The organism is Nocardioides sp. 31GB23, from assembly GCF_040012395.1.
Lineage (GTDB): Bacteria > Actinomycetota > Actinomycetes > Propionibacteriales > Nocardioidaceae > Nocardioides > Nocardioides salarius.
Map to the genome: position 1 here is coordinate 1 of NZ_JBDYKJ010000022.1, position 55,032 is coordinate 55,032.

A 55,032-nucleotide genomic window follows, 5' to 3' on the forward strand; every position below is an offset into this window, starting at 1 on the left:
ACTGCTCGACCAACGACCACCGCCGTTGGTCGAGCAGCGAGGGCCGAAGGCTCGAGCGACGCCGAGACCCAGCGAGCCCATGGCGTACGGCAAGCACGACGGTCACCCGGTCTCGGCAACGCTCCTCGCTGGCGCTCGTCACTGCTCGACCAACGACGGCCGTTGGTCGAGCAGCGAGGGCCGAAGGCTCGAGCGACGCCGAGACCCAGTGAGTCCATGGCGTGCGGGCGGGCACGTCACCCGGTCTCGGCGACGCTCCTCGCTGGCGCTCGTCACTGCTCGACCAACGGCGGGGCCGAAGGCTCGAGCGACGCCGAGACCCCGCCCCCGCACGGCGTACGGCGCCGACCTCAGGCGAGCAGCTCGGCGACCGAGCGGACCTCGTCGGCCGTGTTCAGGGAGAGCATCAGCGTGGTCACGCCGGTCTCCTCCCACTGCGCGACCCGCTCCTTGACCTCGCCGGTGGTGCCGATGATGTGCATGTCGTCGACGAGCTCGTCGGGGATCAGTGCGGTGGCCTGGTCCTTCTTGCCGGCCAGGTAGAGCTCCTGCACCTCGGCGGCGAGCGACTCGTAGCCCATCCGCACGAAGACCTGGTTGTGGAAGTTCGCCTCCTTGGCGCCCATCCCGCCCATGTAGAGCGCCACGACCGGCTTCATCCCGTCCACGACGCGCTGCTTCTCGGCGGCGTCGGCGACGACCTGGAAGTGGCAGGTCGCGGCGATCTCGAAGGTCTCGCGGGTGCGCCGGGCGCCTTCGCGGGCGAAGCCCTCGTCGAGCCAGGGCCGGTACATGCCGGCCGACCTCGGCGTGTAGAAGATCGGGATCCACCCGTCGGCGATCTCCGCGGTCTGCGCGACGTTCTTGGGCCCCTCGGCGCCCAGCCAGATGGGGATGTCGGGCCGCAGCGGGTGGGTGATCGACTTCAGGGGCTTGCCCAGGCCGACCGACCCCTCGCCGGCGTACGGCAGCGGGTAGTGCGGTCCGTCGTTGGTGACGGGACCCTCGCGGCGCAGCACCTGGCGGATGATGTCGACGACCTCGCGGGTGCGGGCCAACGGCTTGGCGAAGGGCTCGCCGTACCAGCCCTCCACCACCTGGGGCCCGCTCACGCCCATGCCCAGCACCATCCGGCCACCGCTGAGGTGGTCGAGGGTCAGCGCGTGCATGGCGATCGAGGTGGGGGTGCGCCCCGACATCTGCACGATCGAGGTGCCCAGCCGCACGCTCGTGGTCTCCCGGCCCCACCAGGCCAGCGGCGTGAAGGCGTCGGAGCCCCAGGCCTCGGCGGTGAAGACCGCGTCGAAGCCCGACTCGTCGGCGGCCCGGACGATCTCGGCGTGGTGGGTGGGCGGCTGTGCGCCCCAGTACCCCAGCTGCAGTCCCAACTTCATGGCCGACAGCCTGCCAGACCCCTTGCACGGAAGATAGAACGTGTTCTACTTTCGTCCTCATGTCGCGCACCCTGTCTGCCCCGGTCACCGTCGCCTTCGACTACACCCGGTCGACGGGGCCGGTCCTGGGCCGGTTCCTGACCGGCCTGCGCGACGGCGTGGTCGTCGGCGGGCGCACCAGCGACGGCGAGGTCGTCGTCCCGCCCCCGGAGTACGACCCCGTGACCCACGCCGCGACCATCGACTTCGTCGAGGTCTCGCCCACCGGCACCGTGGTGAGCTGGTCGTGGGTGGCCGAGCCCGTCGCCGCCCAGCCCTTCGACCGGCCCTTCGCCTTCGCCCTGGTGCTGCTCGACGGGGCCACCAGGCCCTTCCTGCACGCGCTCGACGTGGCCTCGCCCGGCGACGTGGCCACGGGCATGCGGGTGCAGGTCCGCTGGCGCGCCGAGCGCACCGGCGCCATCACCGACATCGAGTGCTTCGAGCCGGTCACCGACCAGGCGGCCCCGCCGCCCGGCCCGCGCAGCACCCTCGACCCCGTCACCGGCGTGGTCACCCCGGTCGCCCTCGACTACACCTACGCCGCCTCCCCCGAGGAGTCCGCGTTCTACCGCGGGCTGGCCGAGGGCCGCGTCCTGGGGCAGCGCTGCCCCACCTGCGCCAAGGTCTACGTGCCGCCGCGCAGCGCCTGCCCGGCCGACGGCACTCCCACCACCGACGAGGTCGAGCTCTCCCAGACCGGCACGGTGACGACCTTCTGCATCGTCAACGTGCCGTTCCTGGGCCAGCGCATCACGCCGCCCTACGTGTCGGCGTACGTGCTGCTCGACGGGGCCGACATCGCCTTCCTGCACCTGATCCTCGACGTCCCCGCCGACCAGGTGCGGATGGGGATGCGGGTCGAGGCCGTCTGGAAGCCGCGCGAGGAGTGGGGCACCACCATCGAGAACATCAGCCACTTCAGGCCGACCGGCGAACCGGACGCCGCCTACGACACCTACAGCCAGCACCTCTGAGCCGGGAAGAGAGACGCATGAGAGACGTCGCCGTCGTCGGGTTCGCCCAACGGCAGATGCAGGAGTTCGACGGGTCCCCCACGTGCGTGGAGCTGCTCGTGCCGCTCTTCGCGGAGTGCTACGAGCAGACCGGGTGGACCCGGCGCGACATCGGCTTCTGGTGCTCCGGGTCCTCCGACTACCTGGCCGGCCGCTCGTTCTCGTTCGTGCAGGCCGTCGACGCGATCGGGGTGATCCCCCCGGTCAACGAGTCGCACGTCGAGATGGACCTGGCCTGGGCGGTCTACGAGGCCTGGCTCAAGATCCAGACCGGCGAGGTCGACACCGCGCTGGTCTACGCCTTCGGCAAGAGCTCGGCGGGGCTGCTGCGACGCACCCTGGCCCTGCAGCTCGAGCCCTACACGATGACGCCGCTGTGGCCCGACACCGTGTCGCTGGCCGGGCTGCAGGCCCGCGCCGGCCTCGACGCCGGGCTCTGGGACGAGCAGGCCATGGCCGAGGTCGCCCACCGCTCGCTCACCGACGCCGAGACCAACGAGTACGCCGTGCGCAGCGGCGGCTCCTCGGTCGCCGAGCTCCTCGCCCGCCCGGTGTACGCCGACCCGTTGCGCAAGCACGACTGCGCACCGGTCACCGACGGGGCGGCCGCCATCGTGCTGGCCGCCGGCGACCGGGCCCGCGAGGTCCGCGGCCGGCCCGCATGGCTGAGCGGCATCTCCCACCACGTCGACCCGATGAGCATGGGCACCCGCGACCTGACCCGCTCGCCCTCGACGGCACGCTCGGGCGCGGCGCTCGACCTCGACGGGGTCGACCTCGCCGAGCTGCACGCGCCGTTCAGCCACCAGGAGCTGGTGCTGCGCCGTGAGCTGGGGCTGGGCGACGACGTGCGGATCAACCCCTCGGGCGGCGCCCTGACCAGCAACCCGATGTTCTCGGCCGGTGGCATCCGGATCGGCGAGGCGGCCCGGCGGGTGTGGGACGGGGAGTCCGACAAGGCGCTGGCCCACGCGACCAGCGGCCCGGCGCTGCAGCAGAACCTCGTGTGCACCCTGGAAGGACAGCGATGAGCAAGCAGCCAGCCGCCGTGATCGGGGTGGGCCAGACCCACCACCGCGCCAAGCGGGACGACGTGTCCATGGCCGGGCTGTGCCGCGAGGCGATGGACCGGGCCCTCGAGGACGCCGGCCTCACCCTCGACGAGATCGACGCGATCGTCGTCGGCAAGGCCCCCGACCTCTTCGAGGGCGTGATGATGCCCGAGCTGTTCCTGGCCGAGGCGCTGGGCGCGGCCGGCAAGCCCCTGCTGCGGGTGCACACCGCCGGGTCGGTGGGCGGGTCGACCGCGATCGTGGCGGCCTCGCTGGTGCAGGCCGGGGTGCACAAAAGGGTGCTCACCGTCGCCTACGAGAAGCAGTCGGAGTCGAACGCGATGTGGGCGCTGTCGGTGCCCGTGCCCTTCAACATGCCGGTGCACGCGGGCGCGGGCGGCTACTTCGCCCCCCACGTGCGCTCCTACATCCGCCGCTCGGGCGCGCCCACCCACGTCGGGGCGGTCGTCGCGGCCAAGGACCGCACCAACGCCCTGCGCAACCCCTACGCGCACCTGCACAACGAGGGCACCACCGTGGAGTCGGTGCTGGCCTCGCAGATGCTCTGGGACCCGATCCGCTACGACGAGACCTGCCCCTCCTCCGACGGCGCCTGCGCGCTGGTGATCGTCGACGAGGACGTCGCCGCCTCCTCGCCCAACCCCGCGTGGATCCACGGCACCGCGATGCGCTCGGAGGCGACCACGGCCGCCGAGCGCGACCAGGTCAACCCCCAGGCCAGCCGCGACGCCGCCGCCTCGCTGTGGAAGCAGGCCGGCATCACCTCCCCCATCGACGAGATCGACGTGGCCGAGATCTACGTGCCCTTCAGCTGGTTCGAGCCGATGTGGCTGGAGTCGCTGGGCTTCGCCGAGGAGGGCGCCGGCTGGAAGCTCACCGAGTCGGGCGAGACGGCCATGGACGGGCGGTTGCCGGTCAACTGCTCGGGCGGGGTGCTCTCGTCGAACCCGATCGGCGCCTCCGGCATGCTGCGCTTCGGCGAGGCGGCGCTGCAGGTGCGCGGCGCGGCCGGGGAGCACCAGGTCGACGGTGCGCGCCGGGCCCTGGGACACGCCTACGGCGGTGGCTCGCAGTTCTTCTCGATGTGGGTCGTGGGGGCGGAGAAGCCCCAGCACTGACGCCGTAGGCTCGGCGCATGATCGAGCTGCGCACGCCCACCCAGATCGAGCAGATGCGTCCCGCGGGACGCTTCGTGGCCGACGTCATCACCAGGCTCTCCGAGGTCGCCGACGTCGGGATGAACCTGCTCGAGCTCGACGCGGTGGCCCACGAGATGATCCGCGAGCGCGGCGCGGAGTCCTGCTACATCGACTACCACCCCTCCTTCGGCGCCTCGCCCTTCGGCAAGGTGCTGTGCACCTCGGTCAACGACGCGGTCCTGCACGGCCTGCCGCGCGACTACGTGCTCGCCGACGGCGACCTGCTCAGCGTCGACTTCGCCGCCAGCGTCGACGGCTGGGTCGCCGACTCCGCCTTCAGCATGGTCGTGGGCACGGCGCGGGCCGAGGACCTGCACCTGATCGAGGTCACCGACCGGGCACTGGCCGCCGGCATCGGCGCCACCACGGTCGGCAACCGCATCGGCGACATCTCGGCCGCCATCGGCGAGGTGGCCCGGGCCGAGGGCCTGAAGGTCAACCTGCAGTTCGGCGGGCACGGCGTGGGCCGCACGATGCACGGCGACCCGCACGTGCCCAACGACGGGCGGCCCGGGCGCGGCTTCAAGCTCAAGCCGGGGCTGGTCATCGCGATCGAGCCGTGGTTCGTGCACACCACCGACGAGATCTACACCGACGCCGACGGCTGGACCATCCGCAGCGCCGACGGCGCCCGGGGCGCCCACATGGAGCACACCGTGGCGGTCACCGAGGACGGCCCGCTGGTGCTCACCGCGCGTGGCTGAGGCCGCTCAGGCGTAGGCCACGCCCAGCTCCTTGATCCCGTTGATCCAGCTGTGGCGCAGCCGCCGCTCCGGGTCGGTGCGCCGCACGACCGGCGCGTGCTCGGCCAGCGCCTCGAAGATCAGCCGCACCTCGAGCCTGGCGAGGTTGGCGCCGATGCAGTAGTGCGCACCGTGGCCGCCGAAGGACAGGTGCGGGTTGGGGTCGCGGGTGATGTCGAAGCGGAACGGGTCCTCGAAGACGTCCTCGTCGAAGTTCGCGCTGGCGTAGAACAGCCCCACCCGCTGGCCCGCGCGCACCGCCACGCCACCGACCTCGACGTCGCGCAGCGCCGTACGCTGGAAGACGCTGACCGGGGTCGCCCAGCGGATCACCTCGTCGACCATCGTCGAGGGGCGCTCCCGCTTCCACAGCTCCCACTGGTCGGGGTGGTCGAGGAACGCGGCCATGCCGTGCGAGATGGCGTTGCGGGTCGTCTCGTTGCCCGCCACGGTCAGCAGGATGACGAAGTAGCCGAACTCGTCGTCGGTGAGCCCCCGGCCCTCCTTCTCGGCGCTGAGCAGCTTGGTGATCAGGTCGTCGCGGGGCTCCTCGCGGCGCGCGGCGGCCAGGCCCATGGCGTAGCCGAGGATCTCGGCGGCGGCGACGTCGGGCTCCCCCTGGTAGTCGGGGTCGTCGGAGGCCAGCATCTCGTTGGACCACTCGAAGAGCTTGCGGCGCTCCTCCTGCGGCACGCCGATCAGGTCGGCGATGGCCTGCAGCGGCAGCTCGGCGGCGACCTCCTCGACGAAGTTCCCGCTGCCCCGCTCGACGGCCTCCCGCACGATCTGGTGGGCACGCTGCTCCATGATCTCCTCGAGCCGCGCGATCGAGCGCGGCGTGAACCCGCGCGAGATGATCTGGCGGGTGGAGGTGTGCTCGGGAGCGTCCTGGTTGAGCAGGATGACGCGCTGCAGCTCGATCTGCTCGCGCTGCATGCCCTCCTGGAACCGGATGATCGCGCCGTTCTCGGAGGCCGAGAAGTCCTTGCTGTTCTTGGAGACCGCGGCCACGTCGGCGTACGCCGACAGCGCCCAGTAGCCGCTCCCGGACTCGACCGACATGCCGTCGCGCGAGGACTGCGGCTGCTCGACCCAGTGCACCGGCTCGTGGCGTCGCATCGCCCGCAGCTGCTCGTGCGGGACGCCCTCCCACAACACGTCGGGGTCGGTGGGGTCGAAGGTCGCGGGGACCGCCCCCTCGACGCTCATCGGTAGGCCACCTGCAGCTCCTTGACGCCGTTGACCCAGCCGCTGCGCAACCGGTTCGGCTCACCGAGCTGACGGATCTGCAGCCCCCGGTCGGCGATCGCGTTGAACATCAGGTCGACCTCCATGCGCGCCAGGTTGGCGCCGATGCAGTAGTGCGCACCGTGCCCGCCGAAGGCCTGGTGCGGGTTGGGGTCGCGGGTGATGTCGAAGCGGAAGGGGTCCTCGAAGACGTCCTCGTCGAAGTTCGCGCTGGCGTAGAGCAGCCCCACCCGCTCCCCCTTCGGCACCAGGACCCCACCGATCTCGACGTCGCGCAGCGCGGTGCGCTGGAAGGCGGTGATGGGGGTCGCCCAGCGGATGATCTCGTCGGTCGCGGTGCGGGGGCGGTGCTCGCGGTAGTGCTCCCACTGCGCGGGGTCGGCCATGAAGGCGTGCTGGCCCCAGGTGATGGCGTTGCGGGTGGTCTCGTTGCCGGCCACCGCCAGCAGGATCATGAAGAAGCCGAACTCGTCGTCGGTCAGGCCGCGCCCGTCGACGTCGGCGCTGATCAGGCGGGTGACGATGTCCTCACGGGGGTGCTGGCGCCGGTCGTCGGCCAGCGCCATGGAGTAGGCGAGGATCTCGGCGAAGGCCACCATCTGGTCGCCCTCGACCTCGGGGTCGTCGTAGGACATCAGCTGGTTGGACCACTCGAAGAGCCGGCCACGGTCCTCCTGGGGAACGCCGAGCAGGTCGGCGATGGCCTGCAGCGGCAGCTCGGCGGCCACGTCCTCGACGAAGTTGCCCTCGCCCTTGGCGACCGCGTCGTCGACGATCTTCTCGGCCCGTTGCTTCAGGCTGTCGTGCAGCGCGTTGATGGCGCGCGGGGTGAAGGCGCGCGAGACGATCTGGCGCAGCTTGGTGTGGTCGGGGGCGTCGTTGTTGATCAGCAGGAAGCTCGAGCCCTCCACCTCGTCGCGCGTCATCTCCGGGCCGAAGCGGATGATCACGCCGTTCTCGCGTGTCGAGAAGTCGGTCTGGTTCTTCGAGACCGCGGCCACTTCGGCGTGCCGGCTCACCGCCCAGAAGCCCTCGTGGTCGGGGAACCCAGCGCGGGCCTCGGCCCGCTGGGGGACGAAGGAGACCGGCGCGGTGCGGCGCAGGCGCAGCAGCTCCTCGTGGGGGACCCCCACCGCCAGGGTGTCCGGGTCGGTGGGGTCGAAGACCGTGTCACGGGTGTCGAGCTGGGTCACTGGCGCTTCTCCATCGTGGCGGCGGGTGGAACGTGTTCTAGTGAGAGAGGTTACATACCGGCAGTACGCCGTGCTAGCCGTCTGACGAGATTTGTTTGGCTGAAGTGAGAACGTGTTCTAGTTTGCTTCCATGGGCACCCCAGTGATCGTCGACGCCGTCCGCACCCCCCTCGGCAAGCGCAACGGCTGGCTGGCCGGTGTGCACCCCGCGCAGCTGCTCGCCTTCGTGCAGCGCCAGGTCGTCGAGCGCGCGGGCATCGACCCCGAGCTCGTCGAGCAGGTCGTCGGCGGCTGCGTCACCCAGGCCGGGGAGCAGTCCAACGACATGGTCCGACGCGCCTGGCTCTACGCCGGCCTCCCCCAGCACACCGGCGCGACCGCCATCGACGCCCAGTGCGGCTCGGGCCAGCAGTCCGCGCACCTGGTCGCCGACATGGTGGCCGCCGGCACCATCGACGTCGGGATCGCCTGCGGGGTCGAGGCGATGTCGCGCATCCCGCTGGGCGCCAACGTCCCGGCGGGGATGGGCGACCCGCGCCCCGCGGACTGGTCGATCGACCTGCCCAACCAGTTCGAGGCCGCCGACCGCATCGCCCGGCACCGCGGGCTGGACCGCGCCGACCTCGAGGCGTTCGGGCTCGCCAGCCAGCAGAAGGCGCGGGTCGCGGTCGACGAGGGTCGCTTCAAGCGCGAGATCGCGGCGTACGACGCGCCGGTGCTGGATGAGGACGGCTCCCCCACCGGCGAGACCCGGCTGGTCGACACCGACCAGGGCCTGCGCGAGACCACGCTCGAGGGGCTCGCCGGGCTCCGCACGGTGCTGCCCGACGGGCTGCACACCGCCGGCACCTCCTCGCAGATCTCCGACGGCGCCTCGGCGGTGCTGATCATGGACGAGGCGAGGGCGCGCGCCCTCGGGCTGCGCCCGCGTGCGCGGATCGTGACGCACTGCCTGGTCGGCTCCGACCCCTACTTCCACCTCGACGGGCCGATCGACGCGACCCAGCGGGTGCTCGACCGCACCGGCATGTCGATCTCCGACATCGACCTCTTCGAGGTCAACGAGGCCTTCGCCTCCGTCGTGCTGTCGTGGGCCGGCCAGCACCAGGTCGACATGGACCGGGTCAACGTCAACGGCGGCGCGATCGCCCTGGGCCACCCCGTCGGCTCCACCGGCACCCGCCTCATCACCACCGCCCTGCACGAGCTCGAGCGCCGCGAGCTCTCCACCGCCCTGGTCTCCATGTGCGCCGGCGGCGCCATGGCCACCGGCACCCTCCTCGAGCTGATCTGAGCGCCGCCCGCGGGAGTTTTATCGGGGACCTGATGGAACTCGCGCTGCCCTACTGATCCTTCGTGCAGGCGACGCGAGTTCCGTGTTGCTGCGGCGGCCGGCGGACTCAGTTATCCACAGGCGCGCGTCCTGACGGGTGCACCCGGCGGGCACCCGGAGCCAGACTCCGACCATGCTGGCTCACCTCACGGACGACCTCGGGGTCGTGCTGCGCCGCGACCTGGTCGCCGCGGGGCTCGACGACAACGCCATCGCGCGACGATGTCGAACGGGCGAGCTCACCCGCCTGCGGCAAGGGGTGTACGTCGCCACCGCGGCGTACACCGCCGCCGACGCGTCGGGGCGGCACCTCATGCTCTGCCGCGGGGTGATGCGCCTGTACCCCGCCGACGTGGCGCTGTCCCACACGAGCGCCGCCCTGGCGTACGGCGCCCCTGCGTGGCAGGTCCCTCTCGACGTCGCTCATGTCACCGGGCTCGAGCCGCAAGGGACGCGAACCCAGGCGCGGGTACGGCACCACGAGGGTGTGTGCCGTGTGGGGGACGTCTCGCGGCGTGAGGGGCACTGGATCACCGCCCCGGCTCGCACGGCGCTCGATGCGGCGTCGCTGCTCGATCGCGACGCGGCGGTGTGCGTGATCGACTGGTTCGTCGAGAGCGGTCACACCACCCTGGCCGAGTGCCGCCAGCAGCTGCTGTCGAGGCGGGAGTGGACCGACCACCTCGATCTGACCATGAAGCTCGACCACGCTCGCGAGGGGTCCCAGAGCGTCGCGGAGAGCCGCTGCCACCTGCTCTTCTCCGACCACGGACTGCCCAGGCCCCTGCAGCAGGTGGAGGTCCGCGACGAGCGGGGCTGGCTGGTCGGCATCGTCGACTTCGCGTGGCCGGAGCACCGGGTGGTGCTGGAGTTCGACGGGATCGAGAAGTACCACCGCTACCGCAGGCCCGGCGAGAGCATCGAGGAGATGGTCCTGCGGGAGAAGTGGCGAGAGGACCGCATCCGCGAGGTCATGGGCTGGACGATCATCCGGATCTCGTGGGCCGACCTGGAGCACCCGGCGCGCCTGGTCGAGCGGCTGCGACGCCAGCTCGCCCGGTCTGCCTGAGGTACGGAACTGGCGCTACCTGCACGAACCTTCAGCCAGGTAGCGCGAGTTCCATCGGGCACCCGATGAAACTCCCCCGCGGCGGCCTCAGGAGGGGCGGTAGCCCGAGGGGACGGCCCAGCTGCCGCCGGCGGAGCGCAGCTGCTCGTAGATGTCGTACTCGGGGGCGTAGTGCTCGAGGAGGCGGGTGCGGGTGGTGTCGGAGAGGGCGGGGGTGGCGGTGGAGGTCGACCAGTTCTTGGTGACCAGGTCGACCTGCTGGCCCAGCTGCTGGGCGATCCACGACTGCCACACGTCGGCGGCCTCGAGGGCGAAGATGCGGTCGACGCCGATGGTCAGGTCGTCGTCGAGAGCCACGAAGCGGGCCTGGCGCCCGGTGATGGCGCCGGGGGCGCCGTCGAGGTGGGCGGCCACGAAGTCGTCGAAGCTGGTCTCACCGGTCCACTTGCCGTCGGCCTTGCCCTTCAGCGCCGGGCGCTGCCGGTAGCGCCACCACGACTCCAGCCACGACACCGGCTCGCGGAAGAGCGTCACCAGCTCGTAGTCTCTGCGCTCGTAGCCGGCGCCCTGCAGCACCGGCACCATCCGGTTGGCGAAGGTGCGGCAGTTCATGTGCTTGAGGCGGGGGTTGACCCGCATCAGGATCTCGGCGTGGCCCTTCAGCGTGGTGACCAGCGTCGTCGAGGCGCACTTGGGCATCGACAGCATCACGAACCCGTGGGCAGGCAGAGCGATCACGTGCCCGAACCTACCGTTCACCCGCCCGACCGGAACCGGACGCCCCCGCATGCGTTGATACGACCATGTGCGACGACCACCACGCGCCCCACCGCGAGCTCACCGCCCCCGACGCGGCCACCCGCGCCCGCCTGACCCGCCGCAGCACCCTGGGCGCCGCCGGCGCAGGTCTGCTGATGGCCGGCACGGCGGGGACCCTGACCGGCGCGGCCGCGGCCCCGGGCAGCCCGGCCGCGCGCACCGGCGCCTCCCGCACCTCGCGGCTGACCCGGGGCACCCACCTCGTGCACGCCGACCTGCACAACCACACGCTGCTCAGCGACGGCGACGGCGACCCGGCGGCGGCGTTCGACTCGATGCGCGAGGCCGGTCTCGACGTGGCGGCGCTGACCGACCACGCCACGCTGTCCGACAACCTGCTCGGCGACGTGCTCACCGACCTGCTGCCGCCGGAGTACACCCAGGCCGCCGGCCTCACCCCGCGCGGGTGGCGCGCCACCGGGGCGTACGCCGACGCGGCCGACGTCGACGGCGCGTTCACCGCGATCCGTGGCTTCGAGTGGTCCGAGCCGCTGATCGGCCACGTCAACGTGTGGTTCAGCGAGCACTACACCGACGTCCTGCAGGCCGGCCTGATGCAGCCGCTGCTCGCCTGGCTGCGCCGCGAGCCCGGGCTGGTGCTCGACGGCGGCGCCGGCGCGCTGGCCGGCTTCAACCACCCGGGCCGCGAGCCCGGACGCTTCCAGGAGTTCGTGTACGACGCCCGCGTGCGCGACCAGGTCGTGGGCCTGGAGATGTTCAACCGGCGCGACGACTACCTCTTCGAGGGCTTCGCCGACGGCCGCGGCTCGCCGCTGTGCGTGTGCCTCAACAACGGCTGGCGCACCGGCATCACCGGCGTCACCGACGAGCACGGCACCGACTGGGGCTTCCCCGAGGGCAAGGGCCGCACGGGGCTGTGGGTGCGCGACCACAGCCGCCAGGGGGTCAAGCGCGCCATGCGCCGGCGCCGCTTCTTCGCCACCCGCACCTCCGGGCTGCGCCTCGACGCCACCGCCGCCACCCGCCAGGGCGCCCCGGTGCGGATGGGCTCGGTCGTCACCCTCCCCCGCCGCGGCCGTACGACGCTGACGCTGCGGCTGGACCTGGCGCGGGACCGCTCGTGGCGCGGGCGGCGCCTGGCCGCCCAGGTGCTGCGACCCGGCACCGACGCCCCGCTCGTGGCCGACGTGGTCGACTTCGAGGTCGGTCCGCTGCTCGAGCTGCGGGTGCCGGTCGACGTGGCCGACGGCGACTGGCTGCTGGTGCGGGTCTCCGACCCGGACGAGCCCAACGCGACACCGGGCCCGGAGGGCCACCCGTGCAACGACCTGGGGATCGCCTACACCAGCCCGTGGTGGCTGGAGACCCGCTGAGCCGCCGCAGCGAGGCTCACTCGGGCGCGGTGGTGCGGTACTGCCCGCGGAAGAACAGCAGCGGGTCGGGCTCCTGGGCACCGACCTGCAGGTCGAGGGCGCGCCCGATCACCACGTAGTGGTCGCCGGCCTCGTGCACGGCGTGCACGGTGCAGTCGATGTGCGCCAGGGTGCCGCTGAGCACCGGCGACCCGGTGTGCTGCGAGGGTGTCCAGTCGACGCCGGCGAACTTGTCGACGCCGCGGCTGGCCATCTGGTTGGACAGCGCGGCCTGGTCGGCGGCGAGCACGTTGACGCAGAAGCGGCCCGAGCGCTGGATCAGCGGCCAGGCGCGCGCGGTCTTCGACGGCACGAACAGCACCAGCGGCGGGTCGAGGGAGACGCTCGAGAACGACTGGCAGGTCATCCCGACCGGCTCGTCGCCGCTCATCGTGGTGACGACGGCGACGCCGGAGCCGAACTGGCTCAGCACGTCGCGGAAGCGGCGGGCCGCGGCGGCCGCCGCCGGGTCCTCGCCGGGCACGGCGACGTCCTCACCGGGCCCGAGGTGCAGGTCGTAGACCGAGTCGCCGAGCCAGGACTCGATCAGCTCGGGGCTGGGCCAGGTCTCCCGGGCGTCCGGGCTCATCCCCTCGGGGATCTGGGCGTGCTCCGACATGGTCTCGACCTTAGACATCACTGCCCACCCGAGAAGTCGTGCCCCCAGTAGGAGACCGCCGTCGACTCGCGCGCCACCCACCGGGCGTCGTCGACCTGGAGGCCGTCGGTGCCGAACTCGATGTCGAAGCCACCGGGCGAGCGGACGTAGAAGGAGACCATCTCGTCGTTCATGTGCCGGCCCAGGGTCGCCGAAAGCGGCGCACCGTGCTTGCGCACCCGCTCCAGCGCCCGCCCGACGTCGTCGAGCTCCTCGACCTCGAGCATGATGTGCACGCAGCGCGCCGGGTTCGGCATCGGCAGGAACGCCAGCGAGTGGTGGCGCGGGTTGACGCCCAGGAAGCGCAGCCACACCTTCGAGCCGGCCTCCTTGCCGACGAACTCACCGGGCATGCTCATCGAGTCGCGCAGCCGGAAGCCGAGCACCTCGGAGTAGAAGCGAAGCGCCTCGACGTCGTCGTCGACCGGCACCACGATGTGGCCCATCCCCTGGTCGCCGGTCACGAAGCGCGCGCCGTACGGCGTCACGACGGGCCGCGACTCGTAGGTGATGCCGTGGAAGAGCTCGAAGACGTTGCCGAAGGGGTCCTCGAAGCGCACCAGCTCCTGGACCCGGCGCTCGTCGAGCTCCTCGCCGCTGCCCTCCTCGAAGGCGACCCCGGCCTCCTTCAGGTGCTCCCTCGCGGCCTGGAGCGCCTGGTGGTCGGCGACCTCCCAGCCGGTGCAGGCGAGCTGGTCGACGTCGGCGGGCACCACGACCAGGCGCGCGGAGACCGCGTCGATGCGGAAGTAGAGGTGGTCGGGGTGCGGCCCGCGCCCCTCGGCGAGGCCGAGCACCTTGGTCGCGAAGTGGCGCCACTGCTCGGGGTCGGTGCTGGCCACCCGCACGTAGCCCATGGAACGGATGTCGATGCTCATGGGCGAGCCCTCTCCTGGTGGCGGGCGAGGAAGGCGGTGGCCACCTCGCGGAACTCCTCGGCGGCCTCGATCTGGGCCCAGTGGCCGCAGTGGGGGAAGACGTGCAGGCTGGCGCGCGGGATCAGCTTGAGCGCGGCCATCGCCCCGTCGAGCGGGTTGACGCGGTCCTCGCGGCCCCAGGTCAGCAGGGTGTGCTTGCGCAGCCGGTGCGCCTCGCGCCACAGCATGCCGTCCTCGGCGGTCTCGGGGTCCCAGAAGGACATCCCCATCGAGCGCATCGCCTCCTGCGCGCCGGGCGCGGTGGCGTCGGCGTACCGGGCGGCGACGAGCTCGTCGGTGACCAGCGACTGGTCGACGACCATGGTCGAGATGAAGGCGCGCAGCCGTTCGGGGGTCGGGTCGCCGCCGAACTCCATCAACCGCTGCACCCCCTCGGTCGGGTCGGCGTGGAAGAGGTTGAGCGAGAGCCCGCCGGGGCCCATCAGCACCAGCCGCCCGACCCGGTCGGGGTAGGACAGCGCCAGCCGCATCGCCGTGCCGCCGCCGAGGCTGTTGCCGAGCAGGTGGATCCGCTCGATGCCCAGCTCGTCGAGCAGCGCGACCACGGCGTCGGCGGCGAAGCGGTAGTAGTTGCCGACCACCGGCGGCTTGTCGGAGCCGCCGAACCCGGGCTGGTCGACCAGGACCGTGCGGAAGGTCTGCGCGAACCCGGGCAGCGCCGGGCCGAAGTTCGACCACGACGAGGCGCCGGGCCCACCGCCGTGCAGCATCACCAGTGGCAGCCCACCGCCGACGTCAGTGGGCTCCCCCGCCTCGTAGTAGCGCAGGGTGATCTCGCCGGCGGCGTCGGTGGCGACCGTGGCCTCGTGCTGGAGGGAGTCGGGAGTCACGGTCAGTACATCCCCGGGTCGACCTTGTGGCCGAACTCGTGGGCGCCGAACATCTGCAGGGCGCGCTCGGGGTCGTTGGCGGCGTGCACCCGCCCGGCGTGCGCGTCGCGCCAGGCGCGCTGCAGGTAGGTGCCCTGGGCCAGCGCCCGGCCCCCGGACGCCTCGAAGAGCTCGTCGATGGCGTCGATGGCGCGCTGCGAGCCGATGACCTGGTCGCGGCGCACCTTCAGGCGCAGGCGCAGCGGGATCTGCTCGCCCCGGGCCACGTGCGCCTGCTCCTCGCGGATGTTGCCCACCAGCAGCGCCCAGGCCGCGTCGATCTCGCTGGAGGCGCGGGCGATGCGGACCATCGCGAAGGGGTCCTTCGAGGCCTTCTCCCCCAGGTACGCCGCGCGGCTGCGCTGCTGCTGCATCTCGACGTGCTCGGCGTAGGCGCCCATGGCCATCCCGATGATCGGGGTGGTGATGGTGCCGGTGAAGATCGAGTGGAAGGGCAGCTTGTAGAGGTCGCTGGTGTTCTGCGCCTGGCCCGGGCCCCGGCACGAGCCGGTCTCGCCCATCGAGAGCGTGAAGGCCTCGGGGACGAACACGTCGTCGACCACGACGTCGTTGGAGCCGGTGCCCGAGAGCCCGACCATGTGCCACACGTCGTTGATGGTGTAGTCGGGGCGCGGGACCATGAACGTCTTGAAGTCGACCACGTTGCCGTCGCCGTCGAGGACCAGCCCGCCCAGCAGCACCCAGCTGCAGTGGTCGGCGCCCGAGGAGAAGCTCCACTTGCCCGAGAGCCGGTAGCCGCCGTCGGTGACCACCGCCTTGCCCGTGGGGGCGTAGGAGGAGGAGAGGCGGGTGGCGGTGTCCTCGCCCCACACCGCCTGCTGCGCCTCGTCGGCGAAGAGCGCCACCTGCCAGGGGTGCACGCCCACGACGCTGCTGACCCAGCCGGTCGAGCCGCAGGCCGAGGCGATGTCGCGCACCGCGGTGTAGAAGTCGACCGGGTCGGCCTCGAAGCCGTCGAAGCGGCGCGGCTGCAGGAGCTTGAAGAAGCCGGTCTCCTCCAGCTCCTTGATGTTGGCGTCGGGCACCACCCGGAGACGCTCGGCCTCGTCCGCACGCTCGCGGAGGCCCGGGAGCAGGTCGCGCACCCCGTCGAGAACAGCCTGGGTCATCATGATCTCCTGTCGGTGGAACGTGTTCCACCAAGATTAGAACACGTTCTAGTCTTGGACAAGGAGCCGCCCCTCACCCGTCGGCCGCCGCCTTGTCCAGCTCGGCGCGCAGCATCAGCGCGATGTCGACGAGCTGGTCCTCCTGGCCGCCGATCAGCTTGCGGCGCCCCGCCTCGAGCAGGATCTTGGCCCCCGAGACGTCGTAGCGCTCGGCGGCGTTGCCCGCGTGCTTGAGGAAGCTCGAGTAGACCCCCGCGTAGCCCATCATCAGCGTCATCCGGTCGAGCCGGCACTCCTCGGGCATCGCCGGGCGGATGACGTCCTCCGAGGCGTCCACGACCTGCAGGAAGTCGACGCCGGTGCGCCAGCCGAGCTTGTCGCACACCCCGATGAAGGCCTCCAGCGGCGTGTTGCCGGCGCCGGCGCCGAAGCGGCGTACGGAGCCGTCGATCTGGGTGGCCCCGGCACGCGCGGCGATCACGGTGTTGGCGACCCCGAGCCCGAGGTTCTCGTGGCCGTGGAAGCCCACGTCGGCGACGTCGCCGATCTCGGCGACGACCGCAGCGACCCGGTCGGCGGTCTGCTCCATCACCAGCGCCCCGGCCGAGTCGACGACGTAGACGCACTGGCAGCCCGCGTCGACCATGGTCCGGGCCTGCGCGGCGAGCACCTCGGGTGGCTGGGTGTGGCTCATCATCAGGAAGCCGACGGTCTCGAGCCCCAGCTCGCGGGCCAGCCCGAAGTGCTGGATCGAGGTGTCGGCCTCGGTGCAGTGCGTGGCGATGCGGCAAATCTGGCCGCCGTTGTCCTGCGCGGCACGGATGTCGTCCTTGGTGCCCACGCCGGGCAGCATCAGGAACGCGATCCGGGCCCGGGTCGCGGTCTCGGCCGCGGTGCGGATCAGCTCCTGCTCGGGGGTGCGCGAGAAGCCGTAGTTGAAGGACGAGCCGCCCAGCCCGTCGCCGTGGGTCACCTCGATCACCGGGACGCCCGAGGCGTCGAGGGCGGCCACGATGTCGCGCACCTCGGTGGTGGTGAACTGGTGGCGCTTGTGGTGCGAGCCGTCGCGCAGGCAGGTGTCGGTCAGGCGCAGGTCGAGGTCGCCGCCGTGGCGACCGCTCCAGGTGCGGGCCAGGTCGTCGCGTGCGGTGCTCATCGGGTGGCTCCCTGGGTGAGGATCGAGGCGGATCGGGCGATCGTGTCGCCGACGCGGGCGGCCGCGGCGGTCATGATGTCGAGGTTGCCGGCGTACGGCGGCAGGTAGTCGCCGGCGCCCTCGACCTCGATGAAGACCGAGAGCTTGAGCTGGCCCTGCGTGGCCGGCGAGGGCTCGTCGAGCTGGGGCTCCTGGAGCAGCCGGTAGCCGGGCACGTACTCCTGGACCGCCTTCTCCATGGCGGTCACCGAGGCCAGGATCGCGTCGCGGTCGGCCTCGGGCGGCACCGCGCAGTAGATGGTGTCGCGCATGATCATCGGCGGCTCGGCCGGGTTGAGGATGATGATCGCCTTCCCGCGGGCGGCGCCACCGATGCTCTCGACGCCCGCGGCCGTGGTGCGGGTGAACTCGTCGATGTTGGCGCGGGTGCCGGGACCGGCCGACATCGACGACACCGAGGCCACGATCTCGGCGTAGGAGACGCCGCCGACGTCGGCCACGGCCCGGGAGACCGCCGCCACCATCGGGATCGTCGCCTGGCCGCCGCAGGTGATCATGTTGACGTTCATCGCGTCGGCGTGGTCGGCGCCGTTGACCGGCGGGATCACCGCCGGTCCGACCGCGGCCGGGGTGAGGTCGACCGCGCGGATGCCCCGCTCCTCGTAGCGGGGCGCGTACTCGCGGTGCACGTGGGCCGAGGTCGCCTCGAAGACCAGGTCCGGCAGCTCGTCCTGCCCGAGCAGCCAGTCGACCCCCTGGTGGGAGGCCTGCAGGCCCTGCTCGGTGGCCAGCCGCAGACCCTCGGAGGCGGGGTCGACCCCGACCATCCACCGGGGCTCCACGTGCTCGCTGCGCAGCAGCTTGAACATCAGGTCGGTGCCGATGTTGCCGGGCCCGACGATGGCGGCGGTCAGCTTCTGGTTGCTCACGGCCGTCATGCTAGAACCTGTTACAGTTTTGCGCCATGACGGGTACGCCGCGCGCTCCTCGAGCAGCCACCAGCACCATCACGGCCGCCGACCCACTGCCCACCGAGGTCGACGTCGTCGTCGTGGGTGCGGGCGGCGCCGGGATGACCGCGGCGCTGGCCGCCGGCACCGCCGGGCTCGACACCCTCCTGGTCGAGAAGAGCGGCTACTTCGGCGGCTCGACCGCCCGCTCCGGCGGCGGAGTGTGGATCCCCGGCAACTACGCCCTGCGCGAGGCCGGCCAGGTCGACGACGACGACCACGAGCAGGCGATGGCCTACCTCGAGGCCATCGTGGGCGACGTGGTGCCCCGGGTGCGCCGCGAGACCTACCTGCGCCGCGGCCCCGAGGTGATGGACTTCCTGCGCGAGCGCACTCCCCTGCGCTTCGCGTGGGTGCCGGGCTACAGCGACTACCTGCCCGAGCAGCCGGGCGGCCGGGCGGCGGGCCGCAGCTGCGAGCCGGTGCCGATGGACGCCTCCTTCCTGGGCGCCGAGCTCGAGCGGCTGCACCCGGCGTACAGCAAGGCGCCGGCCAACATGATCGTCACCCAGGCCGACTTCCGCAGGATCAGCCTGGGCATGCGTACCTGGCGCGGCCCGGCGACGATGCTGAAGGTGCTGGTCAGGCGGGTCGTGGCCGGCCTGCGCCGGCACCGGATGTACGCGATGGGCAACGCCATCGTCATCAGCCTGCGCCAGGGGCTCATCGAGGCCGGCGTGCCGCTGGCCTACGACACCGCCCTCGACGAGCTCGTGCTCGAGCACGGCCGGGTGGTGGGCGTGCGCGTCACCCGCGGGGGGCAGCGCCACGAGGTCCGCGCCCGACGCGGCGTGGTGCTGGGCAGCGGCGGCTTCGAGCGCAACCTCGAGCTGCGCGAGCAGCACCAGCCGCGCCCGACCTCGGTGGAGTGGACCACCGGCTCGGAGTTCAACACCGGCGCCGGACTCCTGGCCGGCATCGCCGTCGGCGCCCGGACCGACCTGCTCGACGACGCGTGGTGGGGCCCGACCATCCCGCTGCCGGGCCGGCCGTGGTTCTGCCTGGCCGAGCGCAACCTGCCCGGCTCGGTCATCGTCAACGGCGCGGGGCGCCGCTTCATGAACGAGGCGCTGCCCTACGTCGAGGCCGTGCACGAGATCTACGCCGGCGAGGCCACCGGGGTGCAGCACGTGCCGGCCTGGATGGTCTTCGACCAGCGCTACCGCAACCGCTACCTCTTCGCCGGGCTCGGGCCCCGCCAGCCCTTCCCCGGGCGCTGGTACAAGGAGGGCGTCGTGAAGAAGGCCGACTCGCTCGCGGCGCTCGCGGAGCAGATCGAGGTGCCGGTCGAGGGCCTCACCTCGACCGTGCAGCGCTTCAACACCTTCGCGGCCAGCGGGGTCGACGAGGACTTCCACCGCGGCGACTCGGCCTACGACAAGTACTACTCCGACCCGACGGTCAAGCCGAACCCGTCGCTGCACCGCATCGACCAGGGTCCGTTCTACGCCGTCAAGATCGTGCCCGGCGACCTGGGCACGAAGGGCGGGCTGGTCACCGACGAGCAGGCGCGGGTGCTGCGCGAGGACGGCTCGGTGGTCGAGGGCCTCTACGCCGCGGGCAACGTCTCGTCGGCGGTGATGGGCCGCACCTACGCCGGCCCCGGGGCGACCATCGGGCCCGCGCTGACCTTCGGCTGGCTCGCCGTGGAGCACCTGGCCTCGCAGGAGCCCGCGACCAGCACCCCCGGACCGGCCGAGGAGGCCTCCTGATGCCCATCGACCCCGACGTCGCCATCGGCGCCGACCTCGGCACCCGCACCTTCAGCTGGGACGCCAGCGACGTGCTGCTCTACCACCTCGGCATCGGCGCCGGCTCGCACCCGGGCGACCAGGTCGACCCCGGCGCGCTGCGCTGGACCCTCGAGGGCCCCGGGCTGCAGGTGCTGCCGTCCTTCGGCGTCGTGGCCCCGACCTTCCACGAGACCGACCCGCCGCCGCTCGACCTGCCCGGCTGCGACATCGACCTGGCCCAGGTGGTGCACGGCTCCCAGTCGATCACCGTGCACGCACCACTGCCCACGGCCGGCACGGCCAGCGTCAGCACCCGCATCAGCGACGTGTGGGACAAAGGGAAGGCCGCGGTCGTCTGGCAGGAGGCGACCGCGTCGTCCGCGGACGGCGAGGTGCTGTGGACCACCCGCTCGTCGATCTTCGTGCGCGGCGAGGGCGGCTGGGGCGGCGAGCGCGGCTCGTCGCAGCCGGTCGAGCTGCCCGAGCGGGCTCCCGACACCGAGACGTCGTACGCCGTCACCCCGCAGCAGGCACTGCTCTACCGGCTCTGCGGCGACCGCAACCCGCTGCACGCCGACCCCGGCTTCGCGGAGGCCGCCGGCTTCCCCGCCCCCATCCTGCACGGGCTGTGCTCCTACGGCATCGTGCTGCGAGAGCTGACCGAGCAGCTGCTCGGCGGCGACGCCACGTCGGTCGGAGGCTTCTCCGCGCGCTTCGCGGGAGTGGTCTTCCCCGGCGAGACCATCGGGGTGCGGGGCTGGCGCGAGGACGGCCGCGTGGTGGCCTCGGCGAGGATCGCCGGCGGCGAGCGAGACGGCTCGCCGGTGCTGGCCGACTGCGTGCTCGACCTGGCCTGAGCCGGCCTGGGCCGGCTACCGGCCGCGGGCTCCGGCCAGCTGCTCGCGCACCCAGCGCAGCGACGGGGCGGTGCGCACGCTGCCGCGCGAGAACACCGTCGGCACGGTCGCGTCGCCGCCGTTGACGCTGCGCACCCGGGCCAGCGCATCGGGGTCGCGGGAGATGTCGACCCACACCACCCGGGCGCCGGTGACCAGCAGCCCCAGACGCAGCTTGAGGCAGTGGTGGCAGCCGGGGCGCCAGTAGACCACCGGCACGCCCTGCTCGCGGCCACGCTTGCGACCGGCGGCGTCGCCCGGCGAGCTCGGGAAGAGCAGCGGCGAGAGCAGGTACGCCAGCAGCACCATCAGCGCGGCCAGCACGACCGACCCGGGGCCGGGGTCGCTGCCGAGCATCACGCCGGCCGCGACCAGCAGCGCGGCCGAGCCGCCCCACCGGCCCATCAGGCCCTCCTGCCCAGCACGTAGAGGCGCTGGCTGGTCTCCCCCAGCGCCGGGCGGGGACCGCGCACGAACCACTCGACGTCGACGAGCCCGGCCGCCTCGACGGCCGCGACGACGTCGGCAGGGTCGTGGTGCACGAGCGTGAGCCCGCCCTCACCGAGGTCGACGTCGAGCCAGCTCTCGATCCGGCGCACCTCGGAGCCCGCCTGCAGACCCAGCAGCAGCACCCCGCCGGGCGCCAGCGGGCGCGCCAGCGCGGCGACGGCGTCGGCGAGCTCGGAGCCGGCGAGGTGGACCAGCGAGTACCAGCCGAGCACCGCGCCCCACCCCTCGGCGCTCTCGGGGCGGATCAGCCGCCGCAGGTCACCGACGTCGAAGCGCACCCCGGGGTGCCGCTCCCTGGCCTGCGCCACCATCTCGGCCGAGACGTCGAGGCCCCGGGCGTCGACCCCCAGCCCGGCGAGGTGGGCGGTGACGTGGCCCGGCCCGCACCCGGCGTCGACCACCGGCAGCCCGGCCGCGTCCTGCGCGGCCCGCTCCAGCAGCCAGCGATCGAAGGGCAGGTCGGCCAGCTCGCCTGCGAAGCGCTCGGCGTAGGGCGCGGCCACGGCGTCGTACGCCGCCCGCACCCGCGCGTCGCGACGCTCGGCGCCCTCGGCCAGCGGGGCCTCGCGGTCGACCGGGGCGACCGCCGCGCCCGGCACGGACGCCGGGTCGGGCTCGGCGGGCCCCAGCAGGTGCGCCCAGCGGTGGTCCTGCTCGCGCGGGCGCCGCTCGAGCTGCTGGACCAACGGCTCGTCGCGGGCGGCGAGCCGGGAAAGGCACGCCGCCACCTCGTCGCGGTCGGCGAAGGTGTGCAGCCGCTCGGTGCGGGTGCGCAGCTCGCCCGGGGACTGCGGCCCGCGCAGCAGCAGCACCGTGAGCACCGCGCGCTCGTCGTCGTCGAGGCCCAGCACCTCGTCGAGGACCTGGTGGTACTTCAGGGTGCGGCGCCCGGTGTCGGACCACACGATCCGCAGCAGGCCCCGCTCCTTGAGCGCGTGGGCGCACTGCTTGACGTCGTCCTCGTCGAGGTCGGTGACCGGGTCGCGGCTGCTGGACTGGTTGCAGGCGGTGCGCAGGCCTCCCAGCGTCATCGGGTAGGACGCCGGCACGGTCACCTGCTTCTCCATCAGCGCGCCGAGCACACGCTGCTGGGTGGCGTCGAGGGGCTGGTCGAGCATGTCCCCAACCTAGTGGGCGCCCCCGGCCCGGGCCGAGGCAGGACTCACAGGTCGTGGACCTCGCCGGCGTCGGGGTCCCAGCGCCGCAGCGAGGTCAGGCGCAGCTCGAGGCTGGCGTCGCGCTCGGCGTCGAGACCGGCCAGCACCTCCAGGGCCCGCGGCACGTCGGCCCGCGCGAGCCGCCGGGCCAGGGTCAGGTGCGGCACCCAGCCCAGGTGCCGGCGCTCCGGCACCTGCACGCGCACCGCGAGCACGCGGCGTACGACGTCGTCGGCGAGCTGGACCGGCCGGGCCAGGGTGACCCGGCCCTCGCCGAGCAGCAGCACCCCGCCGACCAGCGCCGTGACCGGCAGCAGGCCGCCCAGGCGGGCCCGGGCGACGTCGAGAGCGGCGTCGGGCAGCGCCTCGGCCTCGACGACGCTGACGTGCGGGGCGTTGGTGGCGCCCCGGTGGTCGAGCTGGGAGGGCAGCCCGGCGTCCGCCAGGGCCTGCCACTGGGCACGGACCGACTCCTGGCCCTCGTCGTCGGGGAGCAGCTCGAGGGAGTGCAGGCGCGGCATGGGCCCCATCCTGCCCGGTGGGCGGTCCTGTGCCACGATCCAGCGCATGGCCTGGTTGGTGCTCGTCGTCTCCGGTGTCCTCGAAGCGGTGTGGGCCACGGCCCTGGGCCGCTCGGAGGGCCTGAGCCGGCTGGTGCCGTCGGTGGTCTTCGGCGTGGCGGTGGTGCTGAGCATGCTCGGCCTGGCCCAGGCGATGCGCACCCTCCCGGTCGGCACGGCGTACGCCGTATGGGTCGGCATCGGCGCGTCGCTGACGGTGGCCTACGCGATGGTCACCGGCGACGAGCCGGCCGACCTCGCACGCGTCGCGCTGCTCGTCGGCCTGGTCGGCTGCATCGTGGGTCTCAAGCTCGTCAGCTGAGCCAGCGTGCGGCACGACGGGTGTGCGCGGCCCTGGTGGCGGGCTCCATCCGGTCGTGCACCCGGCGGGTCAGAGCGCCCAGCTCAGCGACACGATCGTGCCGACCACGAGGACCTCCAGGACCAGGAGCAGCACGGTGACGCTGGTCAGGGTGCTGGTGCACGTGGACCGCCCGGGCGCGGGGGCGAGGTCCGGGCGACCGAAGCCCGCACCCACCCAGGCGAGACCGATCAGCGTGGCCACCGGGACCACGAGGACGGCCGTCACCCAAGGCACGACCGTCAACACCCACCACGTGCCCACATGCAGGCCCTCTGCGAAGGCCGAGACGACCCACGGCAGCTGCACGAGGACCACGAAGCCCACCAGGACCCAGGCCGCGACCACGAGGACGCGCCGCTGGCCGTCCTGCTCCTGCTCGAGCCCACCGGGCTCCTCGCCGTCCTCGCGCGGGAAGCGGCGGTCGTGCTGCGCCCGGGACGACATGCGTCGAGCCTAGTCGCGCCAGGCGCCGGACCCGGCCCGCCCTGCGGCGCTCACCCCGGCGGGCGTGTGTGCCGCGCCGCTGGCGGGGGTACCCGGAGGGCCGACAGACCCGCCGTCAGCGCCTGGGAGGCGACATGGACCACGAGGCCTCGGAGACCACCCTGCGGTTCGTCGGTACCGCGACGACACTGCTCGACCTCGGGCCGTTCACGGTGCTCACCGACCCCAACTTCCTGCACCAGGGCCAACGCGCCTACCTGGGCAAGGGGCTGTTCTCCCGGCGGCTGACCGAGCCCGCGCTGCAGCCCGAGGACCTGCCCCGGCTCGACGGGGTGCTGCTCTCGCACCTGCACGGTGACTCGGGAAGTGGGGCTTCGACGAGTCCGCGGGGATGAGCACCTGGGAGAGCGTCGAGCTCGAGCGCGACGGCTGGCGTCTGCGGATCACCTCGGTGCCCGGCGTGCACGGGCCCGGGCCCGCACGGTTCCTCCTGCCGTCGGTGATGGGCTCCGTCCTCGGGCTGTCCCGCCCCGACGCCTCGCGGCCCTTCCGGCTCTACGTCAGCGGCGACACGCTCTACCGGCCCTGGCTGCGCGAGGTCGTCGAGCGGTGCGGCCCCCTCGACGCGGCCGTCGTGCACCTGGGGGGGCACCCGCGTGCTGGGCCTGACGGTGACGATGGACGACCGGCAGGGCGTCGACCTGGTCCGGCTGCTCGGGCCGGCCGTGACGGTGCCCGTGCACCACGACGACTACGGGGTCTTCCGCTCGCCGCTGTCCGACTTCGTGTCCAGGCACGCCGAGGCCGACCTGGCCGACACACTGCGGCTGGTGGAGCGCGGCGCGACCGTCGACCTGGGGAAGCCCGCGGGGGGCAGCTCCGCGCCCTAGAGTCCTGGCATGACGATGCCCGCATGGCCCGGCTCCTGGACCCCCGGCTCGCACACGGCCGACGGGGTCACCCACCCGACGTACCGTCGCGGGACCGGCCCCGGCGTCGTCGTCGTCCACGAGATCCCGGGGCTGACCGCCGAGGTCATCGGCTTCGCCGACGAGCTCGTCGAGGCCGGCTACACCGTGGTGCTGCCGCACCTCTTCGGCGAGACCGGGCGCCCGATGAGTGTGGGCCAGGTCGCGAAGGTGATGCCGAAGGTGTGCATCAACCGCGAGTTCACCGTGATGGCGGCCGGGGAGACGTCACCCGTCGTGGCGTGGTTGCGCGACCTCGCCCGGTCGCTGCACGACGAGCTCGGCGGGCCCGGCGTGGGCGCGCTCGGTATGTGCCTGACCGGCGGGTTCGCGCTGGCCATGGCCGTGGACACCTCTGTGGCCGCGCCGGTGCTGTGCCAGCCCTCGCTGCCGTTCCCGGTGGGTCGCCGACGCGCCGCCGACCTGGGCCTCTCCCCCGCCGACCTCGACGTCGTCAAGCAGCGCGGCTGCAGCGTGCTGGGCCTGCAGTTCGAGAAGGACCCCACCACCGGCACCCGATTCGACACCCTCGACCGCGAGCTCGGCGACGCCTTCATCCGCGTCGACCTCCCCGGCCGCGGCCACTCCACCGTCACCGTCCACCGCCGCCAGGAGGCCGTCGACCGGGTGCTCGGCTTCTTCGACGACCTGCTCAGCGGCTAGAGCTAGGAGGCGACCCGCCGCATGGCGCGCAGCAGGTGTCCCTCGAGACGCTCGCGCTCGTCGTGCGCCGTGATGAACGAGGCCCTCCCCGGAGGCGGGAGGAAGCCGACGACGTCCATGACGTCGAAGTAGGACTGAGGTCGAGCACCGGTCCGCTCGACATACGCGGTGGCGAAGGCGTCGGCCCGATCGCTGCCGTGCCCGATCGCGATGTTGGTGCAGCAGTGCGCGACGTCGAGCCACGCCGGGCCGATGGAGGTCTCGACCCAGTCGACGACACCCGTGACCGCGTCACCCGACCACAGCACGTTGCGGTGCTGGAAGTCGCGGTGGATCAGCCTCGGCTCGTAGCCGGGCGGGTCGGTACGCAGCAGGTCGAAGGCGCTCTCCCACAGACCGGTGTCGGCGGCCCACTCGGGGGCAACGAACTTCGCCTGCCACGCCCAGGACTGGAAGGTCCGCACATCGACGGTGGGCTGCACGCCGTGGATGCCGGCCAGCACGTCGGCGAGCCGGGCGAGGGAGGCCGGATCGACCCGGTCGACGTCGACTGCCCCCGGCACCCGTGTCATCAGGTGCGCTGACACCCCGCACGCCTCGCCCTCCGCGTCGAGAGCCACGGGACGGGGAGCGGGTACCGCGGTCGCTGCGAGCGCGTGCTGCACCTCGTGCTCCCGGGTGGTCAGCGAAGGACCGTGCGTGCGCCAAGGCTCGCGCGTCATCAGCCTGAGGACCAGCTCGCCGTGCGACCGCGTCGCCAGCGCCAGCATGGTCGAGGTCCAACCTCCCCGCAGCTCCTCCACCCTCACGACGGGCGAGGTCAGCACCTCGACCCAGTGCAGCGCGGCGGCAACGTCGACGCCTTCCGAGACCACGACGGCATCACACCACGGTTGGCGCGCAATGGTCACAGACGACAGCGAGACCCGCCTTCGAGATGTCGGCAGTGACCACTCAGTCCCGGAGGGCGGCGCCGAAGAGAGTCTGGGACTCGTCGACGCCGTCGAGCGCGACCCGGTCGCCGAGGCGGACGAGGCCGCCCTCGAGCACCCGGCACACCGAGCCGCCCCGGCGACGCAGGGCGGCCTGGGCGCCGTCGCCGATGGTGTCGTCGAGGAGCTTGCAGGGCGCGGCGACCCGCACGACCTCCAGCACCACGGGCCCGACCCGGATGATGCTGCCGGGGGCCTGCGGCACGACCCCGTCGGAGACGGTGATGTTGCGCCGGGTCAGCGCGGCGGGCACCAGGGAGCCGAAGACGTCGCTCGCCTCGTCGAGGGACGACTGGCTCTGGATCGTCACCTGCCGGTGCCTCGCGCCGTGGTAGCGGTCGCCCACGATCCCCTTGGCGGTCTCGACCTCGAGCTGCTCGAAGGACCGCATCGGGAGCCGTCGGCCCTTGGCGGTGTGGAGCTGCGAGACGGTCGGCACCCGGTGAGCCTAGGCAGACAGCACCAGCCCGCTCGTCGGCACGCCGGTGCCGGCGGTGACCAGCACGTGCGACGACGCGGCCGCCTCCACCTGGTTGACCGCGGTGCCGCGCACCTGGCGCACCGCCTCGGCGATGCCGTTCATCCCGTGGATGTAGGCCTCGCCGAGCTGGCCGCCGTGGGTGTTGAGCGGCAGCCGCCCCCCGACCTCGATGGCCCCGTCGGCAATGAACCCGGGCGCCTCGCCGCGCCCGCAGAAGCCGAGCTCCTCCAGCTGCATCAGCACGTACGGCGTGAAGTGGTCGTAGAGGATCGCCATCGGCATGTCGTCGGGCCGCAGCCCCGACTGCCGCCAGAGCTCGCGCCCCACCACGCCCATCTCGGGGATGCCGATGTCGTCGCGGTAGTACGACGTCATCACGAACTGGTCGCGGCCGCTGCCCTGCGCGGCCGCCGTGACGTAGGCCGGCCGCTGGGCGAGGTCACGAGCCCGCTCGGCCGAGACGACCACGATCGCCTGCGCGCCGTCGGACTCCTGGCAGCAGTCGAGCAGGTGCAGCGGGTCGACGATCATCCGCGAGGCCTGGTGGTCCTCGAGCGTGATCGGCCTGCCGTGGAAGAAGGCGTGCGGGTTGGTGGCTGCGTGCCGACGGTCGGCGACGGCCACGCGGCCGAAGTCCTCGGAGGTGGCGCCGTAGTCGTGCATGTAGCGGCGGGCCTGCATCGCCACGGTGGCCGCGGGCGTGCCCAGGCCCATCGGGTAGGACCAGGCGTTGTCGAGCCCGTTGGTGTTGACCTGGGCGTTGGCGGCCACCGAGACCTGCCCGAAGCGGTCGCCGGAGCGCTCGTTGAACGCGCGGTAGCAGACCACGACGTCGGCGACGCCGGTGGCGACCGCCATCGCGGCCTGCTGCACGGTGGCGCACGCCGCGCCCCCGCCGTAGCTGATCCGGCTGAAGAAGCGCAGCTCGCCGATGCCGAGCTCGCGGGCGACGGCGATCTCGCTGTTGGCGTCCATGGTGAACGTGGTCAGCCCGTCGACGTCGGCCATCGTCAGCCCGGCGTCCTCGACCGCTGCGCGGACCGCCTCGACGGCCAGCTGCAGCTCCGAGCGCCCGGACTCCTTGGAGAACTCGGTGGCGCCGATCCCGGCGATCGCGGCCCGCCCCGACAGCGAGCGGCTCACGCGGCGACCTCCCCGACCGCCACCCGCACGGTGCCGACGACGTGGTCGCCCAGCGACACCGCTCCCGTCACCCGCAGCACGACCACGCCGTCCTCGACCGCCACGACCTCGCCGGCGAAGTCCAGCGTGTCGTAGGGGTACGCCGGGGCGCCGAGCCTGATCGAGATGCCGCGCACGTCGACGTCGTGGCCGAGGTGGTCGGTCACGTAGCGCTCCACCAGCGCCGTCGAGGTCAGGATGTTGAGGAAGATGTCCTTCGAGCCGGCCGCCTGCGCCACGTCACGGTCGTGGTGGACGTCCTGGAAGTCGCGGGTGGCGATGGCGGTGCTGACCACCAGCGTCGGGGTGATCGGCAGGCTCCACCCGGGCAGGGCCGCCCCCGGGGTCAGTGCCACGGTCGGGGTCTCGGTGCTCACGCGCGCCTCCAGGTCGGCAGGGTCAGGTCGTCGTCGACACGGTGCAGGTCCACCCGCACGGCCATCCCGATCTCGACCTCGTCGTCGGCGACGCCGACGAGCTCGCCCAGCATCCGGGGGCCCTCCTCGAGCTCGACGAGCGCGATCAGGATCGGCAGCTCCTTGCCGGGCACCGGCGGATAGCGGTGCACGACGTAGGAGAAGACGCTGCCGCGCCCCGAGACGACGACGTGGCCGCGGTCGAGGGCCAGGCAGCCGGGGCAGGAGGGGCCGGGCGGGTGCCGCAGCGCGCCGCAGGCGTTGCAGCTCTGCACCCGCAGCTCACCGAGGGCCGTGCCCTCCCAGAAGAACGCGGTGTCGCGGTTCCGCTGGGGTCGCAGCACGGAGCTGGTCGGGGTGCTGGTCGGGGTGCTCACGACGCGCTCCGGGGCACGAACTTGAGCACCCGGAAGAGCATCGAGGCCACCTTCTCGGGCTCTCCGCCGTCGTGGTCGACGTACCAGGTCGAGCGCGAGGTCACGAAGTAGCCGACCCCCATGCCGGTGCGCTTGGGGCCGACCACCGAGTCGAGCGCCGTGGTCACCCGCACCCACTCACCCACCAGCAGCGTGCGGTGGTAGGTCTGGTCGGAGTCGGTGCCCAGCACCGCCGTGAAGCCCGCGGCGGTGAGCACCCCCATCATCGCGTGCAGCGGGTCGTCCTCGGGGGCCCGGCCGCCCTGGCCGTACATCGTCCACACCTGGGCCATCGACGGCGGGGCCTCGCCCTGGCGCCAGCGCGGGTTGTCGTTGCCCATCGCCTCGACCCAGCTGCTGATCGTCGGCTGGTTGACCGGGTCGCGCGCCCAGCGCTCCGCGGCCTCTCCCCAGCCCCGGATCCGCTCGGCTTCGGCCATCACCTGCTGGTGCACGTCGGGTGCCACCCCGTGCAGCTCCTGCACCTCCGCGCTCATCGGGGCACCCGCGGCAGCCCGAGGCCGAACACCGCGATCAGCTCGCGCTGCACCTCCTGCACCCCACCGCCGAAGGTGAGCACCAGGTTCCGCTTGGCCTGCGCGTCGAGGTACTCCAGCAGCGCCCGGGTCGCGGGCTCGGCCGGGTCGCCGTGCCGGTGCACGACGGCCACCAGGTCGGCGGCCAGGTGCTGCACCTGGTCGGCGGCGAAGACCTTCGACGACGACGCGTCGCCGACGGAGACCTCGCCGTGCTCGCCGGCGCGGGCGACGTCCCAGTTGAGCAGCTCGTTGACCCGGAAGGCGGCGGTGACCCGCCCCATCACCTCGGCCACGTCGGGCTCCTCGTGCACGCCGTGCGCGGCCGCCCACCGGGCGACCCGGTCGCGCAGCCCCTCGATGCGACCGGCGGGCCCGAGCATGACCCGCTCGTGGTTGAGCTGGGTGGTGATCAGGCGCCAGCCCTGGTTCTCCTCGCCGACGAGCATGTCGACCGGCACCCGCACGTCGTTGAAGTACGTCGCGTTGACGTGGTGGGAGCCGTCGGCGGTGATGATCGGGGTCCAGGAGTAGCCGGGGTCGGAGGTGTCGACGATCAGGATCGAGATGCCCCGGTGCTTGGGAGCGTCGGGGTCGGTGCGCACGGCCAGCCACAGGTAGTCGGCCTGGTGGCCACCTGTGGTCCACAGCTTCTGGCCGTTGACGACGTAGTGGTCGCCCTCGCGGCGGGCGGTCGTGCGCAGCGACGCCAGGTCGGTGCCGGCGTCGGGCTCGGAGTAGCCGATCGCGAAGTGCACGTCGCCGCGCAGGATCCGAGCGAGGAACATCTCCTTCTGCTGGGCGGTGCCGTAGCGGATCAGGGTCGGCCCCACGGTCTGCAGCGTGACGGCGGGCAGGTGCACGTCGGCCCACTGCGCCTCGTTGGCGAAGATCGTCTGTTCCAGCTCACCGAGCCCGCGACCGCCGTGCTCGGTGGGCCAGCCGACCCCCATCCAGCCGTCCTCGCCCATCCGCCGCACGGTGCGCTGGTAGGTCTCCCCGTGCCGGTCGACGCCCATCTCACGGTGGTCCTCGGCGCCGGCGAGCCCGGAGAAGTAGTCCCGGAGCTCGGCCTTGAGCCCGCGCTGGGCAGCGGTGAGCTCGAGGTTCTTGGCCGCTGCCGACTCGACCGGCACGTCGCCGGGCAGGGTGTCGAGGTCGTGGGCGATGTCGGTGATCCACGAGAAGTAGCGGTGCAGCGGGTAGGTCTCGTCGACGCCGGTGCCCCCGTGCAGGTGGTGGCAGGTGCGCAGCGCGGCCGGCCCCTGCGAGCACACCCAGTACGCAGCCACGGCCAGGTCGTCGGCGGCCTCGAGGCCCGCGTCGACCCGCCAGGCGGCGTTGCGCGCCGCGAGGTCGGTGGTGCGCGCGGCGATGTAGACGTCGGCGACCTGCATCGCGACGGCCTGGAACTGTGCCAGCGCGCGCCCGAACTGCCGGCGGTCCTTGACGTAGCCGGCCGTGAGGTCGCGGGCGCCGGCCAGGACGCCGGCGGCGGTGAGGCACAGCCCCGCCGTCGCGTGCGCCTCGAGGGTGGCGGCCGCGCCGTCCTCGAGCAGCTCGGCCGGGGCGCCGTCGAGCACCACGGTGTGCCGGGCCAGTCGGCTCGACGAGGGCGACTCCTCGAGCCGGACGCCGGGGCCGGCCGGGTCGACGAGCACCACGACGCTGCGCTCCCCGTCACGGGCGGTGACCAGGAGCCGGGCCGCGGTGTCGGCGTGGGTGACCGCGATCTTGCGCCCGCTCACCGCCCCGTCGGCGTACGTCGTGCGCGGCTGGCGGCCCGCCCGTGAGCGAGCGCCGGCCTCGCGCAGCGCGGGGCTCAGCACGACCTCGCCCGAGACGACCCCCGGCAGCCACTCCTTGCGCTGGGCGTCGGTGCCGTGCCCGACCAGGGTGGGCACCGCGCAGGCCAGGGTCTCCCAGACCGGCAGGCGCACGGCCCGGGCGCCGGTCTCGTGCAGCAGCGCGCCCACCGCGGCCAGGCCCAGGCCCTCGCCTCCGAGCTCCTCAGGGACCGGCAGGCCCAGCAGTCCGGCCGCGGCCAGGTCGGCCCAGGTCGCGTCGCGGTCGAGCGCCTCGCGCACGACCGTGCGCACCGCCTGCACCGACTCCCGGTGCTCCTCGGCGTCGTATCCGTCCGACACGGCCGGCCTCCACTTCCTCGTCGTGCGTGCTCGTGGACAGAACTGTAACGTGTTCTACTTCAACCGTCAGGCGTCGTCCCGCCCCGTCGGACCCCCACCCGCGGGTGCGGTCACCGCCTCCAGCAGCTCGGCCAGCGCCGCCGGGAACCGCTGCACCAGGTCGTCGACGTCGGGCACCGACTCCCGGCAGGCGATCACCCCGACGTGCAGCTCACCGGCGTTCGACATCACGGTGATGTTGAGCCCGGCGCCGTGGAAGACCGGACCCAGCGGGTAGAGCGCCTCGATCCGGGCGCCGACGAAGAACAGCGGCACCGGCGGCCCCGGCACGTTGGAGATCACCAGGTTGTGCACCACGGGGTGTCGCTCGGCCAGGCGCAGGCCCGCGTAGGCGCGCACCGCCAGGCCGAAGGTCCGCGGGGCGGCGAACTCGGCCCAGTCCTGCAGCGAGTCGGCGCTGATGGCGTTGTGGTGGTCCCTGGCGTGCCGGTTGCGCACGGCCAGGTCGCGCACCCGCTCCAGCGGGTCCTCGATGTCGGTGCCGAGCCGGGTGAAGAGCGCCGAGACCTTGTTGGCCCCCTCGGAGCGGCGCGACGAGCCACGCACCGAGACCGGCACGGTGGCCAGCAGCGACTCGGTCGGCAGCTCGCTGCGCTCCTGCAGGTAGGAGCGCAGCGCACCCCCGGCCACGGCCAGCACCACGTCGTTGACGGTGCTCCCGCTCGCCGACTTGACCGCCCGCACGTCGTCGAGGTCCATGTCGGCCAGCCCGATGCTGCGGTGCCCGGTGATGGTGCCGTTGAACGATGTGCGGGGCGCGGTCAGCGGCGCGGCCATGGCGGTGCCGGCGCGGGCCCGACCCACGGTCCGGGTCACCAGGGTGGCCGACGGGCTCACGAGGCGGGCCAGGTGCAGGGGGCGGGCAGCCGTGCTGAGCACACCGCGCCCCAGCAGCTCGGCCGGACCTGCCTCACGGCTGCGCGCGACCTCGGGGACGGGAGCGAGCGGGGCGTCGGTGGCCGAGAGGGCGCACAGGTGGGAGATCAGGTTGGCCCCCGAGACACCGTCGACCGTCGCGTGGTGCATCTTGCTCAGCACCACGACCTTGCCGTCCGCGTAGCCCTCGACCACCCACATCTCCCACAGCGGGCGGGACCGGTCGAGGGGCAGCCCCGCCAGGTGCCCCGCCAGCTCGGTCAGCTCCCGGTAGCCGCCGGGCGTCGGCAGCGCGAGCCGGTGCACGTGCCGCTCGATGTCGAACGAGCGGTCGCGCACCCACACCGGGTGGTCCAGCCCGAGCGGCACCCGCCGCAGCCGGCGGGTGAAGGCCGGCACCTCCCGCACGTGGGCGTCGATCTGCGAGCGCAGCCCCTCGAAGTCGTACCCGCCCGGCATCGTCGACACGTCCAGGACCAGCAGCCCGCACACGTGCATCAGCTGGGCCGGCGTCTCGAGGTACAAGAAGCTGGCGTCGAGGCCTGAGAGCCGGTCCATGGACACCTTCCGTCAAGTGAAACGTGTTCTAGTTTTGCACATCGGTGGACATCTCGCACTCCCGCGACGCGGCTGCGGCCGGCGACCTAGAGTGCGCGCCATGGCCTTCCTCCGTCGCCAGGTCGTGACCGCTGCCCTCACGGCGAACGCCGTGCGCCCGCTGCCCGGCTACCGGACCTCACTCGCCACGTTCTTCCCGAGCTGGCTGGTCGGCGAGCTCGCTCCCCACGTGCTGGCGGTGACGGTGGCCGACGCCGCCGCCCACGCCACCGGCCGGCGGCGCGACACCCGCGGGCTGGCCCTGGCCGCCGCCAGCTCGCTCGGCCTCGCCTTCCTGGTCGCCCAGAGCCGCCGGGTGCGCGAGGTCGCCGAGGAGTCCCTCGTCGAGGCCCTCGGCGCCGACTACGCCGACGACCTCGAGGACCGGCCCACCCCGGCCGACCTGGCGGTGCCGTGGCGGCGCCTGGCCTACCCGTTCCGGATGCGTGAGCCGCGGGTGCACGTCGAGCGCGACATCGTCTACGACGACGCCCTGGGGCGTCGCGGCATGCTCGACGTCTACCGCCCCGCCGACACGCCGCTCGAGGGAGCGCCGGTGCTGCTGCAGGTCCACGGCGGCGGCTGGACCATCGGGCGCAAGGACCAGCAGGGCATCCCGCTCATGCACCACCTGGCCCTCAAGGGGTGGGTGTGCGTGGCGGTCAACTACCGCCTGGCACCACGCGACCTGTGGCCCGCCCAGATCGAGGACGTCAAGAAGTCGATCGCGTGGGTCCGCGAGCACATCGGCGCCTACGGCGGGGACCCCGGCTACATCGCCATCACCGGCGGCTCCGCCGGCGGCCACCTGGCGGCCCTCGCAGCCCTGACCCCGCACCGGCGCGAGTGGCAGCCCGGCTTCGAGGACGCCGACACCAGCGTGCAGGTCGCGGTGCCGCACTACGGCATCTACGACGTCGCCGGCTCGACGGGCGTGCGGGCCACCGAGCTGATGCGCGACCACTTCCTGGGTCCTCGTGTCCTGGGCCGGCGCTGGGAGGAGGACCCCGAGGTCTTCGAGGACGCCTCGCCCATCCTGCAGATCAGCGACGAGGCGCCCGACATGTTCGTGCTGCACGGCAGGCACGACTCGCTGGCGCCCGTCGAGCAGGCCCGCCTGTTCGTCGAGCGCCTCCGGCGCACCTCACGACGCTCGGTGGTGTACGCCGAGCTGCCGGGCGCACAGCACGCGTTCGACGTCTTCCCCTCGATCCGCAGCCAGCACGTGGTGCGCGCCATCGACCGCTACCTGCACTGGCACTGGAACCGACACCGCGCGCAGGCCCGCGGCGGGGTCCGGGCCTAGTCGGCTCCGGCCACGGCCCGGTGCTCGAGCGCCACGGCCAGCCGCGCCGCCCGGGCCAGCGTCGCGTCGAGGTGGCCCAGCGGCGCCCCGACCGAGCGGCGCTCCTCCTCGCTCAGCGACGACCGCTCGAGACGACCCTGGGCCAGGTGCACCCCGAGCTGCAGGGCGGTCAGGGCGTTGTTGAGGTCGTGCACCAGGGCCCGGGTGTCGTCGTCCGGCCCCGGGTCGGGCTCGGTGCGCCCCGGCTCGGCCGGCATCTCGGCGATCCACCGGTAGCCCGCGCCGCTCTCGGTGGCGACGTAGACCGGACGGTCGGCAGGGTCCTGCAGCTTCGCGCGCAGCGAGCGCACATGGGTGCGCAGCGCGGCGCGCGACTCCTCGCCCCGGCCGTCCTCCCAGACGCGGGACAGCAACCAGCCGTGCGTGAGCAGCCGGCCGGGGTGGGCCAGCAGCTCCTCGAGCAGCCGCCACTCGGTGGGTGTCAGGTGCACCGAGCGGGTGTCGACCTCGACCGTGCGCGCACCCAGGTCGACGACGAGCCGGCCCAGGTCGTGCCGCACCGGCCGGCCCCCCGAGAGGTCCGCGGCGCTCGCGCCGCTGCGGCGCAGCAGCGCCCTCAGGCGGGCCCCGAGCTCGTCGATGCCGAACGGCTTGTCGAGGTAGTCGTCGGCCCCCGCCTCGAGGGCCTGGACCTTGCGCGACTCCTCGGTCGACCCCGACAGGATCAGCATCGGCACGCTGCCGAGCGAGTGGAAGCGGCGCACCACGTCGAGGCCACGCGCGTCGGGCAGGCCCAGGTCGAGCACCACCACGTCGGGCTGGGCCGTGCTCAGCAGGTCGATCCCGCCGCGGGCGTCGGGGGCCACCACCACGTCGAAGCCGACCCGGCCCAGCGCCCCGCGCAGCGCCTGGCGCAGGGCGGGGTCGTCGTCGACCACGAGCACCTTCGCCATGACGCGAGCCTAGTGCGGGGTCCGCCGATCCTCACGTTTTCCTCACACCGCCCCCTCCGGTCGACACACGGCACCCACGGCGCCAGGGGCACCGTGGAGACATGGCAGAGATCATGGTCGTGGACGACGACGAGGACATCCGAGAGCTGGTCGAGCTCGCGCTCTCGACCGAGGGCCACCGGGTCGTCACCGCCCCCGACGGCGCGGCAGCGCTGCGGCACCTCGAGGAGGACCAGGTCGACCTGGCCATCGTCGACGTGACCATGCCCGTGCTGGGCGGCATCGGGTTCACCGCCGCCCTGCGCAGCCTCGAGCGGCGCTCGTACGGGCTCCGGCCGCGCACCAGCGTGGTGCTCCTCTCGGCCCTGACCTCGCCCGACGACATCGATGCCGGCCTGGCCGCTGGAGCCGACGGCTACCTGCCCAAGCCCTTCCGCATCGCCGACCTGCTGCGGGTGGTGCGGGTGCACCTGGCCCGCCGCGACCGTGCCCAGGCCGGTGACGGCCTCGACGACGGGGAGCCGGTCGAAGATCTCTGCGGGGCGTGGCACGGCCGGTGACGCCACGCCCCGGCCCATCCCTCGACTCACCGGCACCGGTGCTCGCCCCGGGGCAGCTCGGACCCGATGATGGACCGATGCCCCCCTCCCCCCATGATGGCGAGCACCGGGTGCCGGTGTCCGCGACAGCCGGCCTGCTGGGCCTGGTCCTCGTGCTGGGCGTCGTGTCCGTCCGCTTCGCCGTGCCCGGCACCGAGGTCGCCGCGTGGTGGCCGGCCTCCGGCGTGGGCGCCGGCCTCCTCCTGCTCCACCACCGCCGCCACTGGCCGCTGCTGGTCGCCCTGCTGGTGCCGATGTCGGCCGCGGCCAACATCGTCGGCGGCCGCCCCGTCCCGCTCTCGCTCGTCTACGGCGTGGTCAACGCCGGGGAGGTGCTCGCCTTCTGCATCGCCCTCGGCGGCCTGCGGGGGCGCCCCTCGCTGCTCACCGGGGAGGACTTCCGACGCCTCCTCGTCGTGGGGGTGGGCACCGGCCTGGGCATCGGCGCCGTCGCCGCTCTCGTGGTCGCCCTGATGACCGACGGCGACCCCTGGAGCACCGCGCGCAGCGTCGCAGCGTCGCACTCCGCCGCCCTGCTGGCCGTCGTGCCCGTCTTCCTCAGGTCCACCCGGGCCCGAGACCTCCTCGACCGGCGGCGCGCTGCCGTGGTCGCCCAGCTCACGCTCACGGCGGTCGTCTCGGCGTTGGTCTTCGCACCGGGCCAGGAGCTGCCCCTGACCTTCCTGGTGGTGCCCCTCGTCGTCTGGGGGGCCGCCGTGCTCCCGGTGCGCTGGCTGACCTGGCAGATCCTCGCCGTCAGCACCGGGGTGACCCTGATGACCTCGGAGGCGGCGGGACCTTTCGGCGCCCCCGACAGGATCGACGCCCAGATGCGTGGCGCCATGGTCCAGCTCTTCATCGTGACGCTCGTCGTCGTCGCGCTCCCCCTCGCCATCGCCGTGCAGCAGCGTCGCACCGCCCTCGAGGACGCCCGGCGGGCGGCGTCGGCGCTACGTCGCGAGCGCGAGCTGACCTCCGCGGTGCTCAACTCCGCCACCGACACCGCGATCATCGGCACCGACTCCGCGGGGATCATCACCTACGCCAACCCCGGGGCCGAGACCCTGCTGCGACGGGCTGCAACCGGCCTCGTGGGTGCACCACTGACCTCCATCTACGCTCCGCAGGCGCTGCGCGCGCGGCGCGAACCGGGCAGTGACGACCTCTCTACCGCCATGCGCTCCGTCGCCGACGGCACCCCGGTGCGCCAGGACTGGTGCTGGCTGCGCGGCGACGACTCCCAGGTCACCGTCAACGTCGCCACCACCGCCCTGCTCGACGACGACGCCCGGCCGGCCGGCTACCTCGCGGTCGCCCATGACGTCTCGGAGCGCCGCGCCGCCGAGCGCGTCCTGCGTACCGCCCTCGACCGCGAGCAGCAGGCGGTCGAGCGCCTCGAGGAGCTGGACCGCGAGAAGTCGGAGTTCGTCTCGTCGGTCAGCCACGAGCTGCGCACCCCCATGACGAGCGTCCTGGGCTTCACCCAGCTGCTCGGCAGCGGCACGGGAGGCAGCCTCACCGAGCGTCAGCGCGACATGCTCGACCGCATCGAGCGCAGCGGTCACCGGCTCCTGGGGCTGATCGAGAACATCCTGTCGCTCTCGCGCGTCGAGTCGCAGCGGGAGGACGCCGAGGCCGAGCCCTGCGACCTGCGAGACGTGGTGGGCGCGGCACTGGCCGAGACCGAGGAGCTGGTGCGCCCCCGCGACCTCGAGCTGGGCACCGCCCTGCCCGCGGACCCCGTCGTGGTGCTCGGCCAGCGCGACCAGCTCGAGCGCGTCGTGATCAACCTCGTCTCCAACGCCGTCAAGTTCACCCCCGACGGTGGCCGTGTCGGCGTCGACCTGGCGGCCGCGGGGGGCGAGGCCGTACTGCGCGTCAGCGACACCGGGATCGGCATCCCGGACGCCGAGCAGGCCCGCCTCTTCGAGTCCTTCTTCCGAGCCAGCACCGCGCTGAGCACCGGCGTGCAGGGCACCGGCCTGGGGCTGACCATCGTCCGATCGATCGTCGAGCGCCACGACGGCAGCGTCGCGGTGACGTCCACGGAGGGCGCCGGCACGACGTTCGAGATCCGGCTGCCGCTCACCTGAACCGGCGGCTCACCCCAGCAGGACGGCGACCCGGCCGAGCAGCGCGTCGGTGTCGAAGGGCTTGAGGACGTACTCCGTGGCGCCGGCCTCGATGCCCTGCTCCTCGTCCTGGGGCCGGGAGCGGGCCGTCAGCATCAGCACCGGCACCTCGGCGGTCAGCGGGTGGGCCCGCAGGGCCCGCGCGACGTCGAGGCCGTCGAGCTCGCCGGGCAGCGCACCGTCGAGCAGCACCAGGTCGGGGGCCTCCCCCGTCCCGGTGGCCAGGGTGAGCGCGGCCTGGCCGTCGGTGCACGACCACACCGTGTGGCCGGCGTCCTCGAGCAGCATCTGCAGCAGGGCGTGCACGTCGGCATCGTCCTCCACCACCAGGATGCGCGCCACCGAGACTCCTTGTCGTCCGTTGCCCCGGACTTTACCTTGCGCCGGGTCGTCACCGCGGCAGTCCCAGGATCCGCTCGCCCGCGACGTTGCGCAGCACCTGGGTGGTGCCACCGGCGATCGAGAGACAGCGGGTGTTGAGCATCTCACGGACGTCCTCGGCCAGCCGCTCGCCCGAGGCGTCGGGCCGGTACGCCGCCACGGCGGCACGCTGCAGGTCCACCACGAGCTCGGCGGCGTCCTGGCGGTTGCGCACGCCGAGCAGCTTGGCCACGCTCGACTCGGGCCCGGGGCCCTGGCCGTCGAGCGAGCGCAGGGTGGAACGCACCCCCAGGAGCATGCACACGGTGGAGAGCGCCACGGTGCGACCCACCGCGATCCGCTCGCCGGTCTCCAGGCCGCCGGCGCCCGCCAGCTCGACGGCGCGCTCGGTCGAGGTCGTCAGCCGGCTGCCGGCCATCGCGACCCGCTCGTTGGCCAGGGTGGTGCGCGCCAGGCGCCACCCGTCCCCCGGCTCCGCGACCACGCAGTCGTCGGGCACGAAGACGTCGTCGAGGAAGACCTCGTTGAAGAGGGCCTCGCCGGTGATCTCGCGCAGCGGCCGCACCTCGATGCCCTCCGAGGCCCGCATGTCGACCAGGAAGTAGGTGATGCCCCGGTGCTGGGGCACGTCGGGGTCGGTGCGGGCCAGGCAGATGGCCCAGTCGGCGCGGTCGGCCAGTGACGTCCACACCTTCTGCCCGGTCAGGCGCCACCCGCCGTCGACACGCACCGCCCGGGTGCGCAGCGAGGCGAGGTCCGATCCGGCCCCGGGCTCGGAGAACAGCTGGCACCACACGATCTCGCCGCGCAGCGACGGCAGCACGAACCGCTCGCGCTGCTCGTCGCTGCCGTGCTGGACGATCGTGGGCAGCGCCCACCCGGCGATCACGATGTCGGGCCGCTCGATCCCCGCGCGGGCCAGCTCCTCGTCGATGACGACCTGCTCGACGGCCCCGGCGCCGCGGCCGTAGGGCGCCGGCCAGTGCGGCGTCAGCAGCCCCGCGCGCACCAGCGCCTCGCGGCGCCGACCGACCGGGAGCGCCGCCACGGCGGCGACGTCGTCGCGCACGGCCGGCCGCACGGTGTCGTCGCGACCCTGCAGGTCGAGCCGCACGCGCCGCCGGCGGCCGGCCACCGTCGCCGCCACGAGCCGTTGGGCCGCCTCGTCGCGGCGCCCGAGCAGGCCACGCAGGGCCAGCGCACGCCTCAGGTAGAGGTGGGCGTCGTGCTCGAAGGTGAACCCGATGCCGCCGAGCACCTGGATGCACGACTTCGCCACGTCGACGGCGCCGTCGAAGCAGGTCACCGCGGCGACGTCGACGGCGAAGTCCCACTGCTCGCGGTCACCGTCGGCCGCGGCCGCGGCCACGTCCCAGGCGGCCGCGGTGACCGCCTCGGCGTTCTCGAGCATCTCGGCGCACAGGTGCTTGACCGCCTGGAAGCTGCCGATCGGCCGGCCGAACTGCTCGCGGACGCCGGCGTAGGAGACCGCCGTGCCCAGGCACCAGCGCGCGAGGCCCGCGGCCTCGGCGGCGCCGTAGGTGACGGCCGCCCGGCGCAGGTCGCCGGCGTCGGCACCCACCACCCGGACACCCGAGGAGCGGTCGACCGCGGTGACGCGGCCGAAGCGGCGGCTCAGGTCGAGCCCCGTGACCTGCTCGGCCTCGACGGCGCCGCGTTCGACGAGCAGCAGGCCGTCGTCGTCGACCACCAGCAGGCGGTCGGCGCACGGCGCGTCCCACGCCAGGTCGTCCAGCACGAGCGAGACGACGCCGTCACCGACCACCCGGCCGGGAGCCAGGTGGGCGGCCACGACCGGGCCCAGCAACGGGCCCGGCACCAGCTCGTGGGCACAGGCCTCGAGGGCCACCGCGACGTCGAGCGGCCCACCGCCTCCGCCGCCGTGCTCCTCGGCGACCGCGATGGCGGGCACCCCCATCTCGACCAGCGCCTCCCAGGCCTCGGCGAACCCGGCCGTCGCGTCGCCCTCGGCCGCCCGGGCGAGAACCGGGCCGCCCAGCACGCCCGCCCAGGACCGCAGGCTGGCCGCCAGCTCGGTGTGCTCCGCGGAGATCCCGATCGACATGCTGTGCCCTCCAGAACTAGAACGTGTTCCAACTCTATAGGCTGCACCGCGTGAGCGACGACTGGCTGTCCCATGCCCTGGCCGCGAAGGGCTTCATGCCCGAGGACGAGGGCGACCTGCTCCACCGGCGGGCGCTCGAGCGGCTGCCCCACGGCCCGGTGCTCGAGGTGGGCACCTACTGCGGGAAGTCCGCGGTCTACCTCGGCGCGGCCGCGCGCGAGGTCGGTGGCGACCGGGCGGTCGTCTTCAGCGTCGACCACCACCGCGGCTCCGAGGAGAACCAGGCCGGCTGGGAGCACCACGACCCCGAGGTCGTCGACGGCGACGTGGGCCTGATGGAGACCCTGCCCTTCGCCCGGCGCACCCTGCACGACGCGGGGTTGAGCGACCACGTGGTGCTGGTGGTCGGCCGCTCGACCACCGTGAGCCGGCACTGGGCCACGCCGCTGTCGCTGCTGTTCATCGACGGCGGGCACGCCGAGGAGCACGCGCAGGCCGACTACGCCGGCTGGGCGCACCACCTGCTGGCCGGCGGGCTGCTGGTCATCCACGACGTCTTCGCCGACCCCGCCGACGGCGGCCAGGCGCCGTACCACGTGCACCAGCGCGCGCTGGCCTCCGGCGCCTTCGAGGAGGTCGAGGCGCTCGGCTCGATGCGGGTGCTGCGCCGGGTCTCAGGCGCGCCGGGAGAACCCGTCGGCTGAGACCGGCTCGTCGACGCAGCCGCACTCGAGGGCGATGTCGGAGAAGTGCGGCGCCAGCGAGGTGCCGCGCATGATCCCCGAGCCCGGGGTGGCGTGGCCGTGGGTCTCCCCCAGCGCGTCGACCGCCAGCAGCACCGCGGCGGCGGTGTAGGTGGTCCACTCGGGCGGCCAGTTGACGTTGACCGGCTCGGTGGCCGTGGCCTCGTCGCCGTAGACCCACCCGGTCCAGTACCTGCCGTCCTCGGTGCGCAGGTGCTGCATGTCGGCGAGCAGGTCGCGCGCGCGGCGCGCCTCGCCCAGGGCGTCGAGCGCCATCACGAGCTCGCAGGTCTCGGCGCCCGTCACCCACGGGTTGGTGTCGACGCAGAGGATGCCCAGGCCGGGGCGCACGAAGTCGTCCCAGCGGCTGTCGATGAGGGCCAGCCCCTCGTCGCCGCGCACCGCACCGCCCAGCACCGGGTAGTACCAGTCCATCGAGTAGGTGGACTTGTCGAGGAAGAGGTCGCGGTGGCGGCGCACCGCGTGGCCCAGCCGGCCGCCGGCCAGCTCCCACTCGGGCTGCGGGTCGTCGAGCAGGTCGGCCAGCGCGACGCCGGCGCGCAGCGACTGGTAGATGCTCGAGGAGCCGGCGAGCAGCGCCCCCTCCTCCTCGGGCGTCCAGTTGATGCCGCCGAAGGCCAGCTGCTGGCCCACCACCCAGTCGAGCCCGGCGCGCACCGAGGGCCAGAAGCGCTGCACGAAGGCCAGGTCGCGGCGCACCAGCCAGTGGTGCCAGATCCCGACGGCCAGGTAGGCCGACATGTTCACCTCGCCGCGCGGGTCCTCGACCTCGCCGCCGACGATCTTCATCGGCCACGACCCGTCGGCGCGCTGCATCGTGGGCACCCAGGCGTACGCGCGCTCGGCGGCCTCGACCTGGCCACCCACGAGCATCGCCATCGCGGCCTCGACGTGGTTCCAGATGTCGGTGTGCTCGCCGGTCGTCCACGGCACCGAGCCGCAGGGCTCCTGCATGGCGGCGATCGCGCGGGCGGTGTCGGCGACCTGCTGGGCCGAGAGCACCCCGTCGACGTACGGCAGCCGGGCCAGCTCGGCGTCGGCGACGCGGTCCTCAGGCCGCACGCGGGTCGCTCACGGGCTTGGTGACGTAGAGCACCATGCTCTTGCCGATCAGCGGGTCGAGCACCTTGCCGGCCAGCCGCAGGGCGCGCGGCTGCTTCATGATCTCCCACACCAGCAGGCGGTGGTAGGCCCTGACCGCCGGGTGCTCGTCGTTGGTGACGCCGACGGCGCACTTGATCCACCAGTACGGCGCGTGCAGGCCGTGGGCGTAGTCCTTGCCGTCGTAGGTCAGCCCGGCGTTCTCCAGCTTGCCGATCAGCTCCTTGTCGGAGTAGATCCGGATGTGGCCGTAGGGCACGTTGTGGTAGTCGTCGCTGAGCTTCCAGTTGACGATCTCGGGGAACCAGCGCGGCACCGAGACCGCCATCGTCCCGCCCGGTCGCAGCACCCGGGCCAGCTCCTCGATGGCCTGGATGTCGGCGGGGATGTGCTCGAGGACCTCGGCGGCCACGACGCGGTCGAACTCGCCGTCGGCGAAGGGCAGCGAGAGGGCGTCGCCCTCCTTGACGTCGGCCTCGGCGCCCTCGGGCACCTCGCCGGCCTCGCGCATGGCCACGAACAGCTCACGCACGCCGGCCAGCTCGTCGGCGTCCATGTCGAAGGCGATCACGTCGCCGCCGCGCCGGTAGGCCTCGAAGGCGTGCCGGCCCCCGCCGGCACCCATGTCCAGCACGCGGTCGCCCGGGCGCAGCCCCAGGCGGTCGAAGTCAACGGTGAGCACGGGTGCCCCACTTTCTGCTCGCCCGGCCCTTGCTGCCGGTGCCGGTCATCGGTCCTGTGGTCTGCCACGAGGCGATCACGTCCTCGTAGGCGGCGGCGACGGTGGCCGCCACCGCGCGCCAGCTGAACAACTCCTCGACGCGGCGGCGGCCCGCGCGCCCCATCTCCTCGCGGCGCTCGGGGTCGTCGAGCAGCGCCGCGATGGCAGCGGTCAGCTCGCCGACGTCACCCGGGGTCACCAGGTCGGCGCACTGCCCGTCGGGGCCGACCACCTCGGGGATCGCGCCGGCCCGCGAGACGATCAACGGCGTGGCGCAGGCCATCAGCTCGGCGGTCGGCAGCGAGAAGCCCTCGTAGAGCGACGGCACGCACGCCAGCTCGGCCGAGCCCATCAGCTCGACCAGCTCGGCGTCGCTGATGCCGTGGACGAAGCGCACGGAGTCGCCGATGGAGAGCTTGTCGATGAGCTTCTCGGTGCGCCCGCCCGGCTGCGGCTTGGTGACCAGGAGCAGCTCGACGTCGCGCTCGGTGCGCAGCTTGGCGAACGCCTCCAGCAGCGTCGAGATGCCCTTCATCGGCGCGTCGGCGCTGGCCATCGCCAGGATCCGCCCGGGCACCCGGGGCCGCGTCGGCGGCACGAAACCGTCGTCGACGCCGAGCAGGATGACCTGCATGCGCGCCGGGTCGACCCCGAAGTCGCGGGCGATGTCGCGCTTGGAGGTCTCCGACGGCGTCATCAGCGCGCGGGCCGAGCGGGCCACGCGGCCCTGCATCCGCAGGAAGCCGTACCAGCGGCGCAGCGTGAGCTTGCGCCACGGGTTGCGGGTCTGGGCCAGGTCGATGCGCCGGTCGAAGGTGATCGGGTGGTGCAGGGTCGTGATCAGCGGCATGGTCTGCTCGACGTCGAGCATGCCGTAGCCCAGCACCTGGTTGTCGTGGGCGACGTCGAACTCGTCGGCGCGCTCGCGCAGCAGGCGGGCCACCCGGGTGCTGAAGGTCTTCGGCTCAGGGAAGCCGGCCGCGCACATCGTCGCGAACTCCTCGACGTCGACGCGGTCGCGGAACTCGCGCAGCCTGGGCACGCGGAACGGGTCGGGCTCGCGGTAGAGGTCGAGGCTGGGCACCTTGGTCAGGCGCACGCCCTCGTCGAGGTCGGGGTAGGGCTGGCCGGAGAACACCTCGACCTCGTGGCCCAGGTTGACGAGCTCACGGCTGAGGTGGCGGATGTAGATGCCCTGGCCGCCGCAGTGCGGCTTGGATCGGTAGGACAGCATCGCGATCCGCATGCCGGGCTCCTCTGGTCGGTACGGCCGTCGGGGCCGGTCGGGGTCTCGAGCCACCACCGCCCGCCTCACCCCTGGGGGCCGTGGAGCAGAGTGGAACGTGTTCTATCATGTCACGACTCGTCGGTAGCCTAGTCGGCGATCCATCGACCACACGAAAGGGTCCAGCGTGACCGTCAGCAACTCCCTCAGCAGCGACGAGCTCGGCTCGGCCGCCCAGCGCGAGCGTCGCAAGCGCATCCTGGACGCCACGATCGCGCTGGCCTCGGAGGGTGGCTTCGACGCCGTGCAGATGCGGTCGGTCGCCGACCACGCCGAGGTGGCCCTCGGCACGCTCTACCGCTACTTCCCCTCCAAGATCCACCTGCTCGTCTCCGCGCTGGGCCGCGAGTTCGAGCGCGCCGAGGTCCAGTTCGCGCAGCGCGAGATCCCCGGCGACACCGCCGCCGAGCGCGTGGTCAACGTGCTCAAGACCACCAGCCGCGGAGTGCGCGGCGACGCCCACCTCACCGAGGCCCTGACCCGGGCGTTCATGTTCGCCGACGCCTCGGTGCGCGCCGAGATCGACCACGTGGGCATGCTGATGACGCGGATGGTCACCCGGGCCATGGACCCCACCCGCGACGCGGCCGGCGACGAGCTGAGCGAGACCGACATCGCCATCGCCCAGGTGATCGGCGACGTGTGGCTCTCCGCGCTGGTCGGGTGGGTCACCGGTCGCTCGAGCGTGGCCGAGACCAGCCAGAAGATCGAGGTCGCGGTCCGGTTGCTGCTGCGCGACTGACTAGCGCACGGCGGCGGCCGTCGAGCCGCCCAGGTCCATCGCCGGCAGGCCCAGCTTGCGGTGGTCCCAGCTGCGCACCCGGTCGGCGTCGAGCCGCACCACGACGCGGTTGCGGGCCATCACCTCGACGAAGGGGCGCATCTCCTCGGTGTACGGCGCGTTGTAGCGCTCGAAGACGTTGACGCACACGTCCCACACCAGCTGCTCGTCCTCGAGCACCACCCCGGTGCCCTCGAGCGCGACCCCGCGCAGCTGGTCGTAGGTGTGGCCGTTCTCGACGAGGAAGCTCATCCGCGGGTCGCGGCGCAGGTTGACGACCTTCTGTGACTTGACCTTGGTCTCCAGGTAGACGTGGCCGTCGAGCCAGGCGTACCACATGGCGACCAGGTGCACGGCGCCGTCCTTGCCGATCGTGGCGACCGTGGAGCTGCGCTGCTCGGTCAGGAACGCATCGACCTCGGCCTCGTCCATCTGGACCTGACCGCGCTGGTTGGCCATCTGCTGCTCATCCTCCGAAGGCGTGGGTGGCGCTGACGCCGCCGTCGACGGCGATCTCCGCCCCGTTGACGTACGTCGACTCGTCGCTGGCAAGGTACACGTAGAGCGGGGCGACGTCGTGGGGGTGCCCGACGCGGCGCATCGGCACCTTGGCCGCGCCGTACTCCATGGCCGCGTCGCCGCCGTGCTCGCGGGTCATCGGGGTGTCGATCATGCCGGGGTGCACGGAGTTGACCCGGATGCCGTGGGGGCCGAGCTCGTGCGAGGCGCCCTTGGTCATGCCGCGGATGGCGAACTTCGTCGCGCCGTAGGCCACCACGCCCGACATCCCGCCCAGCCCCTCGGTGGAGCTGGCGTTGATGATCGAGCCGCCGCCGTTCTTGCGCATCGTGCGCGCCACCGCCTTCATGCCCAGGAAGCAGCCGAGCTGGTTGACCCGGAACATCAGCTCGAGGTCGGCGACGTCCTGGCGCTCGACCTGGCCGAAGCGCAGCACGCCGGCGTTGTTGGCCAGCACCGAGACCGGCCCCCACTGCTCGCCGGTCGCGGCGACGAGCCGGGTCCAGGACTCCTCGTCGCTCACGTCGTGGTGGGCGAAGCGGGCCATGCCCGGGTGCGAGGCCTCGAGCTCGGCGGCCAGCGCCTCGCCCGGCTCGTCGGCGACGTCGGCGATGACGGTGCGCGCCCCCTCGGCCACGAACGCGCGGCAGATGCCGGCGCCCTGGCCCATCGCCCCGCCGGTCACGATGGCGACCTTGCCGGCCAGCCGACCGTGGCCGGCCCCGCGGGTGCTGCCGTCGGTGCTGCTCACAGGCTCATCCTCATGATCGAGTCGGCGGCGAAGCCGACGGCGGGGTCCCGCTCGGCGAAGAAGCCGCCCAGCCGCTCGTCGAGCTCCTCGGCGGTCCAGGTCGTTCCCGTGGTGTCGAAGCGCTGCTCGACGACGGGCGCGGCGACCACGGCCACCATGCCGCCGTACACGACGAGCACCTGGCCGGTGATCCGTGCGGCGGCCGGCGAGGCCAGGTAGGCCACCACGGGCGCGACGTGCTCGGGCGAGTAGGGGTCGACCGCCTCGCCCGAGGTGTCCTCGCCGAAGACCTCCGCGGTCATCGCGGTGCGGGCGCGTGGGCAGATCGCGTTGGCGCGCACCCCCGAGGAGCCCAGGGCGCGGGCGGTGGCGACGGTCAGGGCGGCGATGCCGGCCTTCGCGGCGCCGTAGTTGGCCTGCCCGGGCGGGCCCGACAAGAAGGCCTCGGACGCGGTGTTGACGACGCTGCCGTAGACGGGCCCGCCCTGCTGCTTGGCCTGCGCGCGCCAGTGGGCAGCGGCGTTGCGGGAGAGCAGGAAGTGCCCGCGCAGGTGCACCCGCACGACCGCGTCGAACTCCTCGTCGCTCATGTTGAAGAGCATCCGGTCGCGGGTCATGCCCGCGTTGTTGACCACCACGTCGAGTCGGCCCAGGTCGTCGACGGCAGCGGCGAGCATCGCGTCGGCGGTGCTGCGCTCCGCGACGTCGCCCTCCACGACCAGCACCCGGCGACCCAGCGCCTTGACCTCGTCGACCACCCGGTCGGCGGCGCCCGGCAGGTCGTTGACCACCAGGTCGGCGCCCGCGCCGGCCAGGGCCAGCGCCTCGGCGCGCCCCAGGCCGGCCCCAGCGCCGGTCACGACGGCGACGCGGCCCTCCAGCGACGTGCTGCCGCCCGGCTCGTGGCTCACTCAGTCCTCCAGCCGGATCGCGGCACGCGGGCACGCGGCGACGGCACGCTCGACGTCGGCGCGGTTGTCGTCGGTGGTCTGCTCCGTCTTCAGCTGCAGGTAGTCGTCGTCGTCGAGCTCGAAGACCTGCGGGGCCATCGCCTCGCACAGCGCGTTCGACTCGCACAGGTCGAAGTCGACCTTGATCGTGCTCATGGATCAGCTCCCTTCACTGGAGTGGCCCGGGAACACCTTGGCCCCGGGGTCGATGGCGACGGTGGCGTTGTTGACGGCCGTGGCCGCCTCGCCGAAGCCGACGGCGATCAGCCGCACCTTGCCGGGGTGCTCGGTGATGTCCCCGGCGGCGAAGACGCGGGGCAGGTTGGTGCGCATCGAGGGGTCGACCACCACGTGCCGCTTGTCGACCTCGATCCCCCACTGCTGGATGGGGCCGAGGTCGGCGACGAAGCCGAGCGCGGCGACCACGGCCTGGCAGGCCAGCACCGTCGTCTCCTCCCCCTGCCGGAGCTCGATCTCGGCGAGCGGACCGTCGGGGTCGCCCGGAGCGGCGCGCAGGGCCAGCACCTCCGCCTCGGTGACCAGGCGCACCGACGAGGCACGCACCTGCGCGACGGTGCGCTCGTGGGCGCGGAACTGGGCGCGCCGGTGCACCAGGGTGACCGAGCGGGCGACCGGCTCGAGGTGCACGGCCCAGTCGAAGGCCGAGTCGCCGCCGCCCACGATCACCACGTCCTTGTCGGCGTACGGCTCGAAGCGCGGCACGAAGAACTCCAGGCCGCGTCCCAGCCAGCCCTCCCCCGCGGGCAGCGGCCGGGGGCTGAACTTGCCGATGCCCGCGGTGACCAGCACGGCCCCGGCCCGCACGACCGTGCCGTCGTCGAGCCCCACCACGACCCCGTCGTCGAGGTGCTCCAGGGTCGACGCGGTGCGGCCCAGCAGGTACGTCGGGTCGGCGCTGGCCGCCTGCTCGACCAGGCCGGCCACGAGGTCGCGCCCCTTGACGGCCGGGAACCCGGCGACGTCGAGGATCAGCTTCTCGGGGTACATCGCGGTGATCTGGCCGCCCAGCTCGGGCAGCGAGTCGACCACCGCCACCCGGTGGCCCCGGAAGCCGGCGTAGTAGGCCGCGAACAGCCCGGTCGGGCCGGCGCCGACGACCAGCAGGTCGCACTCCACGTGCTCGGGGTGCTCGGTGGTCGGGGTCACACCGAAACCATAACGTGTTCTAGTTCCGGCGTCACCGGCAGCCCGATGGTCGGAGGTGGTCAGCCGAGAGGACGAGTCAGCTGGTAGGCGGAGTCAGCTGGTAGGCGACCCCGTCGACGGCGCGCACCCACTCCCGTCCCGCGACCGCCCGCAGCTTGCGGCGCACTCCCGCCACCTGCACGTCGACCAGGAAGCCCGACTCGACGAAGTCGCCGTCCCACACCGCCTCGGCCAGCTCGGTGCGCGGCCAGGGCGTCCCCGGCCGGCTGGCGAGCACTCGCAGGACCTGCACCTCCGTCGGGGTGAGCAGCACGACGTCGTCGCCCAGGCGCACGTGCCCGGCGCCCGCGTCGATGCGCAGGTCGCCCACCTGGAGGACCTCCTGCCCCTGGGGGGCGACACTGCCGGACTGCTGCTGGTCGGCCCCTGCCCTGGGCCGGCGCAGCAGTGCGACGGCACGGGCTCGCAGCTCTCGGGGGGAGAAGGGCTTGGCCAGGTATTCGTCGGCGCCCACCTCGAGGCCCACGAGGCGGTCGATCTCGGAGTCGCGGCCCGTGATCATGACGATGTAGGCGTCGGTGAACCCGCGCAGCTCCCGGCACACGTCGGTGCCGTCGGCGTCGGGCAGGGTCAGGTCGAGGGTGATGAGGTCGGGAGCGTTCGCACGGGCCACCGCGACCGCCTCCGCGCCGGTGCCCGCGGTGACCACGGCGATGCCGATGTCCTCCAGGACCGTCACCAGCAGGTGGCGGATGTCAGGGTCGTCCTCGACGACGAGAGCTCGGTGCCCGGACACTCGTGCCTCCTGCCGCGCTGGATGGTGCCGGTCCTCCGGCCGTTCATGGTCGCCCCCCAACGACGAGGTCAGGCTAGCGCGCCCTGCCCCAGCCGCGGCACGCCGGTTCGGGGACCTGCCCCGAGCCACCGCGCACGCCGGTAGCCTGTGCCCTGCCTGGGGGGGACCAGAGCCACGGCTCGACCTGAGCACGAGACGAGTCAGGATCACATGACAGACCACGACGCCGCCTCCGAGGCGCAGCGCCAGCGTGCCGTCGACAGCCTCGGGCTCGCCCCGGGCGGACGGCATCCCCGGCTCGACAGGATCACCCGGTTGGCGCGCCTGGCGCTGTCGGTCCCGATGGCGGGGGTGACCGTGCTGGAGCACGACCGGGCGTGGTTCCCCTCCGTGCAGGGCATGCCGGGCGATCCGATGCCGCGCCGCGACACCTTCTGCGACGCCGCCATGGGCCAGGACGAGACGCTCGTGGTGCGCGATGCGGCGCTCCTGCCGCGGTTCGCGGATCTTCCCGCCGTGAACGAGGAGGGGATCAGGTTCTACCTCGGCCGCACGCTGCGCGACCCGCACGGCAGTCCCGTAGCGACGTTCTGCGTCCTCGACACACGCCCGCGCGAGGTGGACGACGACGACCTCGAGGTCTTCGAGGACCTGGCCGCCTGGGCTGAGCGGGAGCTGGTGTCGTCGACGGAGATGTCGCAGGCGCGACACGTCCAGGCCTCCCTGCTCCCCTCGGCGCCGCTGCGGACCGGGGCGTGGCAGGTCGCAGGCGTGTGCCACCCCGCACTCGCGGTCGGGGGCGACTTCTTCGACTACTCCGTCACCGACGACGTCCTGCACCTGAGCCTGGGCGACGTCATGGGCAAGGGGACCGGCGCCGCGCTCATCGGAGCCGGCGCCCGCACCGCGTTGCGCAGCACCGACGCCGCGGTCGCCGCCGGCGTCGACCTGGGCGTGACCGTCACCCAGGTCGCGCAGGGACTGCTGGCCGACCTCGAGTCCGCCGAGTCGTTCCTGACCCTCTTCGAGGTGGCGCTCGACGCCGGCACGGGCCTGCTGCGCTACGTCGACGCCGGTTCCGGCCTGGCGCTCCTGGTCCGCGGCGACGGCACCATCGAGCGCCTCGACGGTCGCGACCGTCCCCTGGGTGTTCTGGCCGACGACCACTGGACCGAGCACGAGCGCGACCTGGGCCCGGCGGACCGGTTGCTGGTCTTCAGCGACGGTCTCCTGGACCTCGTTCCCGACCAGGCGAGCTGGTGGGAGCCCATCGGTGAGCTGGTCGCCGGCGCCGCCGACCTGTCCGGTTGCCTGGCCGCCATCACCCGGCTGGCGCACTCGCAGACCCCCCTCGACGACATCACCGCAGTCGCCGTCTTCGGCGCCGGGCAGGACTCCGGCCGGTGACGCGTCGCCTGGCGCTGATCCGCGTCATCGTGGTGGCGACCGCCCTGCTCGGCATCAACTACGTCGCCTGGCGCTGGATGTTCTCGGTGAGCTGGTCTGCGTGGTGGATCGCGGTGCCGCTCGTGCTGGCCGAGACCTACAGCCTCGTCGACTCGCTGCTCTTCGGGCTGGGCATGTGGCGGCTCAAGGAGCGCGGGGACGCACCGGCTGCCCCGCCAGGCCTCACCGTCGACGTCTTCATCGCCACCTACAACGAGCCCATCGACCTGGTGATGCGCACCGCGAGAGCCGCCAAGGACATCACCTACCCGCACCGCACCTGGGTCCTCGACGACGGCAACCGCCCCGAGATGCGTGCGGCCGCGGAAGCCGAGGGCATCGGGTGGCTGACCCGCTCCGCCGACTGGGCGGGCATGCCGCGCCATGCCAAGGCCGGCAACCTGAACAACGCGCTGCTGGCCACCGACGGGGAGTTCCTCCTGATCCTCGACGCCGACCAGGTGCCGCTCCCGGAGATCCTGGACCACACGCTGGGCTACTTCGCGGACGAGCGGATGGCACTGGTGCAGACCCCCCAGTGGTTCGTCAACGTCCCGGCCAGCGACCCTCTCGGCAGCCAGGCGCCGTTGTTCTACGGACCCATCCAGCAGGGCAAGGACGGCTGGAACGCCGCGTTCTTCTGCGGCTCCAACGCCGTCATTCGGCGCGAGGCCCTGATGCAGCTGGGGATCTCCCGCTACGTCGGTGAGGTCGAGGAGGGCGTGCGCCGCGCCCTGCGAACCGCCCGTTCGGTGGTCCGCCGGGCGGCACGCCAGCTGGGCGCGGAGGAGCACGAGGTCCGGGGAGCCCTCGACGAGATCGCCCACGACATCGGGAGGGCCCGGCGTGAGCTCGAGCGGGGCACGCCGCTCTTCGACGTCACCTACCGGTTCCAGCGCAGGGTCGAGGAGGTGCGCACCCGCCTCGTCGCCTCCGACCTGGAGACGCTCCAGGCCGACCTGGCGGTCATCGCCGAGCTCGAGGGGATCGCCCACGATCCCGACCTGAGCCTGGCCACCATCGACGAGTCGGCGTTGGCGCGGATGGCTGCCCGGGACCTGTCCCCCCTGGGGGCCGTCGAGACCGTCGACGCCCTGGTGCGAGCACTCGACGTCGACCGCACCGGCGAGGCGCAGCCGATCATGCCCCTGGCGACCATCTCGGTCACCGAGGACATGGCCACCTGCATGCGCCTGCACACCCTGGGGTGGCGCAGCGCCTACCACGACGAGGTGCTGGCCCACGGGCTGGCGCCCGAGGACCTGCAGACGATGCTGGTGCAACGGCTGCGCTGGGCCCAGGGCACCGTGCAGGTGATGTTCCGCGAGAACCCCTTGGTCCAGAAGGGGCTGAGCCTGGCCCAGCGGCTCATGTACTTCTCCACGATGTGGAGCTACCTGTCGGGGTTCGCGGCCCTGGTCTACATCGCCGCGCCCGTCATCTACCTGACCATCGGGGTGCTTCCGGTCAAGGCGCTCTCCACCGACTTCTTCGCGCGGCTGGTGCCTTTCCTGATCGTCAACCAGCTCCTGTTCCTCGTCGTGGCGAACGGTCGACCGACCTGGCGCGGGCAGCAGTACTCCCTGGCGCTCTTCCCGGTCTGGATCAAGTCGTTCACGTCGGCGTTCGGCAACGTGTTCCTGCACCGGGACCTGGACTTCGCGGTGACGCCGAAGACCAAGCAGGCCGACACCGGCCCCGCCTGGCACCTCGTGCGCCCCCAGCTGTGGGCCATGGGCCTGCTGCTCGGTGCGATGGTCGTGGGGGTCGTGCGGATCGCGGTCGGGCAGGCCGACGTCTTCGGCAGCGTCTTCAACATGGTCTGGGTGGTCTTCGACCTCGCCATCTTCTCCATCATCATCCGTGCCGCGCGCTACCGCGGCTACTCCCCCGATCCCGTCCCCGGACCCCAAGGAGCATCATGATCGATTTCGCCGTCCACACGCGCGACGACGGAGTAGGCGTGGTCGTCCCCCAGGGACGACTCAACATGGTCTCCGCACGCCGCCTCAAGGAGCTGCTCTCCGAGCTGGTGGCGGGCGGGACCGTCCGCATCGTCGTCGACATGGCGGAGACGACCTTCCTGGACTCCTCCGGCCTCGGCGCCCTCATCGGTGGCCTCAAGGCCGCGCGCCAGGCCGGTGGTGACCTGCGCATCGCGCGACCCACGCCCGCCGTGACCACGGTGTTCGAGCTGACCAACCTCGATCGGGTGCTGCGTGCACGCGAGGACGTCGACGGTGCGTTCGATGACTGAGGGCTCCGCCGTCGAGCCGGGCCTGGACCAGATCGACGACCGGCTCGAGCTCTCGGCCGCCGCCACCCCCGAGATCCTCGACCTGGTGCACGCGCTGCTCGAGCACCTGCTCGCCCAGCGCGAGGACGTCGACGCGAGCGCCCGGATGCGGTTCGAGATGTCCGTCATCGAGATCCTGTCCAACATCGTCGAGCACGCCTACCAGGCCGACTCCGGACTGTCCCGCCCGCCAGGCGGTTCACGCCGGTTCACGATCACCCTGGCCGTCACGGCGACCCGGCTGATCGCCGCGCTCAGCGACAACGGGTTGCCGATGTCTCTGGACCTCGAGACCGCCACGATGCCCGACGACCTGGCCGAGTCCGGACGCGGCCTGGCCATGGCGACCGCCGCCCTGGACGCACTGGAGTACGAACGGGTGGAGGGGCGCAACAGGTGGCACCTGATGTGCCTGCACGGCGCCGCACGGTGAGACAGCAGCGGAGGCCGGTGCTGCTCCTCCTGGCCTGGCTGCTGCTCCTCGCGGTCGGACCCTGGCCCCCGGCCGGCGCCGACACCACTCCCGGCCCGGCGGTGCCACCGGCCGGGCGTCCGCTCTTCGGGCCCGGGCTGGACTGGGCCGAGGACAGCGCGGCCGCCTACCAGGAACGCCTGGGCCTGGCTCCCTCGCTCTACGAGCAGCGCGTCGCGTACCCGCTCGACCCCGAGTCGACGACCTTCCTGGAGCAGATGGTCGAGCAGGTCGCGCCGCAGGGGGCTGTGGCCCTGCTCAGTCTCGAGCCGTCGGTCGCCCTGGGTGATCTCGACCAGGCCGACGCGGCAGCCCTGGCCGAGACCCTCAGCCGGCTGCACGCCGAGCACGGGACCACGTTCCTGCTCCGTTTCGCCCCCGAGATGAACGGCACCTGGTACTCCTGGGGCCAGCAGCCCCGGGCCTACGTGTCGGCTTTTCGCGAGCTGGCCGGGGTGGTGCACGCCTCGGCCCCCGAAGCACGGCTCGTCTGGTCGCCCGTCTACGGCGCCGGCTACCCCTACGGGGCGGCGTACGGGGACGTGGACCCCGACCGCACCCGCGACGTCACCGCTCTCGACACCGACGCTGACGGTCGGCTCGACGGCGACGACGATCCCTACGGCCCCTACTGGCCCGGCGCCGAGGCGGTCGACTGGGTCGGCCTGACGCTGTTCCACTTCGGCATCGACCGCGGACGCGAGGACAACGCCCTCGACCCGTCGTCCGGCGGCACGCCGGGCGAGGACGAGCGCAGCATCGGCTTCGAGACCGATGTCGCTCCCCGGGCCGGCGCCTTCCGGGCCCGCATGGTGGAGCAGTTCGGCTACGACGGCACGAGGCGACGCGAGCCGTTCTACGAGCGCTTCGCCGAAGCGTACGAGCGGCCACTGCTGGTCGAGACCGGTGCGGTCTGGCTGCCGGACGCCGCTGGTGACCCCGAGCTCAGGATCAAGCGCGCCTGGTGGCGACAGGTCCTGGCGGCCGACGAGGAGTATCCGCTGCTGCGCGGCATCTCGTGGCTCGAGCAGCGCCGACCCGAGGCCGAGGTGCAGGGCCGGACGGTCGACTGGCGGGCCACCCGCCTGCCACGACTGGCGACCGCCTTCGCCGAGGACCTCACCGGCGAGGTGACGCTGGGCCCCGTCACCTCGGCACCGACCGGCGACCAGCCCGGCGCGGCAGCCGAGCGCGACGGCGACATCGCCCCTGCCGTGCGCCCCGACCCGGCCGCCGGCGGCCTGGTGGCGGCCTGGTGGGCGCTGACC

General features: G+C 72.9%; 57 protein-coding genes (1 of these 57 only partly in view). 23 read left to right on the forward strand and 34 right to left on the reverse strand.

The window, feature by feature from the left end:
* Positions 1-350: 350 nt before the first annotated feature.
* Entirely contained in the window at positions 351-1,394 is a 1,044-nt protein-coding gene (locus ABKW28_RS08905; RefSeq protein WP_348608420.1) for an LLM class F420-dependent oxidoreductase, read from the reverse strand.
* 59 nt (positions 1,395-1,453) lie between these two features.
* Here ABKW28_RS08905 and ABKW28_RS08910 point away from each other — a divergent pair, with 59 nt between their 5' ends.
* From ABKW28_RS08910 to map, 4 genes are read left to right on the forward strand one after another with little or no spacing between them, the layout of a single operon-like run.
* Complete coding sequence (locus tag ABKW28_RS08910) at positions 1,454-2,410, forward strand: OB-fold domain-containing protein (protein WP_348608423.1); 957 nt, start codon at positions 1,454-1,456, stop codon at positions 2,408-2,410.
* A gap of 17 nt (positions 2,411-2,427) precedes the next feature.
* Entirely contained in the window at positions 2,428-3,480 is a 1,053-nt protein-coding gene (locus ABKW28_RS08915) for a thiolase domain-containing protein (protein ID WP_348608426.1), read from the forward strand.
* Positions 3,477-4,640, forward strand: a complete 1,164-nt coding sequence (locus ABKW28_RS08920; protein WP_193670649.1) for a thiolase domain-containing protein — start codon at positions 3,477-3,479, stop codon at positions 4,638-4,640. The genes ABKW28_RS08915 and ABKW28_RS08920 overlap by 4 nt, the downstream gene beginning before the upstream one ends.
* Positions 4,641-4,657: 17 nt before the next feature.
* Entirely contained in the window at positions 4,658-5,425 is a 768-nt protein-coding gene (gene map, locus ABKW28_RS08925) for a type I methionyl aminopeptidase (RefSeq protein WP_193670648.1), read from the forward strand.
* A gap of 6 nt (positions 5,426-5,431) precedes the next feature.
* Here map and ABKW28_RS08930 read toward each other — a convergent pair whose 3' ends face one another.
* Positions 5,432-6,673, reverse strand: a complete 1,242-nt coding sequence (locus ABKW28_RS08930; RefSeq protein WP_348608429.1) for a cytochrome P450 — start codon at positions 6,671-6,673, stop codon at positions 5,432-5,434.
* Entirely contained in the window at positions 6,670-7,905 is a 1,236-nt protein-coding gene (locus ABKW28_RS08935) for a cytochrome P450 (RefSeq protein WP_193670646.1), read from the reverse strand. Before ABKW28_RS08935 ends, ABKW28_RS08930 begins: the two co-directional genes overlap by 4 nt.
* A gap of 130 nt (positions 7,906-8,035) precedes the next feature.
* Between ABKW28_RS08935 and ABKW28_RS08940 the strand changes: the two genes are divergently transcribed.
* The gene (locus tag ABKW28_RS08940) at positions 8,036-9,199 is read left to right on the forward strand and encodes a steroid 3-ketoacyl-CoA thiolase (protein ID WP_348608432.1); all 1,164 of its coding nucleotides are present in this window, start codon (positions 8,036-8,038) and stop codon (positions 9,197-9,199) included.
* A 172-nt stretch (positions 9,200-9,371) separates the two neighbouring features.
* Positions 9,372-10,307 carry a type IV toxin-antitoxin system AbiEi family antitoxin domain-containing protein gene (locus ABKW28_RS08945; protein ID WP_348608435.1) on the forward strand — a complete coding sequence of 312 codons (936 nt, stop codon included), beginning with the start codon at positions 9,372-9,374 and terminating at the stop codon, positions 10,305-10,307.
* Between the two features lie 87 nt (positions 10,308-10,394).
* Here the strand turns inward: ABKW28_RS08945 and ABKW28_RS08950 are convergent, their stop codons facing one another.
* Positions 10,395-11,045 carry a hypothetical protein gene (locus tag ABKW28_RS08950; protein WP_348608438.1) on the reverse strand — a complete coding sequence of 217 codons (651 nt, stop codon included), beginning with the start codon at positions 11,043-11,045 and terminating at the stop codon, positions 10,395-10,397.
* Positions 11,046-11,110: 65 nt separating this feature from the next.
* On the opposite strand from ABKW28_RS08950, the gene ABKW28_RS08955 reads away from it, so the two are divergent.
* Positions 11,111-12,460 (forward strand): hypothetical protein, encoded by a 1,350-nt coding sequence (locus tag ABKW28_RS08955; RefSeq protein ID WP_348608441.1) that lies wholly within the window; start codon positions 11,111-11,113, stop codon positions 12,458-12,460.
* A gap of 16 nt (positions 12,461-12,476) precedes the next feature.
* Here ABKW28_RS08955 and ABKW28_RS08960 read toward each other — a convergent pair whose 3' ends face one another.
* From ABKW28_RS08960 to ABKW28_RS08985, 6 genes are all read right to left on the reverse strand, one after another.
* On the reverse strand, positions 12,477-13,118 hold the full coding sequence (locus tag ABKW28_RS08960; RefSeq protein ID WP_348608444.1) for a flavin reductase family protein: 642 nt from the start codon (positions 13,116-13,118) through the stop codon (positions 12,477-12,479).
* Positions 13,119-13,135: 17 nt separating this feature from the next.
* A complete protein-coding gene (gene hsaC / locus ABKW28_RS08965; RefSeq protein WP_348608447.1) occupies positions 13,136-14,035 on the reverse strand; it encodes an iron-dependent extradiol dioxygenase HsaC in 900 nt (299 codons plus the stop codon).
* The gene (hsaD, locus tag ABKW28_RS08970; protein WP_348608450.1) at positions 14,032-14,925 is read right to left on the reverse strand and encodes a 4,5:9,10-diseco-3-hydroxy-5,9,17-trioxoandrosta-1(10),2-diene-4-oate hydrolase; all 894 of its coding nucleotides are present in this window, start codon (positions 14,923-14,925) and stop codon (positions 14,032-14,034) included. The genes hsaC and hsaD overlap by 4 nt, the downstream gene beginning before the upstream one ends.
* Before the next feature lie 2 nt (positions 14,926-14,927).
* Entirely contained in the window at positions 14,928-16,094 is a 1,167-nt protein-coding gene (gene hsaA / locus ABKW28_RS08975) for a 3-hydroxy-9,10-secoandrosta-1,3,5(10)-triene-9,17-dione monooxygenase oxygenase subunit (protein ID WP_348608453.1), read from the reverse strand.
* Between the two features lie 73 nt (positions 16,095-16,167).
* On the reverse strand, positions 16,168-17,250 hold the full coding sequence (gene dmpG, locus ABKW28_RS08980) for a 4-hydroxy-2-oxovalerate aldolase (RefSeq protein WP_348608456.1): 1,083 nt from the start codon (positions 17,248-17,250) through the stop codon (positions 16,168-16,170).
* The gene (locus ABKW28_RS08985; protein ID WP_348608459.1) at positions 17,247-18,179 is read right to left on the reverse strand and encodes an acetaldehyde dehydrogenase (acetylating); all 933 of its coding nucleotides are present in this window, start codon (positions 18,177-18,179) and stop codon (positions 17,247-17,249) included. The genes dmpG and ABKW28_RS08985 overlap by 4 nt, the downstream gene beginning before the upstream one ends.
* A gap of 35 nt (positions 18,180-18,214) precedes the next feature.
* Here ABKW28_RS08985 and kstD point away from each other — a divergent pair, with 35 nt between their 5' ends.
* Together kstD and ABKW28_RS08995 are read left to right on the forward strand one after the other, a co-directional pair.
* The gene (gene kstD, locus ABKW28_RS08990; RefSeq protein ID WP_348608462.1) at positions 18,215-19,972 is read left to right on the forward strand and encodes a 3-oxosteroid 1-dehydrogenase; all 1,758 of its coding nucleotides are present in this window, start codon (positions 18,215-18,217) and stop codon (positions 19,970-19,972) included.
* Complete coding sequence (locus ABKW28_RS08995) at positions 19,972-20,850, forward strand: MaoC/PaaZ C-terminal domain-containing protein (RefSeq protein ID WP_348608465.1); 879 nt, start codon at positions 19,972-19,974, stop codon at positions 20,848-20,850. The genes kstD and ABKW28_RS08995 overlap by 1 nt, the downstream gene beginning before the upstream one ends.
* 15 nt (positions 20,851-20,865) lie before the next feature.
* Here the strand turns inward: ABKW28_RS08995 and ABKW28_RS09000 are convergent, their stop codons facing one another.
* From ABKW28_RS09000 to ABKW28_RS09010, 3 genes are read right to left on the reverse strand one after another with little or no spacing between them, the layout of a single operon-like run.
* A complete protein-coding gene (locus tag ABKW28_RS09000; RefSeq protein ID WP_193670636.1) occupies positions 20,866-21,294 on the reverse strand; it encodes a glutaredoxin domain-containing protein in 429 nt (142 codons plus the stop codon).
* Entirely contained in the window at positions 21,294-22,517 is a 1,224-nt protein-coding gene (locus ABKW28_RS09005) for a DUF480 domain-containing protein (protein WP_348608471.1), read from the reverse strand. Before ABKW28_RS09005 ends, ABKW28_RS09000 begins: the two co-directional genes overlap by 1 nt.
* Positions 22,518-22,561: 44 nt before the next feature.
* On the reverse strand, positions 22,562-23,077 hold the full coding sequence (locus ABKW28_RS09010) for a 2'-5' RNA ligase family protein (protein WP_348608476.1): 516 nt from the start codon (positions 23,075-23,077) through the stop codon (positions 22,562-22,564).
* Positions 23,078-23,123: 46 nt separating this feature from the next.
* Between ABKW28_RS09010 and ABKW28_RS09015 the strand changes: the two genes are divergently transcribed.
* The gene (locus tag ABKW28_RS09015) at positions 23,124-23,438 is read left to right on the forward strand and encodes a multidrug efflux SMR transporter (protein WP_193670633.1); all 315 of its coding nucleotides are present in this window, start codon (positions 23,124-23,126) and stop codon (positions 23,436-23,438) included.
* 69 nt (positions 23,439-23,507) lie between these two features.
* Here the strand turns inward: ABKW28_RS09015 and ABKW28_RS09020 are convergent, their stop codons facing one another.
* Positions 23,508-23,924 carry a hypothetical protein gene (locus tag ABKW28_RS09020; protein WP_193670632.1) on the reverse strand — a complete coding sequence of 139 codons (417 nt, stop codon included), beginning with the start codon at positions 23,922-23,924 and terminating at the stop codon, positions 23,508-23,510.
* A gap of 134 nt (positions 23,925-24,058) precedes the next feature.
* Between ABKW28_RS09020 and ABKW28_RS09025 the strand changes: the two genes are divergently transcribed.
* From ABKW28_RS09025 to ABKW28_RS09035, 3 genes are all read left to right on the forward strand, one after another.
* On the forward strand, positions 24,059-24,319 hold the full coding sequence (locus ABKW28_RS09025) for a hypothetical protein (protein ID WP_348608478.1): 261 nt from the start codon (positions 24,059-24,061) through the stop codon (positions 24,317-24,319).
* A 261-nt stretch (positions 24,320-24,580) separates the two neighbouring features.
* On the forward strand, positions 24,581-24,814 hold the full coding sequence (locus ABKW28_RS09030; RefSeq protein WP_348608481.1) for a hypothetical protein: 234 nt from the start codon (positions 24,581-24,583) through the stop codon (positions 24,812-24,814).
* 9 nt (positions 24,815-24,823) lie between these two features.
* Positions 24,824-25,555, forward strand: a complete 732-nt coding sequence (locus tag ABKW28_RS09035) for a dienelactone hydrolase family protein (RefSeq protein WP_348608484.1) — start codon at positions 24,824-24,826, stop codon at positions 25,553-25,555.
* Positions 25,556-25,557: 2 nt separating this feature from the next.
* Here ABKW28_RS09035 and ABKW28_RS09040 read toward each other — a convergent pair whose 3' ends face one another.
* From ABKW28_RS09040 to ABKW28_RS09075, 8 genes are all read right to left on the reverse strand, one after another.
* Positions 25,558-26,430 (reverse strand): aminoglycoside phosphotransferase family protein, encoded by an 873-nt coding sequence (locus ABKW28_RS09040; protein ID WP_348608493.1) that lies wholly within the window; start codon positions 26,428-26,430, stop codon positions 25,558-25,560.
* 79 nt (positions 26,431-26,509) lie between these two features.
* Positions 26,510-26,986: an MOSC domain-containing protein gene (locus ABKW28_RS09045; protein ID WP_348608496.1), complete on the reverse strand. Its 477-nt coding sequence runs from the start codon at positions 26,984-26,986 to the stop codon at positions 26,510-26,512.
* Between the two features lie 9 nt (positions 26,987-26,995).
* Positions 26,996-28,171 carry a lipid-transfer protein gene (locus ABKW28_RS09050; protein ID WP_348608499.1) on the reverse strand — a complete coding sequence of 392 codons (1,176 nt, stop codon included), beginning with the start codon at positions 28,169-28,171 and terminating at the stop codon, positions 26,996-26,998.
* Positions 28,168-28,587, reverse strand: coding sequence for a MaoC/PaaZ C-terminal domain-containing protein (locus tag ABKW28_RS09055; protein ID WP_341228940.1), 420 nt, complete (start codon positions 28,585-28,587; stop codon positions 28,168-28,170). The genes ABKW28_RS09050 and ABKW28_RS09055 overlap by 4 nt, the downstream gene beginning before the upstream one ends.
* Positions 28,584-29,003, reverse strand: coding sequence for an OB-fold domain-containing protein (locus ABKW28_RS09060; RefSeq protein WP_348608502.1), 420 nt, complete (start codon positions 29,001-29,003; stop codon positions 28,584-28,586). Before ABKW28_RS09060 ends, ABKW28_RS09055 begins: the two co-directional genes overlap by 4 nt.
* Positions 29,000-29,539 (reverse strand): MaoC family dehydratase N-terminal domain-containing protein, encoded by a 540-nt coding sequence (locus ABKW28_RS09065; RefSeq protein ID WP_348608505.1) that lies wholly within the window; start codon positions 29,537-29,539, stop codon positions 29,000-29,002. Before ABKW28_RS09065 ends, ABKW28_RS09060 begins: the two co-directional genes overlap by 4 nt.
* Positions 29,536-31,725, reverse strand: a complete 2,190-nt coding sequence (locus tag ABKW28_RS09070; RefSeq protein ID WP_348608508.1) for an acyl-CoA dehydrogenase — start codon at positions 31,723-31,725, stop codon at positions 29,536-29,538. Before ABKW28_RS09070 ends, ABKW28_RS09065 begins: the two co-directional genes overlap by 4 nt.
* A 66-nt stretch (positions 31,726-31,791) precedes the next feature.
* Entirely contained in the window at positions 31,792-33,219 is a 1,428-nt protein-coding gene (locus tag ABKW28_RS09075; protein ID WP_348608511.1) for a wax ester/triacylglycerol synthase family O-acyltransferase, read from the reverse strand.
* A gap of 100 nt (positions 33,220-33,319) precedes the next feature.
* On the opposite strand from ABKW28_RS09075, the gene ABKW28_RS09080 reads away from it, so the two are divergent.
* A complete protein-coding gene (locus tag ABKW28_RS09080; protein ID WP_348608514.1) occupies positions 33,320-34,564 on the forward strand; it encodes an alpha/beta hydrolase in 1,245 nt (414 codons plus the stop codon).
* Here the strand turns inward: ABKW28_RS09080 and ABKW28_RS09085 are convergent.
* The gene (locus ABKW28_RS09085) at positions 34,561-35,517 is read right to left on the reverse strand and encodes a response regulator transcription factor (protein WP_348608516.1); all 957 of its coding nucleotides are present in this window, start codon (positions 35,515-35,517) and stop codon (positions 34,561-34,563) included. The genes ABKW28_RS09080 and ABKW28_RS09085 overlap by 4 nt on opposite strands.
* A gap of 101 nt (positions 35,518-35,618) precedes the next feature.
* On the opposite strand from ABKW28_RS09085, the gene ABKW28_RS09090 reads away from it, so the two are divergent.
* Together ABKW28_RS09090 and ABKW28_RS09095 are read left to right on the forward strand one after the other, a co-directional pair.
* Positions 35,619-36,077, forward strand: a complete 459-nt coding sequence (locus tag ABKW28_RS09090; RefSeq protein ID WP_193670624.1) for a response regulator — start codon at positions 35,619-35,621, stop codon at positions 36,075-36,077.
* A 77-nt stretch (positions 36,078-36,154) separates the two neighbouring features.
* The gene (locus tag ABKW28_RS09095) at positions 36,155-38,209 is read left to right on the forward strand and encodes an ATP-binding protein (RefSeq protein ID WP_348608519.1); all 2,055 of its coding nucleotides are present in this window, start codon (positions 36,155-36,157) and stop codon (positions 38,207-38,209) included.
* Positions 38,210-38,218: 9 nt separating this feature from the next.
* Here the strand turns inward: ABKW28_RS09095 and ABKW28_RS09100 are convergent, their stop codons facing one another.
* Together ABKW28_RS09100 and ABKW28_RS09105 are read right to left on the reverse strand one after the other, a co-directional pair.
* The gene (locus ABKW28_RS09100) at positions 38,219-38,590 is read right to left on the reverse strand and encodes a response regulator (protein ID WP_193670622.1); all 372 of its coding nucleotides are present in this window, start codon (positions 38,588-38,590) and stop codon (positions 38,219-38,221) included.
* 49 nt (positions 38,591-38,639) lie between these two features.
* Positions 38,640-40,715, reverse strand: coding sequence for an acyl-CoA dehydrogenase (locus tag ABKW28_RS09105; protein WP_348608522.1), 2,076 nt, complete (start codon positions 40,713-40,715; stop codon positions 38,640-38,642).
* Between the two features lie 50 nt (positions 40,716-40,765).
* On the opposite strand from ABKW28_RS09105, the gene ABKW28_RS09110 reads away from it, so the two are divergent.
* The gene (locus ABKW28_RS09110; RefSeq protein WP_307823143.1) at positions 40,766-41,419 is read left to right on the forward strand and encodes a class I SAM-dependent methyltransferase; all 654 of its coding nucleotides are present in this window, start codon (positions 40,766-40,768) and stop codon (positions 41,417-41,419) included.
* Here the strand turns inward: ABKW28_RS09110 and ABKW28_RS09115 are convergent.
* The 3 genes from ABKW28_RS09115 to ABKW28_RS09125 are packed head-to-tail and all read right to left on the reverse strand — an operon-like array spanning position 41,390 to position 44,547.
* Positions 41,390-42,541: a prenyltransferase gene (locus ABKW28_RS09115; protein WP_348608525.1), complete on the reverse strand. Its 1,152-nt coding sequence runs from the start codon at positions 42,539-42,541 to the stop codon at positions 41,390-41,392. The two genes, ABKW28_RS09110 and ABKW28_RS09115, sit on opposite strands and share 30 nt — an antisense overlap.
* Positions 42,531-43,262, reverse strand: coding sequence for a methyltransferase domain-containing protein (locus ABKW28_RS09120; protein ID WP_193670620.1), 732 nt, complete (start codon positions 43,260-43,262; stop codon positions 42,531-42,533). The genes ABKW28_RS09115 and ABKW28_RS09120 overlap by 11 nt, the downstream gene beginning before the upstream one ends.
* The gene (locus ABKW28_RS09125) at positions 43,249-44,547 is read right to left on the reverse strand and encodes a glycosyltransferase family 4 protein (RefSeq protein ID WP_193670619.1); all 1,299 of its coding nucleotides are present in this window, start codon (positions 44,545-44,547) and stop codon (positions 43,249-43,251) included. Before ABKW28_RS09125 ends, ABKW28_RS09120 begins: the two co-directional genes overlap by 14 nt.
* 166 nt (positions 44,548-44,713) lie before the next feature.
* On the opposite strand from ABKW28_RS09125, the gene ABKW28_RS09130 reads away from it, so the two are divergent.
* On the forward strand, positions 44,714-45,328 hold the full coding sequence (locus ABKW28_RS09130; RefSeq protein ID WP_348608528.1) for a TetR family transcriptional regulator: 615 nt from the start codon (positions 44,714-44,716) through the stop codon (positions 45,326-45,328).
* On the opposite strand, the gene ABKW28_RS09135 is transcribed toward ABKW28_RS09130, so the two are convergent.
* The 6 genes from ABKW28_RS09135 to ABKW28_RS09160 all read right to left on the reverse strand — a co-directional run bounded on the left by ABKW28_RS09135 (position 45,329) and on the right by ABKW28_RS09160 (position 49,550).
* Positions 45,329-45,826 carry a TIGR03618 family F420-dependent PPOX class oxidoreductase gene (locus ABKW28_RS09135; protein WP_348608531.1) on the reverse strand — a complete coding sequence of 166 codons (498 nt, stop codon included), beginning with the start codon at positions 45,824-45,826 and terminating at the stop codon, positions 45,329-45,331. It abuts the gene before it with no gap.
* Positions 45,827-45,833: 7 nt separating this feature from the next.
* A complete protein-coding gene (locus ABKW28_RS09140) occupies positions 45,834-46,637 on the reverse strand; it encodes a glucose 1-dehydrogenase (protein ID WP_307823141.1) in 804 nt (267 codons plus the stop codon).
* Entirely contained in the window at positions 46,634-47,548 is a 915-nt protein-coding gene (locus ABKW28_RS09145) for a 3-oxoacyl-ACP reductase (protein ID WP_348608534.1), read from the reverse strand. The genes ABKW28_RS09140 and ABKW28_RS09145 overlap by 4 nt, the downstream gene beginning before the upstream one ends.
* Complete coding sequence (locus ABKW28_RS09150; RefSeq protein ID WP_302706256.1) at positions 47,549-47,743, reverse strand: ferredoxin; 195 nt, start codon at positions 47,741-47,743, stop codon at positions 47,549-47,551.
* Between the two features lie 3 nt (positions 47,744-47,746).
* Entirely contained in the window at positions 47,747-48,754 is a 1,008-nt protein-coding gene (locus ABKW28_RS09155; protein WP_348608537.1) for an NAD(P)/FAD-dependent oxidoreductase, read from the reverse strand.
* Between the two features lie 76 nt (positions 48,755-48,830).
* Positions 48,831-49,550 (reverse strand): response regulator transcription factor, encoded by a 720-nt coding sequence (locus ABKW28_RS09160; RefSeq protein WP_348608540.1) that lies wholly within the window; start codon positions 49,548-49,550, stop codon positions 48,831-48,833.
* Positions 49,551-49,760: 210 nt separating this feature from the next.
* Between ABKW28_RS09160 and ABKW28_RS09165 the strand changes: the two genes are divergently transcribed.
* The 5 genes in view from ABKW28_RS09165 to opgC are tightly spaced (at most 17 nt apart) and all read left to right on the forward strand, a layout consistent with a single transcriptional unit that may run on beyond the window.
* On the forward strand, positions 49,761-50,957 hold the full coding sequence (locus tag ABKW28_RS09165; protein WP_204797331.1) for a SpoIIE family protein phosphatase: 1,197 nt from the start codon (positions 49,761-49,763) through the stop codon (positions 50,955-50,957).
* Complete coding sequence (locus ABKW28_RS09170; protein ID WP_348608543.1) at positions 50,954-52,921, forward strand: glycosyltransferase family 2 protein; 1,968 nt, start codon at positions 50,954-50,956, stop codon at positions 52,919-52,921. The genes ABKW28_RS09165 and ABKW28_RS09170 overlap by 4 nt, the downstream gene beginning before the upstream one ends.
* Entirely contained in the window at positions 52,918-53,253 is a 336-nt protein-coding gene (locus ABKW28_RS09175; RefSeq protein ID WP_193670612.1) for an STAS domain-containing protein, read from the forward strand. Before ABKW28_RS09170 ends, ABKW28_RS09175 begins: the two co-directional genes overlap by 4 nt.
* Positions 53,246-53,725, forward strand: a complete 480-nt coding sequence (locus ABKW28_RS09180) for an ATP-binding protein (protein WP_193670611.1) — start codon at positions 53,246-53,248, stop codon at positions 53,723-53,725. Before ABKW28_RS09175 ends, ABKW28_RS09180 begins: the two co-directional genes overlap by 8 nt.
* Before the next feature lie 17 nt (positions 53,726-53,742).
* Positions 53,743-55,032 carry the 5' portion of an OpgC domain-containing protein gene (opgC, locus tag ABKW28_RS09185; protein WP_348608546.1) on the forward strand. 1,188 nt of this gene lie beyond the right edge of the window, so 1,290 of the gene's 2,478 nt are visible here — the first part of the coding sequence; its start codon is at positions 53,743-53,745; its stop codon lies off the right edge, out of view.

Excerpts from the sequence above, each read along its gene's own strand:
- ABKW28_RS08905 (WP_348608420.1), bottom strand. The coding sequence starts at position 1,394 with ATGAAGTTGGGACTGCAGCTGGGGTACTGGGGCGCACAGCCGCCCACC.
- ABKW28_RS08910 (WP_348608423.1), top strand. The coding sequence starts at position 1,454 with ATGTCGCGCACCCTGTCTGCCCCGGTCACCGTCGCCTTCGACTACACC.
- ABKW28_RS08915 (WP_348608426.1), top strand. The coding sequence starts at position 2,428 with ATGAGAGACGTCGCCGTCGTCGGGTTCGCCCAACGGCAGATGCAGGAG.
- ABKW28_RS08920 (WP_193670649.1), top strand. The coding sequence starts at position 3,477 with ATGAGCAAGCAGCCAGCCGCCGTGATCGGGGTGGGCCAGACCCACCAC.
- map (WP_193670648.1), top strand. The coding sequence starts at position 4,658 with ATGATCGAGCTGCGCACGCCCACCCAGATCGAGCAGATGCGTCCCGCG.
- ABKW28_RS08930 (WP_348608429.1), bottom strand. The coding sequence starts at position 6,673 with ATGAGCGTCGAGGGGGCGGTCCCCGCGACCTTCGACCCCACCGACCCC.
- ABKW28_RS08940 (WP_348608432.1), top strand. The coding sequence starts at position 8,036 with ATGGGCACCCCAGTGATCGTCGACGCCGTCCGCACCCCCCTCGGCAAG.
- ABKW28_RS08945 (WP_348608435.1), top strand. The coding sequence starts at position 9,372 with ATGCTGGCTCACCTCACGGACGACCTCGGGGTCGTGCTGCGCCGCGAC.
- ABKW28_RS08955 (WP_348608441.1), top strand. The coding sequence starts at position 11,111 with ATGTGCGACGACCACCACGCGCCCCACCGCGAGCTCACCGCCCCCGAC.
- ABKW28_RS08960 (WP_348608444.1), bottom strand. The coding sequence starts at position 13,118 with ATGTCGGAGCACGCCCAGATCCCCGAGGGGATGAGCCCGGACGCCCGG.
- hsaC (WP_348608447.1), bottom strand. The coding sequence starts at position 14,035 with ATGAGCATCGACATCCGTTCCATGGGCTACGTGCGGGTGGCCAGCACC.
- hsaA (WP_348608453.1), bottom strand. The coding sequence starts at position 16,094 with ATGACCCAGGCTGTTCTCGACGGGGTGCGCGACCTGCTCCCGGGCCTC.
- dmpG (WP_348608456.1), bottom strand. The coding sequence starts at position 17,250 with ATGAGCACCGCACGCGACGACCTGGCCCGCACCTGGAGCGGTCGCCAC.
- kstD (WP_348608462.1), top strand. The coding sequence starts at position 18,215 with ATGACGGGTACGCCGCGCGCTCCTCGAGCAGCCACCAGCACCATCACG.
- ABKW28_RS08995 (WP_348608465.1), top strand. The coding sequence starts at position 19,972 with ATGCCCATCGACCCCGACGTCGCCATCGGCGCCGACCTCGGCACCCGC.
- ABKW28_RS09000 (WP_193670636.1), bottom strand. The coding sequence starts at position 21,294 with ATGGGCCGGTGGGGCGGCTCGGCCGCGCTGCTGGTCGCGGCCGGCGTG.
- ABKW28_RS09005 (WP_348608471.1), bottom strand. The coding sequence starts at position 22,517 with ATGCTCGACCAGCCCCTCGACGCCACCCAGCAGCGTGTGCTCGGCGCG.
- ABKW28_RS09010 (WP_348608476.1), bottom strand. The coding sequence starts at position 23,077 with ATGCCGCGCCTGCACTCCCTCGAGCTGCTCCCCGACGACGAGGGCCAG.
- ABKW28_RS09015 (WP_193670633.1), top strand. The coding sequence starts at position 23,124 with ATGGCCTGGTTGGTGCTCGTCGTCTCCGGTGTCCTCGAAGCGGTGTGG.
- ABKW28_RS09020 (WP_193670632.1), bottom strand. The coding sequence starts at position 23,924 with ATGTCGTCCCGGGCGCAGCACGACCGCCGCTTCCCGCGCGAGGACGGC.
- ABKW28_RS09025 (WP_348608478.1), top strand. The coding sequence starts at position 24,059 with ATGGACCACGAGGCCTCGGAGACCACCCTGCGGTTCGTCGGTACCGCG.
- ABKW28_RS09035 (WP_348608484.1), top strand. The coding sequence starts at position 24,824 with ATGACGATGCCCGCATGGCCCGGCTCCTGGACCCCCGGCTCGCACACG.
- ABKW28_RS09065 (WP_348608505.1), bottom strand. The coding sequence starts at position 29,539 with ATGAGCGCGGAGGTGCAGGAGCTGCACGGGGTGGCACCCGACGTGCAC.
- ABKW28_RS09075 (WP_348608511.1), bottom strand. The coding sequence starts at position 33,219 with ATGGACCGGCTCTCAGGCCTCGACGCCAGCTTCTTGTACCTCGAGACG.
- ABKW28_RS09080 (WP_348608514.1), top strand. The coding sequence starts at position 33,320 with ATGGCCTTCCTCCGTCGCCAGGTCGTGACCGCTGCCCTCACGGCGAAC.
- ABKW28_RS09085 (WP_348608516.1), bottom strand. The coding sequence starts at position 35,517 with ATGGCGAAGGTGCTCGTGGTCGACGACGACCCCGCCCTGCGCCAGGCG.
- ABKW28_RS09090 (WP_193670624.1), top strand. The coding sequence starts at position 35,619 with ATGGCAGAGATCATGGTCGTGGACGACGACGAGGACATCCGAGAGCTG.
- ABKW28_RS09095 (WP_348608519.1), top strand. The coding sequence starts at position 36,155 with ATGCCCCCCTCCCCCCATGATGGCGAGCACCGGGTGCCGGTGTCCGCG.
- ABKW28_RS09105 (WP_348608522.1), bottom strand. The coding sequence starts at position 40,715 with ATGTCGATCGGGATCTCCGCGGAGCACACCGAGCTGGCGGCCAGCCTG.
- ABKW28_RS09125 (WP_193670619.1), bottom strand. The coding sequence starts at position 44,547 with ATGCGGATCGCGATGCTGTCCTACCGATCCAAGCCGCACTGCGGCGGC.
- ABKW28_RS09135 (WP_348608531.1), bottom strand. The coding sequence starts at position 45,826 with ATGGCCAACCAGCGCGGTCAGGTCCAGATGGACGAGGCCGAGGTCGAT.
- ABKW28_RS09150 (WP_302706256.1), bottom strand. The coding sequence starts at position 47,743 with ATGAGCACGATCAAGGTCGACTTCGACCTGTGCGAGTCGAACGCGCTG.
- ABKW28_RS09165 (WP_204797331.1), top strand. The coding sequence starts at position 49,761 with ATGACAGACCACGACGCCGCCTCCGAGGCGCAGCGCCAGCGTGCCGTC.
- ABKW28_RS09175 (WP_193670612.1), top strand. The coding sequence starts at position 52,918 with ATGATCGATTTCGCCGTCCACACGCGCGACGACGGAGTAGGCGTGGTC.
- ABKW28_RS09180 (WP_193670611.1), top strand. The coding sequence starts at position 53,246 with ATGACTGAGGGCTCCGCCGTCGAGCCGGGCCTGGACCAGATCGACGAC.